The organism is Johnsonella ignava ATCC 51276 (assembly GCF_000235445.1).
GTDB lineage: Bacteria > Bacillota > Clostridia > Lachnospirales > Lachnospiraceae > Johnsonella > Johnsonella ignava.
Window position 1 is genome coordinate 1 of record NZ_JH378837.1, and the last position, 57671, is coordinate 57671.

General features: G+C 33.9%; 55 protein-coding genes and 1 pseudogene (1 of these 56 running past the window's edge). 51 read left to right on the plus strand and 5 right to left on the minus strand.

The window, feature by feature from the left end; all coding sequences use genetic code 11:
* Positions 1-137 precede the first annotated feature (137 nt).
* Complete coding sequence (locus tag HMPREF9333_RS09760; protein ID WP_005539280.1) at positions 138-437, minus strand: transposase; 300 nt, start codon at positions 435-437, stop codon at positions 138-140.
* Between the two features lie 357 nt (positions 438-794).
* Between HMPREF9333_RS09760 and HMPREF9333_RS09765 the strand changes: the two genes are divergently transcribed.
* From HMPREF9333_RS09765 to HMPREF9333_RS09785, 5 genes are all read left to right on the plus strand, one after another.
* Entirely contained in the window at positions 795-1490 is a 696-nt protein-coding gene (locus HMPREF9333_RS09765; protein WP_005541695.1) for an endonuclease/exonuclease/phosphatase family protein, read from the plus strand.
* 171 nt (positions 1491-1661) lie between these two features.
* The gene (locus HMPREF9333_RS09770) at positions 1662-2027 is read left to right on the plus strand and encodes a hypothetical protein (RefSeq protein ID WP_005541696.1); all 366 of its coding nucleotides are present in this window, start codon (positions 1662-1664) and stop codon (positions 2025-2027) included.
* Positions 2028-2504: 477 nt separating this feature from the next.
* Entirely contained in the window at positions 2505-2855 is a 351-nt protein-coding gene (locus tag HMPREF9333_RS09775; RefSeq protein ID WP_005541697.1) for an arsenate reductase family protein, read from the plus strand.
* A 468-nt stretch (positions 2856-3323) separates the two neighbouring features.
* The gene (locus tag HMPREF9333_RS09780) at positions 3324-3842 is read left to right on the plus strand and encodes an isochorismatase family protein (protein ID WP_005541698.1); all 519 of its coding nucleotides are present in this window, start codon (positions 3324-3326) and stop codon (positions 3840-3842) included.
* 150 nt (positions 3843-3992) lie between these two features.
* Positions 3993-4490: a hypothetical protein gene (locus tag HMPREF9333_RS09785; protein ID WP_005541699.1), complete on the plus strand. Its 498-nt coding sequence runs from the start codon at positions 3993-3995 to the stop codon at positions 4488-4490.
* Positions 4491-4783: 293 nt separating this feature from the next.
* On the opposite strand, the gene HMPREF9333_RS09790 is transcribed toward HMPREF9333_RS09785, so the two are convergent.
* Complete coding sequence (locus HMPREF9333_RS09790; RefSeq protein WP_040882865.1) at positions 4784-6913, minus strand: IdeS/Mac family cysteine endopeptidase; 2130 nt, start codon at positions 6911-6913, stop codon at positions 4784-4786.
* A gap of 403 nt (positions 6914-7316) precedes the next feature.
* Between HMPREF9333_RS09790 and HMPREF9333_RS09795 the strand changes: the two genes are divergently transcribed.
* The 45 genes and pseudogenes from HMPREF9333_RS09795 to HMPREF9333_RS13370 all read left to right on the plus strand — a co-directional run bounded on the left by HMPREF9333_RS09795 (position 7317) and on the right by HMPREF9333_RS13370 (position 53798).
* Positions 7317-7982, plus strand: a complete 666-nt coding sequence (locus HMPREF9333_RS09795) for a TetR/AcrR family transcriptional regulator (RefSeq protein ID WP_005541701.1) — start codon at positions 7317-7319, stop codon at positions 7980-7982.
* Positions 7975-8718 (plus strand): ABC transporter ATP-binding protein, encoded by a 744-nt coding sequence (locus HMPREF9333_RS09800; protein WP_005541702.1) that lies wholly within the window; start codon positions 7975-7977, stop codon positions 8716-8718. The genes HMPREF9333_RS09795 and HMPREF9333_RS09800 overlap by 8 nt, the downstream gene beginning before the upstream one ends.
* Positions 8702-9412: an ABC transporter permease gene (locus HMPREF9333_RS09805; RefSeq protein ID WP_005541704.1), complete on the plus strand. Its 711-nt coding sequence runs from the start codon at positions 8702-8704 to the stop codon at positions 9410-9412. The genes HMPREF9333_RS09800 and HMPREF9333_RS09805 overlap by 17 nt, the downstream gene beginning before the upstream one ends.
* Entirely contained in the window at positions 9412-9633 is a 222-nt protein-coding gene (locus HMPREF9333_RS09810; protein WP_005541705.1) for a hypothetical protein, read from the plus strand. Before HMPREF9333_RS09805 ends, HMPREF9333_RS09810 begins: the two co-directional genes overlap by 1 nt.
* A 480-nt stretch (positions 9634-10113) precedes the next feature.
* Positions 10114-10821 (plus strand): DUF5714 domain-containing protein, encoded by a 708-nt coding sequence (locus tag HMPREF9333_RS09815; protein ID WP_005541707.1) that lies wholly within the window; start codon positions 10114-10116, stop codon positions 10819-10821.
* Positions 10822-11025: 204 nt separating this feature from the next.
* Positions 11026-11376 (plus strand): nitrous oxide-stimulated promoter family protein, encoded by a 351-nt coding sequence (locus tag HMPREF9333_RS09820; protein ID WP_005541709.1) that lies wholly within the window; start codon positions 11026-11028, stop codon positions 11374-11376.
* Between the two features lie 80 nt (positions 11377-11456).
* Complete coding sequence (locus HMPREF9333_RS09825) at positions 11457-12215, plus strand: alpha/beta fold hydrolase (RefSeq protein WP_005541710.1); 759 nt, start codon at positions 11457-11459, stop codon at positions 12213-12215.
* 380 nt (positions 12216-12595) lie between these two features.
* Positions 12596-12964, plus strand: coding sequence for a nuclear transport factor 2 family protein (locus HMPREF9333_RS09830; RefSeq protein ID WP_005541711.1), 369 nt, complete (start codon positions 12596-12598; stop codon positions 12962-12964).
* A 63-nt stretch (positions 12965-13027) separates the two neighbouring features.
* Positions 13028-13456 carry an Rrf2 family transcriptional regulator gene (locus HMPREF9333_RS09835; RefSeq protein WP_242822339.1) on the plus strand — a complete coding sequence of 143 codons (429 nt, stop codon included), beginning with the start codon at positions 13028-13030 and terminating at the stop codon, positions 13454-13456.
* Between the two features lie 184 nt (positions 13457-13640).
* A complete protein-coding gene (locus HMPREF9333_RS09840) occupies positions 13641-14468 on the plus strand; it encodes a protein-ADP-ribose hydrolase (protein WP_005541713.1) in 828 nt (275 codons plus the stop codon).
* A gap of 37 nt (positions 14469-14505) precedes the next feature.
* A complete protein-coding gene (locus HMPREF9333_RS09845) occupies positions 14506-16128 on the plus strand; it encodes an AAA family ATPase (protein WP_005541714.1) in 1623 nt (540 codons plus the stop codon).
* 15 nt (positions 16129-16143) lie between these two features.
* Positions 16144-17532: a 5-methylcytosine restriction system specificity protein McrC gene (locus HMPREF9333_RS09850; protein WP_005541715.1), complete on the plus strand. Its 1389-nt coding sequence runs from the start codon at positions 16144-16146 to the stop codon at positions 17530-17532.
* Positions 17533-17552: 20 nt separating this feature from the next.
* Entirely contained in the window at positions 17553-18542 is a 990-nt protein-coding gene (locus HMPREF9333_RS09855; protein WP_005541716.1) for an SIR2 family NAD-dependent protein deacylase, read from the plus strand.
* Positions 18543-18830: 288 nt separating this feature from the next.
* Positions 18831-19997 (plus strand): iron-containing alcohol dehydrogenase, encoded by a 1167-nt coding sequence (locus tag HMPREF9333_RS09860; RefSeq protein ID WP_005541717.1) that lies wholly within the window; start codon positions 18831-18833, stop codon positions 19995-19997.
* A gap of 55 nt (positions 19998-20052) precedes the next feature.
* A complete protein-coding gene (locus tag HMPREF9333_RS09865; RefSeq protein WP_040882870.1) occupies positions 20053-20376 on the plus strand; it encodes a hypothetical protein in 324 nt (107 codons plus the stop codon).
* 370 nt (positions 20377-20746) lie between these two features.
* Positions 20747-21133: a GrdX family protein gene (locus tag HMPREF9333_RS09870; protein ID WP_005541719.1), complete on the plus strand. Its 387-nt coding sequence runs from the start codon at positions 20747-20749 to the stop codon at positions 21131-21133.
* A gap of 12 nt (positions 21134-21145) precedes the next feature.
* Complete coding sequence (locus tag HMPREF9333_RS09875; RefSeq protein WP_005541720.1) at positions 21146-21844, plus strand: TetR/AcrR family transcriptional regulator; 699 nt, start codon at positions 21146-21148, stop codon at positions 21842-21844.
* 412 nt (positions 21845-22256) lie between these two features.
* Positions 22257-23543, plus strand: a complete 1287-nt coding sequence (gene grdG / locus HMPREF9333_RS09880) for a sarcosine reductase complex component B subunit alpha (protein WP_005541721.1) — start codon at positions 22257-22259, stop codon at positions 23541-23543.
* A 16-nt stretch (positions 23544-23559) separates the two neighbouring features.
* Positions 23560-24879 (plus strand): sarcosine reductase complex component B subunit beta, encoded by a 1320-nt coding sequence (grdF, locus tag HMPREF9333_RS09885; protein ID WP_083816629.1) that lies wholly within the window; start codon positions 23560-23562, stop codon positions 24877-24879.
* 24 nt (positions 24880-24903) lie between these two features.
* Positions 24904-26043 (plus strand): YkvI family membrane protein, encoded by a 1140-nt coding sequence (locus tag HMPREF9333_RS09895; RefSeq protein ID WP_005541727.1) that lies wholly within the window; start codon positions 24904-24906, stop codon positions 26041-26043.
* A gap of 126 nt (positions 26044-26169) precedes the next feature.
* Positions 26170-26739 carry a TetR/AcrR family transcriptional regulator gene (locus HMPREF9333_RS09900; RefSeq protein WP_005541728.1) on the plus strand — a complete coding sequence of 190 codons (570 nt, stop codon included), beginning with the start codon at positions 26170-26172 and terminating at the stop codon, positions 26737-26739.
* Positions 26740-26807: 68 nt separating this feature from the next.
* Complete coding sequence (locus HMPREF9333_RS09905) at positions 26808-28166, plus strand: MATE family efflux transporter (RefSeq protein WP_040882873.1); 1359 nt, start codon at positions 26808-26810, stop codon at positions 28164-28166.
* A gap of 198 nt (positions 28167-28364) precedes the next feature.
* Entirely contained in the window at positions 28365-28994 is a 630-nt protein-coding gene (locus HMPREF9333_RS09910; protein ID WP_005541730.1) for a class I SAM-dependent methyltransferase, read from the plus strand.
* A gap of 1 nt (position 28995) precedes the next feature.
* The gene (locus HMPREF9333_RS09915; RefSeq protein ID WP_005541731.1) at positions 28996-30372 is read left to right on the plus strand and encodes a B12-binding domain-containing radical SAM protein; all 1377 of its coding nucleotides are present in this window, start codon (positions 28996-28998) and stop codon (positions 30370-30372) included.
* A gap of 63 nt (positions 30373-30435) precedes the next feature.
* Positions 30436-31758: a B12-binding domain-containing radical SAM protein gene (locus tag HMPREF9333_RS09920; RefSeq protein WP_005541732.1), complete on the plus strand. Its 1323-nt coding sequence runs from the start codon at positions 30436-30438 to the stop codon at positions 31756-31758.
* A gap of 13 nt (positions 31759-31771) precedes the next feature.
* Positions 31772-32848, plus strand: a complete 1077-nt coding sequence (locus HMPREF9333_RS09925; RefSeq protein ID WP_005541734.1) for a hypothetical protein — start codon at positions 31772-31774, stop codon at positions 32846-32848.
* The gene (locus HMPREF9333_RS09930; RefSeq protein WP_005541738.1) at positions 32845-33795 is read left to right on the plus strand and encodes a hypothetical protein; all 951 of its coding nucleotides are present in this window, start codon (positions 32845-32847) and stop codon (positions 33793-33795) included. The genes HMPREF9333_RS09925 and HMPREF9333_RS09930 overlap by 4 nt, the downstream gene beginning before the upstream one ends.
* On the plus strand, positions 33792-34442 hold the full coding sequence (locus tag HMPREF9333_RS13360; RefSeq protein ID WP_242822336.1) for a cobalamin B12-binding domain-containing protein: 651 nt from the start codon (positions 33792-33794) through the stop codon (positions 34440-34442). Before HMPREF9333_RS09930 ends, HMPREF9333_RS13360 begins: the two co-directional genes overlap by 4 nt.
* Entirely contained in the window at positions 34420-35196 is a 777-nt protein-coding gene (locus HMPREF9333_RS13365; protein WP_330370767.1) for a B12-binding domain-containing radical SAM protein, read from the plus strand. The genes HMPREF9333_RS13360 and HMPREF9333_RS13365 overlap by 23 nt, the downstream gene beginning before the upstream one ends.
* 10 nt (positions 35197-35206) lie before the next feature.
* Entirely contained in the window at positions 35207-35338 is a 132-nt protein-coding gene (locus HMPREF9333_RS13520) for a hypothetical protein (protein WP_277352364.1), read from the plus strand.
* A 352-nt stretch (positions 35339-35690) separates the two neighbouring features.
* Positions 35691-36419 carry a TVP38/TMEM64 family protein gene (locus HMPREF9333_RS09940; RefSeq protein WP_005541740.1) on the plus strand — a complete coding sequence of 243 codons (729 nt, stop codon included), beginning with the start codon at positions 35691-35693 and terminating at the stop codon, positions 36417-36419.
* Positions 36409-37402, plus strand: a pseudogene (locus HMPREF9333_RS13670) (heterodisulfide reductase-related iron-sulfur binding cluster). Before HMPREF9333_RS09940 ends, HMPREF9333_RS13670 begins: the two are co-directional and overlap by 11 nt.
* Before the next feature lie 244 nt (positions 37403-37646).
* Entirely contained in the window at positions 37647-38315 is a 669-nt protein-coding gene (locus HMPREF9333_RS09950) for a TVP38/TMEM64 family protein (protein WP_050798144.1), read from the plus strand.
* Positions 38312-39673 (plus strand): TIGR04283 family arsenosugar biosynthesis glycosyltransferase, encoded by a 1362-nt coding sequence (locus HMPREF9333_RS09955; RefSeq protein ID WP_005541743.1) that lies wholly within the window; start codon positions 38312-38314, stop codon positions 39671-39673. The genes HMPREF9333_RS09950 and HMPREF9333_RS09955 overlap by 4 nt, the downstream gene beginning before the upstream one ends.
* Positions 39674-39680: 7 nt before the next feature.
* The gene (locus tag HMPREF9333_RS09960) at positions 39681-40724 is read left to right on the plus strand and encodes a phosphotransferase (protein WP_005541744.1); all 1044 of its coding nucleotides are present in this window, start codon (positions 39681-39683) and stop codon (positions 40722-40724) included.
* 36 nt (positions 40725-40760) lie between these two features.
* Positions 40761-41189, plus strand: coding sequence for a C-GCAxxG-C-C family protein (locus HMPREF9333_RS09965; protein ID WP_005541745.1), 429 nt, complete (start codon positions 40761-40763; stop codon positions 41187-41189).
* Between the two features lie 4 nt (positions 41190-41193).
* A complete protein-coding gene (locus tag HMPREF9333_RS09970) occupies positions 41194-41745 on the plus strand; it encodes a hypothetical protein (protein ID WP_005541746.1) in 552 nt (183 codons plus the stop codon).
* A gap of 104 nt (positions 41746-41849) precedes the next feature.
* A complete protein-coding gene (locus HMPREF9333_RS09975) occupies positions 41850-43418 on the plus strand; it encodes a rhodanese-like domain-containing protein (protein ID WP_156797333.1) in 1569 nt (522 codons plus the stop codon).
* 64 nt (positions 43419-43482) lie between these two features.
* Entirely contained in the window at positions 43483-44403 is a 921-nt protein-coding gene (locus HMPREF9333_RS09980; protein WP_005541749.1) for a rhodanese-like domain-containing protein, read from the plus strand.
* Between the two features lie 39 nt (positions 44404-44442).
* Positions 44443-45795: an ABC transporter substrate-binding protein gene (locus HMPREF9333_RS09985; RefSeq protein ID WP_005541751.1), complete on the plus strand. Its 1353-nt coding sequence runs from the start codon at positions 44443-44445 to the stop codon at positions 45793-45795.
* 171 nt (positions 45796-45966) lie between these two features.
* Positions 45967-46848: an ABC transporter permease gene (locus HMPREF9333_RS09990; RefSeq protein WP_005541752.1), complete on the plus strand. Its 882-nt coding sequence runs from the start codon at positions 45967-45969 to the stop codon at positions 46846-46848.
* A complete protein-coding gene (locus HMPREF9333_RS09995; protein ID WP_005541754.1) occupies positions 46849-47664 on the plus strand; it encodes an ABC transporter permease in 816 nt (271 codons plus the stop codon).
* Between the two features lie 114 nt (positions 47665-47778).
* Complete coding sequence (locus HMPREF9333_RS10000) at positions 47779-48834, plus strand: ABC transporter ATP-binding protein (RefSeq protein ID WP_005541756.1); 1056 nt, start codon at positions 47779-47781, stop codon at positions 48832-48834.
* A 51-nt stretch (positions 48835-48885) separates the two neighbouring features.
* Complete coding sequence (locus HMPREF9333_RS10005) at positions 48886-49752, plus strand: nucleoside hydrolase (protein WP_005541758.1); 867 nt, start codon at positions 48886-48888, stop codon at positions 49750-49752.
* Between the two features lie 143 nt (positions 49753-49895).
* On the plus strand, positions 49896-53798 hold the full coding sequence (locus tag HMPREF9333_RS13370; RefSeq protein WP_005541760.1) for an N-acetylmuramoyl-L-alanine amidase family protein: 3903 nt from the start codon (positions 49896-49898) through the stop codon (positions 53796-53798).
* 235 nt (positions 53799-54033) lie between these two features.
* On the opposite strand, the gene HMPREF9333_RS10015 is transcribed toward HMPREF9333_RS13370, so the two are convergent.
* The 3 genes from HMPREF9333_RS10015 to HMPREF9333_RS10025 form a co-directional block, all read right to left on the minus strand.
* Entirely contained in the window at positions 54034-55161 is a 1128-nt protein-coding gene (locus HMPREF9333_RS10015) for an ABC transporter substrate-binding protein (protein WP_005541763.1), read from the minus strand.
* 168 nt (positions 55162-55329) lie between these two features.
* Positions 55330-56091, minus strand: coding sequence for an ABC transporter ATP-binding protein (locus HMPREF9333_RS10020; protein WP_005541765.1), 762 nt, complete (start codon positions 56089-56091; stop codon positions 55330-55332).
* Positions 56091-57119 (minus strand): ABC transporter permease, encoded by a 1029-nt coding sequence (locus tag HMPREF9333_RS10025; protein ID WP_005541766.1) that lies wholly within the window; start codon positions 57117-57119, stop codon positions 56091-56093. The genes HMPREF9333_RS10020 and HMPREF9333_RS10025 overlap by 1 nt, the downstream gene beginning before the upstream one ends.
* Positions 57120-57555: 436 nt before the next feature.
* Between HMPREF9333_RS10025 and ppdK the strand changes: the two genes are divergently transcribed.
* A protein-coding gene (gene ppdK, locus HMPREF9333_RS10030) for a pyruvate, phosphate dikinase (RefSeq protein ID WP_005541769.1) crosses the window boundary here: on the plus strand, positions 57556-57671 show its start. The gene runs 2518 nt beyond the window's last position; only the first 116 of its 2634 coding nucleotides appear in the window; it begins with the start codon at positions 57556-57558; the stop codon falls past the right edge of the window.

The window sequence follows — 57671 nt, forward strand, 5'->3', positions numbered from 1 at the left end:
TCTTGTGTTTTTTGCAAGATAAGAAGACTTCCTGTGCCTCAGGTAGTTGTAATAAGCGTTTGGATATATATCAAGGCGTCTGAGAAGCCAGCGGACTCCCAGTTCGTCCTTGTTTTCATCAATGAATCGATAAGCCTCTAATCGATTTCTTTTGCAAAGAATGCCGCTGCTTTTTTTAGGAATAGATTTTCCTTTCGTGCCTCTTCAAGCTCTGCTCGAAGTCGGCGATTTTCTTTCATAAGCTCCAATTCATTTTGGGCAGTTGGATTAGTTAAGGCTTGTTCCCGGCATTCTTTGCTAAATTTTCTACACCATATGGTAATGCTTGATTTGGCAACGCCATATTCAGCAGAAAGGCTTTGTAGTGTACGTCCTTCTTCCAAATGAAGGCGTACAAGTTTTTTCTTAAACTCCGGTTCGTAATGTTGTTGTGACATAATAATTTCTCCTATTTTATAATTATATTTATTAGTCACTCCTGTTACAACTATAGTTTACCACAACATATAATAAGAAAATAAAATCATATTATTGAATGCGTTATAAACGAAAGGTCTTGAAATACGAGAAATGTTTTTCAGAAGATAGACTTAATATGCGTTACCCTATAATTATGAATATGGGTAGGAGCAGTTTTTTTAAAAATGATTTGATACTGGAACTGGGACGGGTAAAAAAATCTAAAAACGAGCCTAAATATAACGGATTTCTCAAAACTCAACAAACGAAAAGCCTTTATTTTGAAAGGTTTTGGATGAAGTGAACAGCAGAAAAAGAAGAGATGGAGTAGAAATATGAGAATTTCAAGTTTTAATATAAATAAATTTCAAGGAGCATATAGTAATATAAATACCAAAGGAGGCTATTATAATCCACGAAATATAAATTTTAAAACTCATATTAACAGTATCGTGAATTCTCTTTTGAAAGATAAAGATGACATTATTTTTTTACAAGAGTTTTATGATAAAGATAATTTGAAATCTAGAGAGTTTTTTATAAATCATGGTTATGCTATTTATCATAATATCGAAGATAAATATGATAAGGAATTTAACAAATGTAAAAGCCATGTTGTTGCAATTACATTAAAAGAATCTCCATGGAAAATAATAAAGCCAAGTCCTGAAATAGAATTACAAAATAAATTTGTAGTAATGGAGTTAGAAGAAAAATCATTAAAAATTATTAGCTTTCATAGCACGGATGATAAGATAAGAGCGATAGTAGAGACAGAATTTAAAAACGTGGATAAGCAAATAATTTTAGGAGATTTTAATAATAAAGATTGGATAGAATATTTAAATTCTAAGAATTTTGAATATAGAGATTTGGTAACAAACGATATGATAACTTTTAAGCCTGCACAGACTGCAATAGATAGAATTTTTGTAACAAAAGAATATGACAGTAGTAAGATTGTATTTAATGGAGTTATTGAAACATATGCTTCTGATCATAACATACTAACTTTTTTATTGACTAAATAAATTTTACGGATAAAATTTATGGGAGTTTTTTGAGTTATGTATATTGAACAAAAATAATATGGCGATAGCGATAAAATTAGATTACTGAATTTGTTACAAGACAAAATGTTACAAGTATGTTATATCACAACAATATTAATTAAAATAAATTAGAAATTTGCAGAGGGACAAATGATAATAATCAGCATCAATACAGGGAATTTTGATTTTGTATCAATAGATAGTGCACTAGAATTTGTGGCTAAAGTGGCAAATGAAAAGGATGATATCTGGATCAGCGGAGAAGAAAAATATCCTTGCATGGCTGTTTGTATCAATGGGGAATATGCCGCTGTGAATTATTTCCAAAATGATACAGGAGAGATGTGGTTGTCTTATAGTGAGGATAATCATAAAGAAATCACTTTTAATGCCGGTGGTGAGGAATGGACACCCGATATCAATGCGGTTATTAAATTAAACGATATGTTTTCCTGCATTAGAGAATTTTTGCTTACTTATAAAAGACCTTCTTGTATTAAGTGGAAAAAGTTGTAAAAAGAAGAATTTGAAGTATTGGTAAAAAACAGTTTTGATAAAAAATAGCCAAAGAAAATCAAGAAACAGTAAAAGCGCATTCCGCAAATCAAAGAGAAAAGGTCTTTACCAAACCAGCAGAAAGCTGTTGCGACTTTTGGGAACTTATAAGATCTGCTGAGGTAATCAGTAGATAAAATTCAAGTTTTGTGGTAATATAGCCAAAGAAATCGAATTTACTTCTTTAATGAAGTAGTTGGCTATATAAATCTTGCTACATGCAAGGATTGTTTATACAATAATCCTGATGTAGAATGTAAGTCTGCACAGGAAATTATAACGCGTAGTAGGGGATATGCTCCTACAGTCAGTATATCCGGATTTTAGTAAAAAACTGCGAGAGTTCAGCGGACCATAGGGTAGATTTTATGGATATACTAATCATCCAATTTGCAGACATAGTTGACCGATTAAAAGATAGTTGAGAGGTGTTCTTAAATGATATTTATTTGTTATCCAAAATGTTCAACTTGCCAAAAGGCTAAAAAATGGCTTGATGAGCATAATATAGACTATACAGAGCGTCATATTGTGGATGCTAATCCAACTTATGATGAATTAAAGGTATGGTACTCGAAAAGTGAACTTCCGCTAAAAAAGTTCTTTAATACCAGTGGGTTACTGTATAAAGAAATGCAGCTTAAGGACAAGCTTCCTGCAATGAGCCAAGAGGAACAACTACAGCTACTTGCTACAAATGGCATGCTGGTAAAGCGACCATTGGTTGTAAATGGTGATACTGTGCTTGTCGGTTTTAAGGAATCGGAGTGGACTGAAAAATTGAAGTGATATGAAGTGGTATAATATATTAAACCTTTGTTAGAGATTAGTAAATTTAGAAAAGATACTACCTGATAGACATAACAATAAAAACCAGAGATAAAATCTGTTTCTGTTGCTGAAGAATTATTGGAGATAGCACTTGGAAATATAGAAAACAAGCGATAAAATAAGAAAACAAGATGTAAGTTGACAAAAAATAAACGAACAAAAAAGAAACTAACAAAACGGCAAAATGAGCCGTAAAGAAGCCTATTATTAAGCTCTCAGATATCGTCCAAGAAATTGATACATATAAATGATTTATAACCTTGAGAGTATAAGATGTAGGACTGAGTGTTTATACCAAGTATCAGTAATGACACCATACCATATAAATAAGAATAGAATACTCCATTACAGCTGTTTTATTACAATTCAAAATAACTTGGATATATTTTTACATATAGGATAGATGTCAGAAAGGATGATTATTGAATGAAAGTATTAGTTGTTGACATACAAAAAGGAATTACGAATGAGAGTTTATATAATTATCGGGAGTTTATGAATAATACATCAGCAATTGTTTCAAAGGCTCGTCAGAATGGTGTTGAAGTCATATATATTCAGCATGATGATGGACCGGGAACAGGTTTTTCGGTTGGTGATAATGACTTTGAAATCGCTGATTATATTGCACCATACCCTAGTGAGAAGATTTTTATTAAAAATAAGAATAGTTGCTTTTCAAATTCAGATTTTATAAATTATGTGAAAGATGAAGACATATTAATCATTATTGGTCTTCAGACGAATTTTTGTATAGATGCAACGGTGAGATCTGCTTTTGAAAGAGGTTATAGAGTTTTTGTTCCTAATAATGCTAATTCTACCTTTGATAATGATTATATGGATAGAGAAACAACCTATAGATACTATAATGAAATGATGTGGCAGGGTAGATATGCAGAGTGTATTTCTATTGAGGATACACTCAAATTAATAGAGCAGTAATTTATTGTTTTGTAGATATATAAATTCAGCTTGTAAGACACAAAATTATTGTTCTAAACAAATAATAAAAACTAGTAAAACTTTATTCTAAATATTTAAGATAAATGGTTAATTGTTAAAAAGTAATAATTTAAATTTGTGGAGTAAAATATGAGATTACTAAAAAATAGGATAAAGAATGAACTTACAAAATTATGGACAGGAGAGCTTGTTGCTGTTATATCATTTTGGGTATGTTTTTTTATTATAAAAGATAGGCTTTTAAATACAAAGATGTTGATTTCTATTTTATATCCATTAACTATATTGAGTTTGATTCTTATTCAAGGCTCAATATATTGGTTGATTTTGTTAAAGAGACTATCATCACCACAATTTGCCGGAACATATACAAGAAAGATATATAGTATACTTAAAATTATTGATCTTGTTTTACTGTGCTTTGGTGTTCCGATAATTATAGTTAATTATTTTAATGCTACTGTAATGATGTTTGCAATTTTCATTTTGGCATTTGCAGTAATTGAGTGGATAAACTATTACAAAGTACGATTGTCTTACAGTTATAATCCCTTAGTTTTATTGAGACGTATTAAAAACGGGCAACTCTCAAAGAGTAGATTAGCTAAAGAAATTCACAATCTGTGAGGGGGGAGAAGTATATAGTAGAAAGCGAGAGTTTGCGACAGCACTTTTTGCTGATTACGCTAAATATTCTGAATGATAAATGGGTGGTGTAAAGTAGAGAAGTATGATAATTTACACCACCTACCAAGTATAAATAAATTCAATATACTCCCATCCTCTAAAATTTGGCATATTCTCTGTTTTAGGTCATTATATTCAATCTATTTGATACCGGACGCTTTTTACAGTTACTACTTGTATGACACTAAAAAAGGCACTCAGATATATGATCCAAGTGCCTTTCTAGAGTTTTTTTAATTTTTAAAATAACTTTCCCACTGTGTGCTTCCAAGATACAATATATGAAGATATCCTATGGTTGAACCTGATGCTTTGTTGGTTTGGTTTGTAGATACTTTTGCAACTCCTCCTACATTGCGTACTTCATAGCGTTTCATTCCCAAATTATTTTCATCCGCTCCTTCATTCTGGTCATCCGAATCGCTTATATATACGGCTTTAAGCTTTCCGTTTAAATCATATTCAGCACCCCACAGAGTTACAATATGATTACTGTTTGTAAAAGCCTTGTGTGATAAGCCTATTAAACCTTCATTTCCAAGAGTTTCTTTAAGTATATCGCTTAAAGCCTCATAGTTTCCACCGTAAGTACGCTCTGTTAGTTTTCCCCCCTTAAATACATCATAGAAAAATCCGCCTCGATTATCAGGAGTCAAATCTTCTCTTTCCGGATTAGTACCACCGCCTGCCTTAGGGGTGTATCCGTTAATAAATAAATCCATCAACAGGTCGGAATAAAATCCTTTATCATTATGTCCGAATAATACCTTGAAAAGCTCAAATATACCGCTAGATTGCTGACTTTTAAAGGAGCTTTTCAAAACTGAAAGCTGCCTGTTTGCACGGGTTATATCTCCGTTTTTCGCTATATATCTGTCGACATATTCGCTGTTTTGCTCAAACCACCAATGTAACATATTTGATGCAACGGCTCCAAAACAAAGGTTTTTATCTACATCAACATTACCGCCGGCTTTTGTTTTATTTACATCAAACCAAGAATTACCCCAAACAAATGGTGCTTTATAATCAACATATGTATCTGAACCTGAATTGGTAACTTCCTTCTGAAAATCTCCATTTTCTCCCATGGTCGGAGCATTTATACCCTTTGCCCAAATTATAGTTCTGATTTCTCCGGACTCATTTGTATACTGCACCACATTATCATTCTTTGCAGTTGTCAATGAATTTTTTATCTTTTCAGCTTTATTTAGTTTATCCTGCTCCTGTTCTTCGGCAGTTTTATTGCTATTATCCTGTACATCTGTATTTTTGTTGTTTTGTTCCTGTGGTTTTTCCGCATTGGAAGATGTGGCAGGCTGTAGACTGTTTTTTTCCTTATTACCGTTTTTTTGATTTTCAGAACCTTGCCTACCCGGCTCAGCTGCCTCATTTTTATTATTTCCGGGCTGAACAATATTTTTGTTTCCCTTCGGCTGTGAATTTGAGTTGTTATTATCTTCCATTTGCGGTTTGTTTGAACTTTGAGTATCTGTATTGTCTGAAGTGGTACTGTTTTCTTTTGCGGTGTTATTTGTACCGATATTATTTTGCTCGGATTTATCCTTATTATCAAAAGTATTACCGACGGTATTATTTAGATTACCGTCGGTATTATTTAGATTACCGTATTCATTTTCTTGACTCGAACTTCCGGTAATTCCGTCTTTTTTGGAAGAATCACTTTGAGATAAAATGCTGTCATGTGAGGCTTGTGCTTGGACTGCTTCGCTTCTCCGACCTGAATCGCCGCCATTTGAACCGCCGCCTTTGCTTGAAACACCTCCTCGGCTTGAACCACCGCTGCCACTTGCACCGCCTCGACTTGAACCTCCTCCGCCTGACCCTCCGGATCTTCCGGTTGTATTTAATGATTTTTGCTTAAGATTATTGCCGGCTGTATTTGTACTTATCCCCTTGCCGGATTCATAATGCTCTACTCTATTTTCATCAATCCATCTGCCTGTAGTGCCAAGCTTGTATCCATCAACCGCAGTATTTGCATACATCCTTCCAAGCCTGGCTTTATCCACTCCTTCAAAATAATAGCAATATCCGTCTATCCACTGCCAGCCTGTCAAGAGCGCACCTTGATTGACATTTTTACTGCTGTCCAGGAAATACCAATTATTACCGGCATCCAAATACCAGCCTGTTTTTAAACTTCCGTCCTCATTGAAAAAATACCAGGTATTATTTATATGTTGCCAAGCTTTTAATGATTTAGCCTCTTTGTAATATTTCCAATGGTTATTTTCGAATTTCCATCCATCAATACCTGCGTGTGCATTAAATGAAAATAACATTGATATTGAAAGTCCTAAAAAGATCGGTTTTAATTTTTTGTTAAATTTTTGCATTATGTATTGTCCTTTCATTAACTCAAAAAATGTAACAGCTAAGTTATTTCTCTATATTCAGTATCAAAATACTGAACGAACCGTAGCATATATTACATGTTTTGATAGGTTTTGTCAAGTATTTTTCTATAAATAGTATAACCTAACTTAGGAGATGATCTTCTGAAATCTGCTCCCTTTTTACTCTAAGTTTATAAAAAATATCTAAACGTAAATCTTACTATATGTAATTAAAATAACAGGAGCAGATAGGATTTGATAAAGTGCTTGTAATATACATGTAGAAGAAATCAACAACAATCATAAAAATATATTATTAAAATTGCTTGACAAGAAAAGATAAGGGGTGTATTATTAAAATAAAAAACCGAACGGTCGGTTTTATTTAAGAGGTATTGCATTTATGTCAAAAGAATACAACTCACAAGCCACTATTGAAGCCATCTTATCGGTATCAGCAAAACTTTTTTTAGAAAAGGGATTTGATAAGACTAGTATGCAGGATATTGCCACAACTGCCGGTATATCAAAAGGGGCTATTTATCATCATTTTAAATCTAAAGATGAAATTATAAAATCTGTTATGGAAAAACAGACGAAAACTGTAAAGGATGCAATGGAGAATTTCCTGTCAGGCACACGCTCTTTAAGTGGTAAAGAACAATTACAACTAATTTTAGAAAAAAATCTTGAAAATCAAGAAGCTCATTATTTAGATGATGCAATGAGCATCCGCATGAAAAGTGCAGAATTTGTTTTATCCTATATGCAGGGTTGTGTAAATAAAGATTCCGGCTTTGTTTCTGAAATTATTAAGCGAGGAATTGCAGATGGTTCACTTATTACAGATTTTCCAGACGAATGTGCGGAGGTTTTTCTGCTGCTGCTGAATGTGTGGTGTGATCCTGCTGTTTTTGAGTGCGACGGTGAGAAGTTGTCATTGCGGTTAAGATTTTTGCAACATATGATGAAGGCTATAGGGATAGATGTGCTAAGTAATACGCTTATTGAAAAATCACTGGAGTTATTGCACAGATTATATGACAGAGAGGATAAAGCCGGTGAATAATACTTTAATAGTAGAAACAAAGAACCTTACAAAAACTTTTACTGGAAAAGAAGTAATTAAATGCTGTAATATGAGTGTGGAAAAAGGTATAATTTATGGATTTTTAGGGGCAAATGGAGCGGGGAAAACGACTATATTCAAGCTATTATCAGGACTGCTAAAACCGACTATGGGTAAAGTACAGGTTTTAGGAATGGACATCGTCTCAGAACATAGTAGTATTTTGTCAGAAATAGGCACTTTAATTGAAACGCCAATTTTTTATGAGCATTTATCAGCAACAGAAAATTTGAAAATACATCTTGCATACATGGGTAAGGAAGATGGAGATATAGCGGATATTCTATCAAAAGTCGGGTTAAATGATACCGGTGTTCAGCCTGTATCAACATTCTCATTGGGTATGCGTCAACGTTTAGCTATAGCAAGAGCAATTATTCATAAACCCAAATTGTTGGTTTTGGATGAACCTATTAACGGACTTGACCCTATGGGAATTAGAGAAATGCGAGATTTGTTTATAAAGCTTGTAAAAACACAAGGAATGACCTTGCTTATTTCCAGCCATATTTTAACAGAAATTGAACATATTGCCGATACCATAGGAGTAATTGTAAACGGAACAATAGTAAGAGAGGTTTCCATGGCAAAAGTAAAAGCTGAATATCCCTCCGGTCTTGAAGATTATTTCATGGATATAATGACAGGGAGGAAAGAAAATGAAGACACTTATTAGATTAGAATTGAAAAAAAACAAAATTAATACTTATATAATAGCCAGCCTTATTATTGCAATCACAATGTTGGGATTCCTATTTCTTTTTGCATACGCTCCTATGTTAGAGCCGAATGATAAAGACATGGCAATTTTTTCGGGATACAATAATCTGATTCCTTTATTTGGTGTTTTTAATATGGCGGTATTTTGTGTGATGTCAGCAGTTATGTATTCAAAGTTTGTTATTGAAGACTATTCGGGTAAACGTCCGATTTTGCTCTTTTCATATCCGGTGAGTCGTAAAAAAATTATTTTGTCAAAACTAAGCGTTGTATGTGTATTTACAATTATTTCAATGGTTATCAGTAACATTATTGTTTTTCTGACATTCGGAATAACTGAAAAATTTATACATCTTGTAGGCAGAGATTTTACATTTTCTATAATGTTGCAAGTTATTGAAAGCACTCTTGTTATGTCATTTATAGCTGCAAGTATCGGAGTTGTAGCTGTAGGAATTGGATTTATCAAAAAATCAGTACCAACTACTATTGTCTCATCCGTACTTATTGCCTCGCTAATGTGTAATATAGTAGTAAATGTAACATTAAGCAGGATAACAATGTATGTGGTTGCAGTAATAATGATACTTATAGGGATAATATTCTCAATATTTCTGATTAAAAAAGTAAATGCTATGGAGGTTGAATAATGGAACAGATAATAGAGAAAACAGTAGACAAATGGCTTGAAAGCATATCAACAGGGCTATATGTATATAGCATTGGTTTTGGTATTGTGCTTATAATTTCAGGAGTTATTTTATTGTTGAAAAAAAGGGGTTCAAAAGATAAAAAAGGCATTTTCTATGGTGGTTTAGTTTGTATTATAGTAGGGATTATTGCTATTGTAAGTGGATTTATGCAGATGTAGCAGTATAAGATTAAATATCTTTCATCCAGGCAATTTAGATATAAAAACTTTGTTGTGGCAGCAGGATCTTTATGTGTCTAAACCGAATATTGCGGTCTGATGGCGGTTTTGAAATAATCAAAGCCGCCGTTTTTATTGGTGAATCTGATTGAGTATATTTCTAAAAAAGTGAAAGTTCCTAATCCGATCGGCAGTGCTAAAGATACGGCCGGACACCGGGATTACCCGGTGTGAATCGGGATCTGAAGGAATATTTAAGAAAACCTCTGGTATGAGCGAGAGTGTAGTGATATAATTAAAGTTGTAACAGTTGGCTAATAATATATAGTAATTTTATAGGGAAAAGAGGAGTTATGATACTATAAAAAATTAAATTCTGGATTTAAAAAGAAAATTGTTCATCTTCGTTTGGAAGAGGGAAGTAACTAATTGAAAAATAAAATACTTTAAGCTATAAATTGAAGCTGGGAGGTATGCCCTGTGAAAGAGGAATGTTTAATTTGCAAAGCTCCTATTGAATATCTTGAGTCAGATATTATTATGGAGTGTGAGCTCTGCCATAAAAGGGAAAATAGTAAAACAAGATGCCTTAATGAACATTATGTATGCAATGATTGCCATACTCAGGGGCTTGACAGCATAATTGGATTATGTATGAGAGAACAGTCAAAAAATCCGGTTAAAATAATTGAAAAACTTATGTTAATGTCATTTTGCCATATGCATGGTCCGGAGCATCATGTTATGGTCGGCTCTGCACTGCTGACAGCATATAAGAATGCAGGTGGAGACATTGATCTGCACAGTACGTTGATTGAGATGATGAATCGTGGGAAAAATGTCCCGGGTGGTGTATGCGGATTCTGGGGAGCTTGCGGAGCCGGGCTCAGTTCGGGGATGTTTATCTCCATAATTTCAAAATCCACACCATTGGCTAATGAGCCGTTTTCTTTGTCCCATAAGATGACTGCCAAGTCATTGGAGCAGATCGGCGAGGTAGGAGGTCCACGCTGTTGTAAAAGAGATTCATTTCTGTCAATACAATCTGCGATAGATTTTGTTAAAGAACATTTCGGCGTTGAGATGGAAAATCCAAAAATTGTATGTAAATTTTATGCACAAAACAATCAGTGCATAAGAAAGCGGTGCCCGTTTTTTAAGGGGGAAGATTTGGATACCCTTATATAATGCCCAGGTATCTCACTGCTTTTAGGGGTAATGTTTCTGCGGTATTGATGAGTGTCGTATTTCCAATTTTTACTTGACCGGTTATCTAAAATGGATTATATATAAAGTTATAATTTGTAATAGTAGAATTAAAAAAGTATTACAGAAGATATGTTATTTAGTGGTTCCGCTCTTTTTGTATTACCTAATGGAGAGAGATGACTTATGAATGAGGAAAAGATAGAAAAAAAGAGGAAAAATGAAAGCCGGATAGTCGTTCAGATGATTGAACTTTATTGTCGTAAAAAACACACAGATTTATATAATATAATGGTATGTGATGACTGTAAAAGATTGATGGACTATGCTCGTTCAAGGATTGATAATTGTCCGTTTATGGAAAATAAGACATTTTGTGCCAACTGTAAAATTCATTGCTATTCCGCTGAAATGAGAAAGAAGATAAGGGAAGTGATGCGTTACAGCGGATCAAGAATGCTCCTATATCATCCGGTTATGTGTATCAGGCATGCAATAACAAGTTTCAAAAAAATTGAAAAAAATGTAGTTTTATAATAAAGTTTTAAAACACCTTATTGGTGAGAGGATTTTATTTATATGATAGATATTATTAAATTATATTTGCAGGTATGAAAATGAAAGAGTATAAAATAAGAGGGACAAATTATAAAATTCGTTACAACGATTTTTCAGGAGAACTGACACCTATTCTATTTATACATGGTTTAGGATGTGCAGGATCTTTTGACTATGTAGAAGTAGCATCTAAACTGGGGTTTACACACCGAATAATTTTAGTGGATTTATTGGGTGCAGGGTATAGTGATAAGCCTTTATCTTTCAAATACACGGTTACTTCGCATGCCGGATATTTAAAAGAATTTATTGATGACCTTGATTTAGATAAAATTATTATATTTGGACATAGTTTGGGTGGTCCTATAGCGATAGAATTAAGTAATTTGTTAAAAGATAGAATATATAAATTGATACTTAGTGAATCTAATTTAGATCCAAGTAGTCATGGAGCGGCAAGTTTTGAAATTGGACATTTAGATGAAAGCGATTTGGAAAACAGTTTTAAAATAAAGCTTATGGAGTATGAGAGGTCAGGTAATACAATGTGGGTGGCTACTTTAAAAAACTGGTTGCCGAAGGCTGCTTTTGAAGTTTCTATTAATGCCGTTAGTGGAGGAACACCATCATGGAGGGAGTTTTTGTACCAATTTGAATTTCCTAAATATTTTATTTTTGGAGAGAGATCATTACCGGATAAGGATTTTGAAATATTAAAAAAGCACAATATAAAAATTGAAGTTGTTCCGGACGCCGGACATTCAATGGCTTGGGAAAACCCTGATGGTCTGGCTCAGGCTATAAAAAATTGTCTATAAAATTTGAGGTACCTGGAGCGGATAGCCTATAAGACATTATTTTATTTGGTTGTTTATAAAGCTCCCTGAACGGAGTATAAACAAGTCAAGATTATAAAATAGAATCCAGATAAAGCGACAAGTTATAACCGCTGTCGTACTTTTCGATTAAGTTGTAATTGAATACACATTGCCAACTATATCGGCATATGAAGCAGTAAGTCTTGAAAAGGATTTACTGCTTTTTTTGCACGTGGTAGTGTAGGCTTATAATTTTGCAGCATAAAAAATTTTAAAAAAAGATGTAACCATTGATATTACATTTTGAGCATGATAATATAAAAAACAAGATAAAATCAAAAAGGTTACATCAAGCAATAAAAATTCCGGAGGAAATTATCATGACAAACAAAGAGAAAGCATTGGAGCTTATAGGAACATTTGCATCAGGAGATACAGTAAAAGCAAAGGAACTTTTTGCAGAGGATTATATTCAACACAATACAGCGATTTCAGATGGACTTTCAGGACTTGGAGCTGCTTTGGAAGCGATGGCAAAGCAAGGAATACAAATGGTATACAATAAAACACATTTTGTACTTGCTTATGGAGATTATGCACTTGCAGTCAGTGAAGGAACATTTGGCAAAGCTCCAACGTCATATTATGGCTTGTTTCGTGTTGAAAATGGAAAAATCGCTGAGCATTGGGACGTTATGGAAACGATAGCGGATGAAACAACTTGGCAAAACCAAAATGGGGAATTTTAATGTAACTCTTGAATTTACAACGAAATAGATGTAGAATGATAACAGGAGGATTAAACTATGTAAATATCAAGCAGATTTACTGTAGCTCTGCACATTTTGACCTGTGTGGAGATATTCAAAAATGAGTATAAAATTACAAGTGAATTTCTTGCAGGTAGTATAAATACGAATCCTGTTATCATTAGAAAAATTCTTACACAGCTTAGAAATGCAGGGCTGATTACAGTAGCAAGAGGTACAGGGGGAATAAAGCCAACAAGACCTCTAAGAGATATAACTTTTTACGATGTATATGAGGCTATAGATCCGGTGGAAAATGGAGACCTGTTTAATTTTCATGCCGGTCCTAACCCTCAGTGTCCGGTAGGACGAAATATTCACTCATTGTTGGATGATAAACTAAAGGCTATACAATTTGCAATGGAGAATGAAATGAGGAAATATAATATAGATGATCTAAGGAGTGGGATGCAGAAACTTTTGGAAAAATAAATATAATATTTAGAAATTAAAAAAATGCAGCACTTTTTTAGAGGGAAATAATGGAAACAAAGGACTATTTTAGGTATATAGTTGATGAAATTCATACTGTTATAGTTGCAACTGTGGATAGTGAAGGATTTCCGGTTAGCAGCTATTGATATGACGGATGTAGATGATAAGGGGGGTAATATTTATGACTCATGAGGAACAAAGATTATGGCTGATTAAACAGTTACAAAAAGATGATTCACAGTTAAGTGATTACAGAATACCAAAAGATGAACAAGGGCAAAAGGACCTGCTTCGTGGGCTTATGAATATATGGCTTCCAAAGGAACTTGATGAAGAGTTCTTAAAGATTCAGGATGAGTACCTGACAGAGGAAAACAGAAGAGTAGGTATTGTAGATATTGAAGATTTAGAGCCTCTCGGTTGTGATAACAGACTGTATTTATGGCAGGGAGACATGACTACCCTTCGTGTGGATGCAATTACCAATCCGGCTAACAGTGCTCTTTTAGGATGTTTTAGAATTCTTCATAATTGTGCGGATAATTGTATACATTCAAAAGCAGGGCTGGCACTTAGATATCGCTGTAATTCCATAATGCAGGCTCAGGGACATGAGGAAGCAACAGGACAGGCAAAAATTACTCCTGCTTATAATCTTCCCTGTAAATATGTGCTGCATACAGTAGGTCCTATTGTGCAGGGACCATTACAAAATAAGCACGAGGAACTGTTAGCATCCTGTTATCGTTCCTGTCTGGAACTTGCTGATGAGAATGGAGTTAAGAGCCTTGCTTTTTGCTGCATATCTACAGGAGTATTCATGTTTCCAAATGAAAGAGCTGCTGAGATAGCAGTAAGTACAGTTTGTAAATATTATGAGGAAACAGGAAGTCAGATAAAAGTTATCTTTAATGTCTATAAGGATGAGGACTTAGATATTTACAGCAGAATATTATTTGTTGGGGATACAGATAAAAACAATAAGAAATATAGGGAAAGTAAACTTTAGCCTAGTGAAATTATAAACTTAAAGGAGATGTGCAGCTATGATGCTACTTACACTTGACTCAACTTTTCAGGATATTAGGGATTTATTGGAAAATGGAGATGAGTATTTCAATCAAATAATTAGAAATGTATCAAAGCGTGATGATGAAAAAAAGAACTATAAATTTTATTTTTTCATGGCGCTTGCTTTAGGTGGTGTCGATGATAATAGTAGCTATCAAGAAAAATTTTTAAACCTAGTTGGAATCAAAAAAGATGAATGGTCTATAATGACCAGAGATTTTGTACAGATAGAAAAAGCTGCTTCCACCAAAAAAACAGGCTTAGATTCCAAGTATAATAAGAAGTTAACAAATTTAAATCCGAATATATCTCTAAGAATTCTTTATAACAAAGATACTATGGAATTGGAAGATAGCGAAGGAAATAATATATTCAGTAGTTCCGATAATTGGTGTTTTGAATCATATAGCAATGATGACGGTCCCATAAGAGCTAAGAAAGAGATAAATCAGGTTATTGAAGATTTAATTGATGAATGCAACATAAAAATTACTTCTCAGTATAAATTATTGTTAGCCAATAAACAGCTTATTATGCATGGTGCACCAGGTACTGGAAAGACTTTTTCTGCCATATACGAGCTTGCTGATAGGTTGTTGAACATTTCGTATAAAACCGAAGAAGAAAAAAAAGAAATTAAAAAAATCCAAGTGGATATGGTACAGTTCCATCCATCCTATGACTATACTGATTTTATAGATGGTATAAGACCTGATTTGTCAAGTAAGGGGCTAAAATATATGCTTAAAAATGGTTCGTTTAAGTCTTTCTGCCGCCGAGCCGGTGTTATAGAAAGAATATACGAAGCTGATAAGTCAGTTGATACAAAAACTATAGATGAATTCCTAGACGGAGAAGACGATTCAATTAGGAATTTCTGGAAAAATAAAATAAAAAAAGATGAACTAAAAAAAGAAATTGAATATGCAAATCAAAAAGTAAATAAAAAACAAGCTAAAAAAGTTGATACTATAACTTTTGACACAAGTAAACTTCCTAAATTCTTATTCATTATCGATGAAATAAACCGGGCAGAGATTTCAAAAGTTCTTGGAGAAACTATGTACTGCCTTGATCCTGATTACAGAGGACAGAAAGGTGCTATTTCAACACAATATTCTGCACTTGCGACCAAAGAAACATTATTTATAAGTGAGGATAATGATAAATTTTTTATTCCTTCAAATGTCTATATCATTGGGACTATGAATGATATAGACAGGAGTGTTGAGGTATTTGATTTTGCTTTAAGAAGACGTTTTGCATGGTATGAAGTAAAGGCAGAGGAAGTTAAAGATATTATATTAACATCAATGGAAATAGATAGAGTTTTTGCTTCTGATTATGAAGATTATAAAGAGAGAATAAAGGCACTTAATAAGTCAATTACGAATGATTTAAAACTAACTGAACATTACCATCTCGGTCCAGCGTACTTTGCTAAAATTAAATTTTACTTTTCTAAAGATAACCCGAATTATAAAGAAGCTAGAGAGAAAGTATGGAATAATCATCTTTCACAGATTTTAGACGAATATGTCAAGGGTAAGGGAAGGCATGTAGAAATCGAAAATATCAAAAATTCCTTTATATTGTAACAAGGAGTATGAACTATGAAAGATAAAGTGTTTATTACTCTTAAGGATAATCAACAACCTAACGATATATATTGTTTTGCCGGTGATAATGTAAATGATATATTATATGGTAAAATACCCGAAAAAGGCAGAAAATCTATAGAGGCTGTTAGCTCTGTGAATAGACTTTTGAAAGAACATAAAATAATTACGATACCTAAAAAAGATAGTTTTAAAAATGATACTATTATAGAAATAAGAAACAGCAACGTATATACTTATAACTGGGTTGGTGTTATCTCTACACCGATTCCGGATAAGAGTAACCACAGTTGCCGAATAGAAATAACATCACGCTTTGATGCTGTTAAAAAGCAGCACTTTCTTCTTTACTTATTAAGCAGTGTTTATGGGTTTAATATTTTTAACATAGATATTAATAGTGAGGAAGAAAGCGATTATATAATTATATTGATAATTCTATATCTAAATAAACTGATTGAAGCTTATAGGGACGGATTGTACAAAGAATATATCAGACGGGAATATAATGATTATAATTTTAAAGGAGTGATAGATGTAAATAGACACCTGAAGTTAAACACGCCTTTCATTGGTAAAACCGCTTATACAGTAAGAGAATATACATATGATAACGAAATATTATGCCTAATGCGACAGACCATAGATTATATTGTCTGTGAACATACACAAGTATGGGAGGGATATCTAAGTACAGAACCAATATTTAATGAGATAGTTGAAGTCATAGAAAATGCAACTCCATCATACAGGAAGAATATTAATTATGCAGATACTTTAAAGTGTAGAATAGAAATCTCTCATCCTATGTATCAGAACTATGAAGACGCACGAAAACTTGCACTTATGATATTAAATGAATCCGGTAAAAATATATTTGACAATTCTGAAGAGCTGTCATTTAGCCTGTTAATTGACATGGCTTGGCTTTGGGAGGAGTTTGTTGCGGAAAAACTTTTAAAAGAATACAATTATAATCATTTATTTACTGATGGTTCTAGAGGAAGCTTAAAGTGGGCAGATGAAAAACATTGGTATCCTGATTTTATTGAAAGAAAAAATGAATATAATAGACGAATTATCTTTGATGCAAAGTATAAATTTTGGGATTATCAAAAAAATGAAGATATTCACCAATTACTTTCATATTTATTCATAACAGGTGGAAATAAATGCGGAGTAATTTATCCTTTTAATGCTGAATATGAAGAATGGGAGAGTATAAATTTATATGCCTTTAATGGTTTCTATGGAGATACAAATCCAACAATGTATAAACTGCCACTATATATTCCTCAAAATAATAATATTGACTATTCAGAATATTGTAAAAGTATGAATAATTCAATAAAAAACTGGAAGAATAATTTTCGATGTTTTTAAAGACAAGGACAAGAAATATTATGAAGAATTACTATGATAAAAAAGATGGTTACAGAAAAACTATTCAGCAAGGCTTAATTGGAGCCGGGACTTTCGGCAGAAGTAAGTCTAAGGGACAAGGTACAAAAGAAGAACAAATTAAGATATTAAAAAATGAAATTCAAAATGCCGATGCTATTGTAGTAGGTGCAGGTGCAGGTTTATCAACCTCTGCCGGATTTAGCTACAGTGGAGAGCGGTTTGAAAAATATTTTTTTGATTTTGCAGAAAAATATGGAATGAAGGATATATATTCAGGAGGATTTTATCCGTTTCCCGATAATGAAACAAGATGGGCATGGTGGGCAAGACATATATACTTTAACAGATATATTGAACCGCCGGAACCGGTTTATAGAAAGCTGCTTTCTCTTTTAAAAGATAAGAATTATTTTGTAATCACAACAAATGTTGACCATCAATTTCAAAGAGCAGGTTTTGATAAAAGGAGACTATTTTACACTCAAGGAGATTATGGATTGTTTCAAAGCGTTAATCCAAAAATTCAAAAGACATATGATAATGAAGACTGGGTTATGAAAGCGATGGAAGTACAAGGCTTTATTAAAGATAGAAATGGAATATTTATTCTCCCTGATAATAGAGAAATATCTATGAAAATTCCAACAAGCCTTATTCCTAAATGCCCTGATGATAATTCAGATGTTACAATAAATCTCAGGGCTGATGATTCGTTTGTAGAAGACGAAGGATGGTATAAAGCTTCAGAGGAGTATTATAATTTTCTTAAAACAAATGAGAATATGCATATTTTATTTTTAGAACTTGGAGTTGGAGCAAATACGCCTGTAATTATAAAATATCCGTTTTGGCAGATGACAATGTCGAATGAAAACGCAGTATATGCGTGTATCAATTATGGAGAAGCATTTTGCCCGGGTGAAATTGAAGGAAGAAGTATTTGTATAGACGGGGATATTGGAAAAGCTATAAATGATATAATGAAATAACAGTTACCTGAAAGTCAGTAATGAAGATATGTATAAATTTATTAAAATAAAAGATATTTATCAAGGGGGGTACCGTGTATGCGGTATACTCTTAATCAATACAATTATTAAAACAGAAGCTATTTATCTATTTATCGGAACTTATATATATCATAAATATTTGATTTTAATAAATATAAATAAAATGTCTAAGCAATAAAAAAGTTATAGAGTTTGAGGAATATAATTTTTTATTAACTCAAAAACAAAAATATAATTAATATATATAATAAACAGGAGGAATTAAAAATGTTAGGAAATTTCAGTTACAAAAATGCAACAAAGTTATATTTTGGAGATGATTCTTTGAAGTATTTAAATGAAGAACTTAAGCAGTATGGAAAGAATGTCCAGCTTATTTATGGCGGCGGTTCAATAAAGAAAAATGGTATTTATGATTCTGTTGTAGAAATTCTTAAAGCGAATGGTAAGAATATCGTGGAAGATGGCGGAGTTATGCCGAATCCAACACTGGAAAAACTATATGAAGGTGCTAAAATTGCAAAGGAAAATCATGTGGATTTTATTCTTGCAGTAGGTGGAGGCTCGGTATGTGATTACGCAAAAGCGGTTGCTGTTTCAGCACATTGCGATGAAGATCCCTGGGATAAATACTATATCCGTTTTGAAGAACCAAGCTGTGAGATTATTCCGGTAGGATGCGTTCTTACAATGGCAGGAACAGGTTCGGAAATGAATGGAGGAGCGGTTATTACAAACCATAAAGCAAAACTGAAGGTTGGTCATGTATTCGGTGAGGAAGTAATGCCGAAGTTTTCTATCCTGAATCCGAAATTTACTATGTCTTTGCCAAAGAAACAGATGATAGCAGGAATATATGATATATTCAGTCATATTTGTGAGCAGTATTTTTCAGGAGAAGATGACAATACAAGCGATTATCTTGCAGAAGCATTAATGAAATCAGTGATTCATTCATCTCTTATAGCCATTGACAATTCTCAAGATTATGAAGCACGCTCTAATATTATGTGGTCTGCCACATGGGCATTAAATACATTGATTTCAATGGGTAAAACTACTGACTGGATGGTTCATATGCTTGGACATTCAGTAGGTGCCTATACAGATGCAATACATGGTATGTCCCTGGCTGCCGTATCTATCCCGTATTATCGTTATATAATGCCGTATGGACTTAAAAAATTTGTTAGGTTTGCAAAAGAGGTATGGGGAGTTAATCCTGATGGAAAGAGTGATGAAGAAACTGCTAATGAAGGTTTGTCTAAAATGGAAGAATGGATGAAAAAACTGGGAGTTACGATGAAAATTTCTGAATTGGGAGTAACAGAAGAAATGATAGAGAAAATTGCGGACGGTACGATGATTCTTAATGGTGGATATAAGCAATTAACACGGGATGAAATAATTGCTATTTTAAAAGAGAGTCTGTAGAACTACAGAAAATTTAAGTATTGGAGTATTTATGCGGGAGTCAAGAGGTGAATTTATGTATAGTTTTTATTTAGAAAACAGACGCAAGAAAGGGTTTGCATATATTGATTATTCAGAAGAAAAGGCAATTGATAATCTTTGTCAAAAGAAGAATATTCCATTTATAAGGCAGTTATGGAATAAATATTATGAGGATTATACTTTTGGATTAAAAGAGCTGGAAGCTGCGCAGAAAGATATGATGGCATACTTGAGTACGGAAAACTGGGATATAAGTAATAAAGAAGAGCAAGAGCAAATGTATTTAATTTATAAACTTATTGCTATAGTATCATATGCACTTTTTAATAAGGATTGTCTGGTAGGTAGCGGAGATTAAATAACAAACAGTGTATTTATGATTAAAATATATTAAGAGGATAAGGTGGTGGTATAATGAGAATCCTTTTAGCTGAAGATGAGAAAAGAATGGCATCAGCACTTATTGCACTTTTGAAATATCGAAAAAATGGTGGCAGTATATAAATATAGACATATAGACATATAGTGTTAAAAGGATTATAATCAATTACAATATAGAAAAAACATACAGAAGTGAAGCGGGAGACAAATTTAGGGGCTGTTGCATTAAGAATTAGAGCTATAAAAGATAGTGATTATTTTAATGTAAATCTACTATATCTTATAGTGTTTTTCTTTAATGCGACAGCTTCTTTTGAAGGAAAGAGATAAGAAAATAGGGGGGAAATATGTTTGAATTAAAAAAAGCTATATTGGTAACAAATAATGACAGGGTTTATGATAAGTACAAAGGCAGGCTTTCCTGTGTTTATACGGAAAGCTATGAAGATACCTTAATAAAGGTAAGAGACTATGTTTATGACAGACATAAATTACTTACCCATCCCCAGGCTTCAAGCCTTAAGCCTAATCAGACACCCTATCGTTCAGTGCTGGTATATCCTACATATGAGGATAATACTAAGGATATACTTCTTATAGAGAAATGTATGGAAGTATTTAACAGTTGGCAGAATATTGCCAGGACACCTTCGAATTACAAGGAGAATGTGATAGAGGATTTTAAAACTATAGATTTATCCGTTATAGACAATATAATGGACAGAATAGTATAAAGTGTGATATAAATGGAGTATTTTAAGGGTTTAAGCAGAAAAGAATATATTTTAAAAACCGCCGAAATGATAAAAAGAGACGGAATAGAGAATTTGTCAATACGAAAGATAGCAAAAGAACTTGGCTGTTCTTCAGCGAGCCTGTACAGATATTTTTCGGGATTGGATGAGCTTATTTATTATGCGGAGCTTAGGCAGTTAAAAGATTATATACAGTCCCTTAATAAAGCCGGTCTTGTTTGGAAAAACGTATGGGATAAATATGTGGGAGTGTGGTACTGCTATTCAATGGAGGCATTCAGAAAGCCCATAACTTATAATTTACTGTTTCTAACAAAAAAGGATATAAAGTTAAAAGAAGCCATAGGGGAGTTTTACGATATGTTTCCGGAAGAAATCCAGACATCTTCACCCGTTTTTCAGGCTATGTTAAGAAATCCGGATTTTCTGGGGCGGGACTATGAGGTATGCAAGGTGTGTATGAAAGCGGGTGCCATAAGTGAAGAGAAAGCTGTTGTTTTAAATCGAATGGTATGCTTTTTATATATGGGATATTTTAAAAATCTTATGGATAAAGGTGTCAAGAAAGAAGAACTTGATGATTATATCTGGAAATTTGTTGGAGATGTGGAAAGAATAGTTTTTTCGCTTGCAGAGGATTTGCAAGGCTATAAAAACTATGGTGAAGTAGTAAAAAGAAAAAAACGGTAATAAAACAAAAAAGGATAATAAAAGAAATGAAACAATGCAATAAAAAGAAGTAAAGTGTAGTAAAAGGCATAAAATTGTATTTTAATAAGTTTGTTTCAAGCCTTCTTTGTATTTATTTACAGATTTAATTAATATATAGATTGATATATTTTATTTATCTATATATGGCATAAATTTACAAAAATCCAAGTATTTAGTTCAAATACTTGTGTATGTTATAGTTATAATTCATCTAAAAATCTTAAATTATGCAAGCTTAACAAAAATGGACTTATATTTTTGTGAAAAAATAAACCAGAGATAACCTTGAATTTATAAAAATAATTATATATAATGTCGGAAAGAGGAGGTTTAAAAAAACCTCTCTTTTTAGAAACAAAAGTTATCGCGATTACAAAAGGAGGTGTATCATATGAAATTGGAGCTTGGAAAAATCAAGATTGATGATATCCAATTTTCAGAAAAAACTTATGTTGAAAACCATGTTCTTTATGTAAATAAAGAAGAGGTTGAAAAGTTGGTTTTAGAGGATGACAAGCTGGTTTCCTGTAAGCTTGACATCGCAAAGCCGGGAGAGAGCACCCGTATAACTCCGGTAAAGGATGTTATTGAGCCACGTGTAAAGGTTAGCGGGGGCGAGATATTTCCGGGAGTTACAGGCAAGGTATCTCCTGCAGTGGGTGAAGGCAGGACACATGCTTTAGAGGGTTGTTGTGTTGTTACTGTAGGAAGGATTGTAGGTTTTCAGGAGGGTGTAATAGATATGAGCGGTGTAGCTGCAGATTACTGCCCGTTTTCAAAGACCGTAAACCTTTGTGTAGTTATTGAACCTCAGGAAGGGCTTGAAACACATGTTTATGAAAGAGCAGGACGTTTAGCGGGTTTAAAGGTGGCTGCATATCTCGGTGAAACGGCAAGAAATCTTGAGCCTGATGTTTTGGAAGTATACGAAACAAAACCTTTATTTGAACAGGCGGCAATGTACCCTGATCTTCCAAAAGTAGGTTATATACATATGTTGCAGTCTCAGGGACTTTTGCATGATACATATTATTATGGAGTAGATGCAAAGCAGATAGTTCCGACTTTTATGTATCCTACTGAAATAATGGACGGAGCGATAATATCAGGTAACTGTGTTGCACCTTGTGATAAGGTTACCACATTCCATCATTTACACAATCCCGTTATTGAAGATTGCTACAAGCATCATGGTAAAGATATTAACTTTATGGGAGTTATCCTCACGAATGAAAACGTATTTCTTGCCGATAAGGAAAGACATTCCGATATGGTTGCTAAATTAGCGGAATATATGGGGCTTGATGGAGTTCTTATAACTGAGGAGGGCTATGGTAACCCTGATACCGACCTTATGATGAATTGCAAGAAGGTTGAGAGAAAGGGTGTTAAAGTAGTACTTATTACAGATGAGTTCCCGGGAAAGGACGGTAAGTCTCAGTCGCTTGCGGATGTATGTGAGGAGGCTACGGCACTTGCTTCTTGTGGACAGGGAAATATGACTTTACAGTTCCCGGTTATGAAAAAAATAATCGGTACTATGGATTATATTGAGGATCAAATAGGTGGCTGGGCAGGTTGTGTAAATCCTGACGGTTCGTTTGAGGCTGAGATTCAAATTATTATAGCTTCAACCATAGCAAACGGATACAATTGTCTGGCAGCCAGAGGTTATTAAGATAAGGGGGATTATAATGGCTAAATATAGAATAGTACATTATGTAAATCAGTTTTTTGCCGGAATAGGCGGAGAAGAGAAGGCGGATCATAAGCCGGAGATAAGAGAAGGGATTTTAGGACCCGGTGTAGCTATTAAAGCTAATTTAAGCGATGATTTTGAGATTGTTGCAACTGCGATATGCGGAGACAATTATTATGGTGAAAATTTGGATGAAGCAACAGACACTCTTATTGAAATGATTAAGAAATACAAACCTGATGTTTTTGTTGCAGGACCGGCATTTAACGCAGGTCGTTACGGGGTTGCATGCGGAACTATTGCAAAGGCGGTTGAAGAAAGATTGCAGATACCTGTTATTACAGCTGCGTATGCTGAAAATCCGGGTGTTGACATGTTCCGTAAGGATTTGATTATAGTTAAAACCGGAGATTCTGCTGCAAGCATGAAGAAGGTAGTAAAAAGCTTATGTCCTTTAATAGAAAAGCTTGCAAAGCATGAGGAGGTTTTAGGACCTGAGATTGAAGGTTACCATGAAAGAGGTATAAGGGTTAACTATTTTGCAGATGAAAGAGGTTCTGAAAGAGCTATCAAAATGCTTGTTAAAAAGCTTAAGGGAGAAGAATTTGAAACGGATCTTCCTATGCCTAAATTTGACAGGGTTGCACCTGCAAAGCCTGTGGAGAACATGAAGAAGGCAAAGATAGCTGTAGTTACTTCAGGAGGTATAGTTCCTACCGGCAACCCTGACCATATTGAGTCAAGTAATGCGACAAAATACGGTGCATACAGCATAGAGGGAATGCAGAAGCTTTCTCCTGACGACTTTACTACCATACACGGAGGATATGACAGACAGTTTGTTATGGAAAATCCTAACCTTGTTGTTCCCTTAGATGTACTTAGAGAGCTTGAAAAGGAAGGCGAATTTGGAGAACTCTACAATACTTTCTTTGCAACAACAGGTACCGGTACAGCTACAGGTTCTGCGGCTAAATTCGGCGATGCGATAGGAAAGACTCTTATAGACGATCATGTTGATGCGGTTATACTTGTCAGTACCTGAGGTACTTGTACACGTTGCGGTGCAACGATGGTAAAGGGTATAGAAAAGTATGGTATTCCGGTAGTTCACATGGCTACTGTAGTTCCGATTTCATTGACGATAGGTGCAAACAGGATTATCCCGGGTGTAGGTATTCCTTATCCGCTTGGAGATCCTACTCAAGGTGAGGTTGATTCTAAAAAAATACGTAGACGTATGGTAAAGAGAGCATTAAAAGCTTTGCAAACACCAGTTGCAGAGCAGACTGTGTTCGAAAAGGATGATTTCTAAAAAACCAAATATGGGGAAGTAAATATGGATAAAGACAGTAATACTTTGAATTTAAAAAGAGTTTTAATTCTTGCGGGTGCTATTATTGCCTTTACTATAGGTTCAGGCTTTGCTACAGGTCAAGAGATAGTACAATATTACACGGCATATGGAACAAAGAATATACTTGTATTGCTTGTGTTTGCAGTAGCATTTCTTTACTACAATTTTAATTTTGCTAAAGCCGGAGCTGAACAAAAATTTGAAAAAGGCAATGATGTTTATAAATTTTATTGCGGCAGATATATAGGTACATTTTGCGATTATTATTCTACTATATTTTGTTATATGTCGTTTTGGGTAATGGTAGGAGGTGCCGCATCTACCATAAAGCAACAGTATAACCTGCCTTTATGGGTAGGAGCTGTGATTTTGACGGCAATAACTATTTTAACGGTTATAGGAGGATTGAATTCTCTTGTTGACGCTATAGGTATAGTAGGTCCTATTATAGTTACTCTGTGTATATTCATAGGTCTTGTAACCTGTGTAAGAGATGCTAAAAATATAGGAGAGGGACTGAGTGTCATAGCAAGTGGAAGCTATATAGGTTCGGATGCCGCTAATACGATAAAAAATGCAGGTGCAAACTGGTTGATTTCAGGTTTATCCTATGCAGGTTTTGTATTACTGTGGTTTGCCAGCTTTACTTCCGCTCTTGGTGCAAAGAACAGTAAGAAAGATTTAAATTATGGTATATTAGCCGGAACCATTGCTGTATGTATTGCTATAATGCTTGTTTCATTCGCACAAATAGCGAATATAAATACGGGAGAAAACGGCACTTATATATGGAATGCGGACATACCGAATCTTATACTTGCTTTAAAGATTTGGAAACCGTTTTCGGCTATATTTTCAATTGTGGTATTTGCCGGAATTTATACTACAGCGGTTCCTTTGCTTTATAATCCGGTTGTAAGATTTTCAAAGGAAGGAACAAACACGTTCAGAATGCTTACTGTAGCACTTGGAGTGCTTGGTTTGATAGTAGGCTTATTCTTACCGTTTCGAGTTTTAGTTAATTATATATATGTATTAAACGGATATGTAGGAGCAGTATTAATATTATTTATGCTGTGGAAAAATTTTTCTGATATTTTCTTAAATAAGAAAAAGTCATAAATATTAAATTGAGCCGCCCTTAACAGCTTAGAAGGCTGTTAAGGGCGGCTTATTTTATTTCTTGACAAACAGTATCAAAAGTAGTAATATTTTATTACCGACGATATAGTCGGTAAAGGAGGAGCTATGGAGGAAAAAAGACTAACCAAGGAAAAAAGAAGAAAACAGATTAAAGATATTTCTTTGAAACTTTTTGTAGATAAAGGATATTCTAAAACTACCATGGATGAGATTGTACAAGCGGTTGGCATATCCAAAGGGGGAATGTATCATCATTTTTCCAATAAAGAGGAGATTTTTTTGGAGCTTTTAAAAGACGGCAGTGAGTATAGAAAAAATCTCGTGCTGGAATATATGAGAGAAAATTCTCAAAGCAGGAGAGAAAAAATAATAGAGATTTTGTTAGATAGAATTTTGGATAAAAATCCATATAAGGACTTATATACAGTATTTCTTATAGAGATGCAGGGCAATGAGAAATTTAAAAAATTGTTTGAAAAGATATATGATGAAAGTCTTGAAGATTTTGTCGGATTTTGTAAAAAAGAGGGATTGGAAGAGTATATAGCAATAAGCAATCGTGAATTTACTTTTTTGATGAATTGTTTATATGTAGGTATCTATTTGTTTGATAATGTAGATATTCTAAAACTGAAGAATATGCTTAGGACTATGTTTGGGGCTTATTTAAATTAATAATACATATCTATATCTTATGATTTGGATATTAGAGATATGTGGAAATATATGACAGGAGGAATACTGTGAATAAAGAAAAAGAAATGATACTAAAAGAAAATTTATGGAAAGTTTGTTACAGACTTTCGCTTCCGGCTATTATAGCCATGGTTTTATACGGACTGAATGTCATTTTTGACGGGGTATTCGTAGGTAGATTAGTGGGAAAGACGGCATTTGCAGGAATCTCCATAGTATATCCGTTAACACAGCTTAGTTTAGGTTTAGGTTCGTTGGTAGGCGTAGGGGCAGGCTCTTATCTCAGTATCTTACTTGGTGAAGATGACAGAGAGACTCAAGGCAAAATTGTAGGCAATGCAAATCTGATTTCTATAGTAGTTACAGTTATTATGATGTTTTTCGGCTTTGTATTTATGACACCTCTACTTCAGTCCATCGGAGCAGATGGTGAGACTTTATATTATGCTATAAGTTATTTTAGGATTACATTGATAGGCAGTATATTTTGGATTGTCGGACTTGCTTACAACATGATAGTAAGGGCTGAGGGAAAGATGAAAACTGCTGCTGTTATGATGGGGATAGGTCTTATAGTAAATATAATATCAAATTATATATTTATGAAAATCTTCAACATGGGTGTAGCCGGAGCGGCATGGGGGACAAACATAGGTATGTTTGTATATGCACTCCTGTTTGTAATCTATTGTAAGAGAGGAAAGGCAAGCTTCAATTCAAATATATTTACTGTAAGAGCTGATAAGGAAATAATTAAGGAGATTGTTTCTTTAGGAATGTCATCGCTTATTATGAGTGTTATGGGAATAATACAGGGTGTGATTATTTTAAGGGCGTTTAAATCCTACGGAAGTGAGCTTGATATTACATTCTACGGAGCGGTATTTAGGATATTTAATTTTTCTCTTACACCGATTTACGGACTTATGAGAGCTTTGCAACCTGTAGCGGGTATTAATTACGGAGCTGAAAAGTATGAAAGAAGTATAAGCTCGTTTAAGATATTTTCTTTTGTAGCATTAATTATAATGTTACCGTTTTGGCTCGTGTCAATGATTAATCCGAGGCTTGTAATGGGAAGTATGCTGCCACAGGTCAATTTTAACGAGCAGTATATTTTCAGTTTCAGAATATTTATGTCGATAGCACCGCTCCTTTCTATCACTATGACAGCTATGACTTTTTGGCCTTCAATAAAGAAAGCGACTCCTGCAATGGTAATAGGACTTGGAAGACAGTTATTTTTATATATTCCTCTTATGATTATATTGCCTAGGATTTTTGGTGTACAGTCAATATATGTAGGCTCATTTGCGATAGATGTATTTCTTTCGATAATTGTAATATTAGTCCTATTAAAGGATTTTAAAGACTTGAGAAAACTGAAACCTGAAGGCAGGTACTGATACTGCCGGCAGGAAATATATCGTTATTTGTTTGAATTTGAATTTAAAGCTTTACTTTAAGAGAACTATCTACAGTAAGTGTAGAAGTTCTCTTTTTATATATTCAATATTAAATTGTTATATACTTGATTTATATTCAAAAAATATATATAATAAATTAAATTATTAACATACAAAAAATATGGAGGGTATGATTGTATGAACAATATTTGGGATTTTTGGGCAAATTATTATAATAAGCTTTGGGTGCAAAGGTATTCATTAAAACCAAGCAGAGATAAAGTGATAGATATTATAAAAAGAACGAAATTAAAAAGAGGAAGTTTACTTGATATCGGGTGTGGAACAGGACAGCTTATAGAACAAATATATTCAAAATTTGAGGACAGATTTTTACTTGTAGGGGCGGATTATTCAAAAAATATGTTAAAACAGGCGAGAAGAAACCTTAAAATACATGGTATCAAGGCAGAACTTATATATACGGACGTAAATTATATAAAGGAAAATGTTAAGAAAAGATTTGATATAATAACATGTACACATTCATTGCCGTATTATAAAAACCAGGAAAAAGCAATTTCGGATATGGCTGATTTATTAAATACAAATGGATATATAATAGTTATATGTGCCTCCGTAAATAATTTGTATGATTTATTTGCCTGCAGTATATTAAAATTTACAACAGGAAAAGCACATTATCCTTCTATAAAGGAGTTAAAAAACTTTGCAAAAGACAAGTTAAGGTTTATAGGGCTTTCTCGGATTAAAAAAGCATTTTTCGTACCTAGTATAGTAGCTGTAGTATACAAAAAGGAAGTTTAAAATGGTAGGTAATAAACTGCGTATATTGCTGATTCGTCCTAAACCTCCGAAGGAAACTATAGGATTGCAGCATGTGATGATATGTGAACCGTTGGAGCTTGAGTATCTGGCAGGAAACGTAGACAAAAGAGCGGTAAGCGTTAAAATTATAGATATGATACTGGAAAAAAAGCCGATTGAGTTTTTTATAAAAAAATATAAGCCTCATATAGTAGGTATGACTGCTTATATTACCCATGTGGGTGTGGTGAAAAAAATGGCAAGAGATATAAAGTCTGTATCAAAAAAGATTATAACTGTGGTAGGCGGTGTTCATGCGGAGGTAGTGCCGGAAGATTTTATCTCAAAATATATAGACTGTATAATATGCTCAAAGCCTATAGACACCTTTCTAAAAATAATAGATAACGTGATGGCAAAAGAGGATATTAAGCATATAGACGGAACCTATATAAAGGGTAAAAAACACTTGAAAACGCCTTCTTTTAATTATTTACCGCCTGACAGAAGTTCAGTTTCAAAATATAGAAAAAAATATTATTACATGTTTCATAACCCCTGTGCACTTATAAAAACTTCACTTGGTTGTCCGTATACTTGCAGCTTTTGTTTTTGTAAAGAAATAACAGGCGGGAAGTATTATGTTAGAAAACTTGATGAAGTTATAAAAGAACTTGAGAGTATAAAGGAGAGAGAAGTATATATAGTAGATGATGATTTTTTATTTAATGAAGACAGATTAAATGATTTTTGTGATAAATTAAAAGAGAGAAATATAAATAAAAGATTTTTAGTATATGGAAGAGCGGACTTTATAGCAAATCATGAAAAGGTTATAAGGAGACTTTCAAGATATGGTCTCAGGGCGGTGATTGTAGGTATAGAGTCAGTGCGAGAAAAGGATCTTAAGGATTTTAATAAAAGGAGTTCTCTTGAAAACAATAAAAGAGCTATAAAAATTCTTCAAAAATACGGTATAGAATTATATGCTACTATGATTTTACAGCCGGATTTTACAAAACAGGACTTTAAACAGATAGAAGATTATATAATAGGTTTAAATGTAAGTTTTGTAAATCTTCAGCCCCTTACCCCTTTGCCCGGAACAGAGATTTATGATGATTATAAGGACAGGATACTGGTATCACGAAAAAACTATGCCATGTGGGATTTGGCACATATAGTACTGGAGCCTATGTTTATGAGTAAAAGACAGTATTATTATCAAATAATTAAAACGTATGCCAAGATAGTTTTTAGACCGGATAATATAATTAAGATGATTAAAAAATATGGAATAAAAGAAGTGGTTAAGATGTGGTGGGGAAGCCAATTCGTTACTATGCAGTATATAAGTAAGATTATACGAGGTAGGTAGTATAAAAAATAATTTTCATTAGTATTTGTGCCGCCATCTTAAGGCGGCGGAACGGAGGTTGGTATGCAAAAGAAAAAACTTGTACTGATACAGTCATCCCCCTATGACCATAATAAAAAACCTGTAAAAAAGTCAAAGCTTTACTTTGTAGGACTTGCGATGCCGCTGCTTGCCGCTATGACTCCTGAAGAATTTGATGTTAGAATAATTCTGGAAACCATAGAAGATATAGATTTTGATATGGATGTAGATATAGTTGGTATAGGAAGCATGGGACATGCCGTTATTAGAAGTATAGATATAGCAAAGGAATTTAAAAAAAGAGGCAGGACGGTATTTATGGGTGGATATATGGTAAGTCTTATGCCGAAGGAAGCAAAAAAGTACTGTGATAGCGTGATAGTGGGTGATGGTGAATTAGCATATCCTGCCATGTTAAGAGATTATCTAAAAGGAGAGATTAAAAGTTTTTATAATATGCCGATAAGTGTTATAGAAACACCTTTGCCAAGGTTTGATTTAATACTTGATAAAAAAATAGGTGATATGCTTCCGGTGCAGGCAGGAAGGGGATGCCCTAAATCCTGCAGTTTCTGTTCTATATATTGCCTTTATAAAAACCACTATATAAGAAGACCCATAGAGGATGTCGTAAGGGATATAAGGCAGATAAAGGATTTGGGATTTAAAAAATTTATGCTTTTAGATGATAACATAATGTCAAACAGAGCGTATATGATGGAACTTTTAGATTATATTATACCTATGAAGATGTTATGGATAAGTCAGTGTTCTATAGACATAGGTGATGATGAACAATTACTTAAAAAGCTTGCCCAAAGCGGCTGTATGACACTTAGTTTCGGACTTGAAAGCATAGTACAGGAAAGCCTTAACAGTATGAATAAGTCATGGGCTAAAGTTGCAGATTATAAAAGGCTTATTGGAAATATACAGTCAGCCGGTATAGATATTTCTACAGAAATGGTAGTAGGAGCGGATGCCGATACTATAGAGTCTATAAGAAATACTGCAGATTTTATAAGAGAGTGTAAGATAGTTGTGCCTAGATTTTATATACTGACTCCTATTCCGGGTACTATATATCATAAACAGATGCTTGAGCAAAAAAGAATTTATATAGAAGATATGTATAGTTATGATGGGAGCCAGGCTGTGCATATACCTGTAAATATGACTCCTGATGAACTTACCGGAGAGTACTGGAGGCTGTATGAGAAAGTTTTTGAAATTGGAAATATAATGGAAAGAACTGTGTTTAGGAAAGAGTTCTTTAAGCATCCGGGCAGATATTTATTTTATATGGCAATTAATCTTTATTACAGATATCAAATAAAAAAAAGAATAACTCCCAATATAATATAAGAAAAGGAAATATATGTATATAGTAAATATTCAGGCAAAGAATTATAAAAAATTTATACGGTTTCAACATGAAATTTATAAAGATGATGAACAATTTAGAGATTTGCAATCAGTATTATTGCCGGATATATTAAGAAAAAAAGCACGGATTACTAAAGGAAGTGAGATAGAAGCATATTTATTATATTCTGATGATAATAAAATAGAGGCGGTATTTATTTTGGCTGTAATAGACAGACTTCCGGATACTTTACAAATAGCTTTTTTGGATTTTATAGATAAGGAAGAAATATTTGGAGAAATTTATAAGTTTGCAAAACTTAAAGCAAAAGAAAAAGGATTAAAAAAGCTTTTGCTTGGGCTAAACCTACATGTTAATTACGGGCTTGGTTTGCTGGCGGATTCATTTCAAAAGCCTGCAAGCTTTGGGAGCGCATACAATAAAGAATATTATATTAGACATATTGAAAAGTATATGCAGCCTACAGATTTGCTTTACAGCTATAAAATAAAAATTGCCGATATAGGTATGAATTTACCCGAACGTTCATTAAACTATATAGAACAAAATTTCAGCATAAGAAAGGCTGATTTTAAAAATATTAAAAAAACTGCCGCTTTATATACTGAAATTAATAATAAAGCTTTTGTAAATCATAAGTATTATTATACTGCAAGAAAAGAAGAGGATATGGAGCTGCTTTCTTCATTTAAATATATAATAAAAGAAGAAAATCTTTTATTTGTTTATTACCGTGAAAAGCCTATAGGTTTTATGCTGTGGTATCCGGATTTTAATCAGCTTTTAAGCAGGGGACAGAGCTTAGGATTAATGTCAATACTTAAATATAAGTTAGGACTGAAAAAAATAGATACTTTTAAAATCACGGAATTTGGTGTATTGCCGGAATATAAAAATAGCGGTGCGGTAATAGCATTGATTAATTATCTGTATAAGCTAAGGGGAAAGTGCTATAAATATTTGGAGTCAGGGTGGATATGGGAGAAGAATATTGAATCTACGGCAATGGCAAAACGTTTTATAAAAAAAAGATATAAAAGTTTTAAAGTATATGAGGAAGTATTATGATTTCAGGTTTTAAGGTTTATGACAGTGCAAAAAAACTTCCGGACACATGGGATAAAATAGCAGAAAAACATATATTCATAAAAAAGGATTTTTTGATATTTTTGGAGAGTGTTAATTACTGCAGGCAAAACTACCATATTAATGAAAAAGAAAATATTATTATGGTAAGCTATAAACTAAAACTTAATCTGCTTACATTCAGCAGCAGATTTAAACTTAATTTTACTATAACCATAATAGGTATTCCATTATCCATAGCCTGTACAGGATTTGTATGCGGTAAGGACGGGTTAAAAATTCTAAGCAGCTATTTAAAACAATTCCCACTGGTTTTGATACTTAATACTGAAGGAGAGCTTCCTATACCGAAAGCCTATACTTTAAGTTCCTACAGTATGGAACTTAAAAAAGATTTTTACAGTCTTTTTAACAGCTTAAAAAGCAGGTATAGAAGAAGGCTTAAAATAGCACTTGCCAAGCTTGATAATTTAAAAATAACAAAACTTTATAAAAAAGATTTCAGCAAAGAACATTACGACCTGTATGAGCAGGTGTATGAACGTTCGGAAGGCAAACTTGAAAAATTAAGTATAGAATTTTTTAAAAATATGGATGCCGAGATTTATCAGATTCATGGCAAAAACGGCATATTATTAGCGTTTTTTCAAATTAAACAAGTTGATAGAGAACTGATATTTATGTTTTGCGGAGTGGATAGAGAAAACAATATAAAATATGATACTTATTTAAATATGCTTATATACATACTGAAACTGGCTTATGCCGGGCATTGCCGCAGGCTTCATCTGGGGCAGACTTGCGGTTACAGCAAGTCAAGACTGGGGGCTGAAAAAGATGAAAAATATATGCATTTGGCAAGTTGTATAATACCGGATTTTATATGCAAAATACTGCTTAATATACTGGGGAAAAGGAGGGAGGAATGAAAGTTTTACTTGTAAGGCCGGGTGCTCCGAACACACTAAGTTTTACAAATATTTTGGATGCGGAGCCTTTGGAGCTTGAATATCTTCATACAGGTTTAAAAGAAGCGGGGTATGAAGATATGATTTATGATTATATCTGTCAGAATAAACCTTTTAGACTTGTATTAAAAGAGTACAGTCCTGATGTAGTAGCTATAACAGGTTATATAACTCAGCAAAATATGATGAAAAAGTTTTGTATGCAGGTAAAGAAATATAAAGCCGATATAGTTACAATAGTTGGCGGAGTGCATGCACAGATTAATAGAAAGGTTTTTTATGAGGATTATATAGACTATATAACAAGGAGTGAGTCTGTTGATGCGTTTGTGGAGATTATTACATATATAGGCTTAAAAAAAGGTCTTATTAATCAAAATGATGTTGTAAATAAGAAGCTGATTAAGGAACTGCCGCATATTAACGGGTTGTGTTATAAGCCTGATAATAAAGAGTGGGTAAACAATCCGATGATACCTATAGACATAAACAGTTTACCCATACCTGACAGGAGTTTTTTTTATAAAAACAGAAAACATTTCAGGTATCTTGATTTACTTGAGTCAGCTAATATAAAAACAGCTTTTGGATGTCCATATTCCATATAATTGTAAGTTTTGCTATTGCACTCTACTTAATAATGGCAGATACAGGGAAAGGGATTTGAATCTGGTTATAGAGGAATTAAAAAACTTAGATGCCGAAAATATAACTATAGCCGATGATGATTTTTTAGTAAATGAGAATAGATTAAAAGAGTTTATAAGGCTTGTGAGAGAAAATAATATAAAAAAGACTTATGTGTGTTATGGCAGGGCGGATTTTATAGCAAATCATCCTGAAATCATAAAAGAACTTGCGGATATAGGCTTTAAGTATTTCTTAGTCGGGTTGGAAGCTATAAATGATGAAGAACTTAATGATTATAATAAGGGGACGAGCAAGGAACATAATGTGGAGGCGATAAAGGTAATTAATTCAACTTCCGCACAGTGTATAGGGCTTATGATAGTAGGGCTTTCTGCAACTAAAAAGGATTTTGACGATCTTTATAATTGGATAGTTAAGCATGAACTTATACATGTAACTATCTCTATATTTACGCCTATCCCGGGTACTCCTTTGTATGAGGAGTATAAGGATAAATTGATTACCGATAAGATAGAAAATTGGGATTTTCTTCATCTGGTAGTAGAACCTGAGAATATAAGCAGACATAAGTTTTATCTTTATTACAGAAGATTGATATTAAAGCTTTATAAAAGAGCAAAGAAAGCCGGAGTATATGAGTATTTGGATTTGGAGCATTATAAAAAGATGCTCTCCAGGTTTTTGCTAAGAAAAGCGTATCTTGACAGGTAGTGTAGCCGATATGGAAATTAAAAAACAAGAAAATAAAGAAAATACAAAAAATACAGAATATACAGAATATACAAAATATAAAGAAAAGCCTATATTACCGGAAGATAAAATACTATGGTTTGATATAAGGAATTTTAATTAAGTACCGGTTAAATATTTCCTGTACGAAAAATATACTTTTTAATAAATTTCTATGATTTTATACTTGAAAATCTAAGTATATTCATTTATAATACAGTATTGTGAAAAATATAGTAATCATAAATATGTTTTAGTAGGAAAATGTAACTAAAAGCATATTACTAAGAGTTTCATAAATTACAAAAATACATGAAAACAGTAAAATTACAGTATTACAAATAAGAATACTATATCGATTATTATTTATTATTATGTACGATATTTACATAAGATATTAAAGTACTATAAAATATTCCTTGATATATATTATGTTTTGGGTATTTTTTAGTTTTAAAAAAGGAATTATAAGTATCATGAAGATATTATTTAAAAATAAAAGGCTATGTATATTTGTATTTCTTACAGGGGTATTAATACTTTTAAACCACAGGTTTGGCTGGTCAAAGTATATGGCTGATACAGAGAATCTTGAATTTCTTAAGGAAGCAGTCAAAAACAACCTGCTTGAGGCACTGCTTATATATACTGTTTTAACAGTGATTTCATCTGTTCTGCTTGCAGTGCCGGGGATTACATTTGCAGTTATAGCAGGCGTAGTATTCGGTCCCGTGTTAGGAACATTTGCATGTACAGTTGCTGCAACAGCGGGTGCGGTGGCAGCTTTTATAGCAGGCAGGTTTTTTCTGAAAGATCTGATAAAGCCGCTTGCTGTAAAAAATAAGTATTTAAAAGAATGGCTTTTTTCAGAAAATAAAAATAAAGATTTTTTTATACTTATGCTTACAAGACTTGTACCGCTTTTTCCATACAATTTGCAAAACTTTGCTTATGGAACCACCGACATGAAGCTTGGGAAGTATACACTGGGTACTTTTATTTTTATATTGCCGGGTACGGCAATGTATACTGTAGGTGCGGCAGGAATTGCCGATGCAAAAAACAGGGTTTTTTATATAAGTACTGCCATAGTTATAGCGATTTTTGTATTTTCTGCTGCATATATGCTTAAAAAACATTATATATTGACGGATAAGACATCGCCTGAAAGTAAACTATTTGAGGATAAAAAAATTGAAACATGATTTATGCAAAAAGGCTGCCATACTTGACCCGACAGCCTGTATACATTGTCATAAATGTAGACAGCAGTGTCTTTTTTTAGATAAGTATAAGATAGATATAGGTGATAGCGACAGACTTAGAGAGCTGGCGTATCACTGTTTTTTATGCGGACGTTGCAGCGAGGTCTGCCCGAAAGGGATTGACGGACGTGGTATTATACTGGCTATGAGGCAGGAGGAGGTGAGGGAAAACTGCAATAAACTTACCCAAAAGGGCTATGGTATGCTGCTGTTTGAAAAAGAGGATTATATTTATAAAAATTACAGGCGGGGGAAGAAAAAAAGTGTTATATTTCCGGGCTGCAATTATCCTTCATTTTATCCTAAAACCACAGAGAAACTTGCAGCCATGCTTCTTGAGAGTGCAGATATGGGCATAGTATATGACTGCTGCGGAAAGCCTGTGGCAGAGCTTGGGCTTAGAAAAAAAAGAAGAAAAGATACTAAGCGGCATTGAATCGAGGATGAGAGAGTGCAAAGTAGAGGAGATAGTTACACTCTGTCCGAACTGCTACCATTACCTTAAGCCTAAGATAGGAATAAAGCTGATAAGCATATACGAGAAGCTTAGAGAGCTTGGTATAGGCAGGAAACTTTCAGGAGAGTTCCCTGTTTTTCTGCCATGTCCGGATAAAGAACCTAAAAATCTTTATAAGGATATAGAATTCTTTATAGACGGTGATATAAAAGAGGCAAATAAGGCACAGTGCTGCGGTCTTGGAGGCTGTGCATGTGTAAAGGAACCCGATCTTGCATACAAGATGGCATGCAGCATGAAAGAAAACGAGGGACAGGTTTACACTTATTGTGCAACCTGTGCAGGAAATCTTGAAAGAAAAGGGTGTGCTCCGCTTAAGCATATATTAAATGAAATTATAGGAAGTGATGAAAAGGCGGCTTTAAAAACATCAATGATAAACAGGGCAATGACGAAGTTTAAATAAAATAGACGCTATTATATTAAATATAGTAAATTAATATAAATGAAATAGAATATAAAGTAAAATATGCAAGAAATAAAAATGACAGGTAAACAGGCTTATATTAAAGAAATAAAAACGGTAGGTGAATTAAATGATGGAAGAGATAAAGAATGATTATACTGGTGAAAATAAAAAAGATATAAATGACGGCAGTGTCAATAAACAAAGAGTAAAAAGCGGATCTGATATTATAAAAAAGATAATAATGTCAGGGCTTATAATCGCAGTGATTTTAATATATATTTTTATACCTGCGGTTAAAAATTCATTGAACAGAATATTTACAATGTTTACAAGCGGTGATTTTACCGAGGTGAGGGATTTTATAAAATCATATGGCGGTTATGCCGCTGCAGTATCCTTTATGCTTATGCTGCTACAATCCGTTGCTGCCCCGCTCCCGGCATTTGTTATAACATTTGCCAATGCAAATCTGTTCGGATGGTGGCAGGGAGCCATATTGTCATGGAGCAGTGCTATGGCAGGAGCAGCCATGTGTTTTTATATATCAAGGATACTTGGAAGGGATGCTGCAGAGAGGTTTACAAGCAAGGCGGGACTTGAACAGATAGATACTTTTTTTGAAAAATACGGAAGAAATACTATACTAATATGCAGACTTTTGCCTTTTATATCATTTGATTATGTAAGCTATGCGGCAGGGCTTACATCAATGTCATTTTGGAGCTTTTTTATAGCAACCGGTATCGGTCAGCTTCCTGCAACTCTGGTTTACTCCTATGTAGGCAGTTTTCTTACAGGAGGGGCAAAGCTTTTAATGACAGGGCTTTTAATAATGTTTTCATTATGTGCACTTATCGCTATGATAAAGACTATGTATATGAATAAAAATAAAAAACAGGGCAGCAAATGAATGCGGTGATTTTATTTACAAGAGTGCCTGAGGCAGGTACTACAAAAACAAGACTTATGCCTTATTTTAATAAATATGAATGTGAAAAGCTCCAGACTGCAATGCTCAAAGATATATATATACAGTGTAAAATAGCCGGGGCGGACATATTTATATCTTATACTCCGGAAGATAAAGAAGACAGGCTTTATCAAATACTGGGTGATAAATGCAAATGCTTTCTTCAAAAAGGTGATGGGCTTGGAGAAAGGATGTATAATGCATTTAAATATGTATTTGCAAAGGGGTATAAAAGCTGTGTACTTATAGGAAGCGATATACCTATGCTGACTGCAAATGAGATTAAAGAGGGTTTTAGACAGCTTAAATATAACGAGCTTGTATTCGGCAAAACCGCTGACGGCGGATATTACCTCACAGGCATGAAAAAACCTGTAAGGGATGTATTTGATATAGAGGCTGAAAACGGCAAAAAAAGTGCCTATGGGCACAGCAGGGTATGGGAGAATACTTTTTCAAGGCTTAAAGCTAAAGGATTTAAGATAGGTTATACTAAAGCACTGCACGATATAGACCTGAAATCAGATATAACCTATCATATAAGCATGATGCGGAGTATAAAAAAGCTGCAGAAAACAAATACAGGAAAATATTTATTAAAAAAGAGAAGGATTTCAGTTATAATACCGGTCTATAATGAGGGGAAAAACATAAGAAATTTTCTTAATCAGCTTAATACTTTGTACGGGAAATGTGAAATTATATTTGTAGACGGCGGCAGTAATGATGATACCAAAGATATATTAAACAGTTGTAATTGTGGCAGGTATAAGGTTCTTAGTTCACCTAAGGGAAGGGCTTTTCAGATGAATGAAGGTGCAAAGGCATCATGCGGAGATATATTATTTTTTCTGCACTGCGACAGTGAGCTTCCCGACAAGGTGCCTGAACATATCAGATATGTCATGAAAGATTTTGAAGCAGGCTGCTTCGGAATAGCCTTTCGTTCAAAGAATCCGCTTATGCTGATATGTCGGATTATATCAAATCACAGGATAAAGGATAGAAAGGTTATGTTTGGAGATCAGGGGATATTTATTGACAGAGAGCTGTTTTTTAAAGCAGGCAAATTTCCTGAAATTCCTATTATGGAGGATTATGGCTTTTCGCTTACATTAAAGGAGATGGGAATAAGACTTGGCATTGCAAAAAAACGTATATACACCTCTGAAAGGCGTTTTCCTGACGGAAATTATGATAAACTCAGGCTTATGTGGAAGATGAACAGGCTTAGGAAAATGTACAGAGACGGAATTGATGTAAATATTATATCCTCACTTTACAGAGATATGAGATAGGTATTTTATGGGAAAAGATATATTTGGAAATGAAGCGGATGATATAAAGGGGCTGCTTCAATATGTACATTTAAAGAGATATAGGCAGGCTCTTGGGCTGCCTGATGAGATTTCGGAAAAATACAGTATTCTGGCACAGGGTGAATATAACAGAAATTATTATTTTATACATCCGGTTTCAGGCGAAAAACTTATTTTAAGGGTAAATCTGGGAAGTCAGATGGGCATCAAGGATCAGATAGGTTATGAATATAATGCACTTAAGCTTTTAGAAAACTCAAAAAGAACGCCTAAGGCATTATATGTTGACGGAAGTTTTAAAAACTTAAATTACGGTATTATGGTTATGGAATTTTTGCCCGGGAAAGTACTTGATTATAAAACCGATATGAAAAAAGCGGCTGCCTGTCTTGCGGATATACATTCAGTTAAAATACCTGAAAACAGTAAACTTATAATGCCTGAAAATCCGACCGGTGCCATTCTTGATGAATGCAGCCGAATGCTTGAGGTTTATATAAGTTCTGATGTGGCAGACAGTAAAAAGAAAGACCTGATATCGGAAATTTTTAAAAAGGGTAAAGAAAAACTTTCCGGCATAAAGAGCATGCCGTTTTACAGATGTTGTATAAATACTGAGCTTAACTCTAACAATTTTCTTATAAATGAAAATGGAAAAGATTATCTTATTGACTGGGAAAAACCTTTATATGGAGATCCTGCACAGGATTTAGGGCACTTTCTTGCACCGACTACAACCTTTTGGAAGACTGATATTATTTTAGACAGTTATGAAGTGGAAGAATTTATAAAATATTATACGGCTTTAGTTGGAAACGGATTTAATGCCGGGGATATAAGGGAAAGAGTTTATACATATATACCTATTAACTGCCTAAGGGGAATTACATGGTGTGCAATGGCATGGGTACAGTACAGGCTGGCACAAAAAGGGCTGTTTAATGCTTCAACTGCAGCTAAGCTTGACGAATATCTTGATGAAAATTTCCTTAATATGATTAAAGATAAATATATAGATAATATACCGTGATATATCCTTAAGATTAAAAAATACATTGGAGAAATTATGACTTCAGATAATATAAAGGAATTATTTATAAAAGGCATTGACTGCTCACAAGTGGTGGCAGGGGCTTTTTCAGATGAACTTAAACTTGAGCCGGCTCTTTTAAGAAAGATGGGAGCTTGCTTTGGAGGCGGTATGGGAAGAGGAGAAACCTGCGGTTCATATATTGCGGCGCTTATGATAATAGGTTTAAAATACGGGCATTTTTCCGAAAATGATGAAAAACAAAAGGAAGTAATGAAGCAAAAGAAGGATAAGTTTAGTAAAAAATTTATAGAAAAATATTCTTCAACTATGTGCAGGCAGCTTCTGGGATATGATCTTTCAAAACCGAATGAATTTAATACCGCACTTGAAAGCGGCAGGCTGCTTAGCTTCTGTCCTCAGCTTACTAAAGACACCATAGATATATTAAGAGAGGTGCTTTAGCTTTATGAAACTGCTGCCATATAATAAAATAAATGATAAAGTATACGATATAAGAGCGTATATATTTATTATATTTGTCTGTATAGTACTTACAGGTGCTACAATAGTGCTTCCTATGTTTTTTGCACTTCCTAAATGGATTTATTTAAATATTGCAGGAATATATATATTTACATATGTATCAGGGCTGCTGCCTTCAATTATTTTTATATTATTTATACAGGCGGTACTTTTTAAAGTAGGTGTTGCGTATGTATTTTTCAGTTATTCATTAATATTAAATATGATAAATATAATTATAATATCTCTATGTGCGGATAGGGAAAGATTTATATTTATAAGATTTATTATCTCGGGAGTTATAATGACATTATTTTCAAAAATGATTGCAGCTTTTATTTCCAACATTATGTCGGCAGGTGGGCAGAGCTTTGAATATTTGTTTTCTTTAGATGTTTTTATTGGTCAGGCAAAAATATATATACTATCCGCAGTTGCGGCATATTTATTTCTAAGTATATTTAATAAATTTTATAAAAAGCCGGGGAAAAATTAAAATACTGTTTAGTGAATTAATTATATAACGAAAGTATATGTTAAAAGTAATACAGAATTATTTTTTCATATTTATAAATTAATAAAATAATAGGAGGTATTTTTATGAAAAAGAAAGGCATATTTTTGATGGCTGCGATTGCAGCTTTTTCAGGTGTATGCATGTTGGCAGGATGTTCGCAAAATGCAGATAATGTGAAAGGAACGGAGGGTAACCTACAGACTTCAAGTTCTTCAAATGAGAACCGTTCAGATAATTCGAATGCTGACAGAGACAGTGAAGATAATAAAAAAGATTCTGCCAATGCTGACGGCAAGGTTAAGGTGATCCGGGCAGATGAGATTTTTACAGGTGATTCAGGTGATTTAGATAAAGATATACAGCTTGTAGATATACGCAGCAGTGATAAATATATAGGCTGGAAAAACGAACAGGGTATAGGCGGACATATAGCAGGAGCTGTTGATTTTCCGGCTTCATGGTTTTCATATGGTATAAGTGATGAAAATATGGATATGGAATTTAAACGGCGCCATCTTGATAAAGAAAAAAAGACTGTTTTATATGATGACGGTGAAGTAAGTGAAGATGATTATAGTTTATTTGAAAAAGCGGGATTTGGGCAGCTGTATGTACTTGCAGGCGGTATAGATAAGTTTGCTGAAAAAAACAAAGAAAAACTTGAGAGGCTTGAGGGCTATCAAAGATATGTTTCACCGCAGTGGGTTGAAGATCTTGTAAACGGAAAGACTCCTGAAGGTTATTCAGGAAAAAAATACAGGATAGTTGAGATTTATCTGCCAAGTGAAAAAGATGATTATACGGCGACGGGTCATATAAAAGGAGCTGTGGCATTAAATGCAGATGATATAAATCATATACCCGGTCCAAGGGATGTAAGAGAATATGAGAGCATACCTATACAAAAGCAGCTTACATTCTGGAATCTTCCTCAAGATCAGGATATAAAGCGGATACTTGAGGGTGCAGGCATTGATATTGATACCACTGTCATACTTTATGGAAGCGAAAAGGCTACTACTGCGGCAAACAGGGCAGCATTTGTAATGGATTATGCAGGTGTGAAGGATATCAGACTGTTAAATGGAGGAAAACCTCTTTGGGTTGCACAAAACAGAGAGCTTGAAAAAGAATCTCCGTCAGTTGAAAAGGTGGATTTTGGAACTGAGGTTCCGCAAAATCCCGAAATAAGATTTGATTATGAAAAAGAGCTTAAATTAATTGAGGATAAAGGTGCAGTTATAGCTTCAGTAAGAAGTTTTGATGAATATTTGAGCAAAAAAAGCGGCTATACATATATAGACAGGGCAGGTGAGATTAAAAATTCACGCTTTGCCTATGCAGGTTCAGATCCTTATGCTATGGAAGATTACAGAAATATAGATAATACAATGTTTAATTATAAGCTTATAGAAGAAAGATGGAAGCTGTGGGGCATAACCGGTGATAAGCTGGTATCTTTCCACTGCGGTACAGGCTGGAGGGCTTCTGAAACTTATTATATAGCAAAGGCACTTGGCTGGAAAGATGTAGGAGTTTATGTAGGCGGATGGTATGAGTGGACTAAAAAACAGGATGCACCTGTTATGAAACCGGGACTGCCGGAAGATGCACCTGAAAATACGCCGCAGGAATATTTTTATAAGAAATAAAGAATATAATATATTATATTTTTTATATATCAAAAATTTATTTAATCCATGGGAGGATAAGAAAGTGAAGAAAAGTTTAGACACAGATTTAAACAAAAATTTTAAAGGCGGTTTTAATAAGAAAATCGAAAAGTGCAATTTTATCAGATTGTTTTTAGCCGCAGCAGCCGCATCAGCATTCCTTAGTGCATGCAGTTCATCAGGCAGTCCGGCTAACAGCTCATCTCAGGCTGCACCGGGTGCCGCTTCCGGAGGTGTAACAGTTACTGAAAAAGACGGATACAAATATGTATCTGCACAGGATGCAGTTGATGCTGCAAAAAAAAGTGATGTACATGTAATTGATGTGCGTGAATGGAAAGAATATTCAAAGGGAAGGCTTCAGAATTCACTCTGGAATCCGATATTTCCGCTTGAAGATGAAAGTCTTACACAGAGCCTTAAAAAGTATGCACAGGATAATTTAAATGACGGTAAGGATATTTATATTATATGCAACAGCGGTCAGAGGGGTGCTCAGAAAGCAACGGGGGTATTTAAAGATGCAGGTATAGATGAGTCAAAGATATTTACTGTTGAGGGCGGTGCAAAGGCACTTTCAGGTATAAAGGATGCATTTACTACAAGTAGAATTGATGAGGGCATAGACTGGAAATATACTGACGGCAAGGACGTTTTAGAGCTCAAAGATGCACAGATAGTAGATGTTAGAGATCCGCAGACATATGCGGACGGGCACCTTGAGGGTTCATTAAATGCATCATTAAAGGAGTTTGATGATACCGCTGCACAGACTGCATTTTATGAATTTTCAAAATCAAAGCTTGATCCGCAAAAGCCGGTATATCTTTTATGCTATAGCGGAAATAAATGTGCAAAAACAGGAATATCTATATTAAAAGATGCCGGATTTAATACCGATAATGTATTTATTATTAAAGACGGTGCAAAAGACAAGGATATTTCAGCCGCTTTTGTAAAATAGTTTTTAAATTATTTATATTTATTTACCTAAGGAGGAAAAATGTTTAAAAAGAGATTTTTTGGGATTTTTGCGGCTGCGATACTTGCATTAAGCCTTGCAAGCTGTTCCTCGACCAATACTAATCAGGTATCGGGTTCAGGAAGCGATACGGTACAAGATAAAGCTCAGGCTTCGTCCGGAACTGAAACTGGTATGGATACAAAAAAGGATGATGAGGCTTTATCAAATAAAGGGGCTGATTCTGACAAAGACGACCTTAAGGGTAAGAACTTTGATGAAATTATAAAGCTTGCAAAAGGCAGTAAGGTAACTTTTTACGGATGGGGCGGTGATGAAAAGCTTAATAACTGGCTTGATAAGGAATATATACCGCTTATGAAGGAAAAATATGATATAGAAGTAGTGAGAGTACCTATGGATATTGAGCAGATACTCACACAGCTTTCAGGAGAGCTGCAGACCGGTACTGACGGAAGTATAGATATGATATGGATAAACGGTGAAAATTTCCAGTCGGCAAGATCAAATGATATGCTTTACGGTCCTTTTTCCGATATGTTGCCGAATTTCAAGCAATATATAGATGCAGATTCAGATGATATAAAGTATGATTTCGGCTACCCTGTTGAAGGTTATGAAGCACCTTACGGAAAGGCACAGGTAGTATTTATTGCTGATAGTGCAAAGACTGCGCAACTTCCTAAAAATGCCAATGAACTTTTTGAATTTGCAAAGGAAAATAAAGGTAAGATAACTTACCCTGCACTTCCTGATTTTACAGGCAGTGTTTTTGTAAGAAGCATTATATATGAAAAATGCGGCTATGAGCAGTTTCAGGATATGAAACCTGATAAAGAAAAAGTTAAGGAAGCTATTGAACCTGCACTTAAATATCTAAGAGATATTAAACCGTATCTCTGGAATGAGGGAAAAACTTATCCGGAATCATCATCAACACTTGAAAATATGTTTGAGGACGGAGAAGTTCTTCTTAATGTTACTTATGGGGCTTATAGTACCTCTGTAAATATAGAAAAAGGAAAATATCCTAATACGGCGGTTTCATTCCAATTTGATAAGGGAACTATAGGAAATACCAATTTCCTTGCAATAGCAAAAAACTCTCCGAATAAAGCAGGCGCCATGGTTGCAATTAATGAAATGATATCACCTGAGGTACAGGCTATGCGTTTTAAAGAATTAAGGACATTGCCTGTAATTGATTATTCTAAACTTGACAAGCAGCAGAAAGCGGCATTTGATTCAGTTGACATTGGAAAAGGGAATATACCTCAAGATGAACTTCTTTCAAAACGTCTGCCTGAGATGCCGGCGGAGCTTGTACCTGTTATAGAAGAAATATGGAAAGAAGAAGTATTAAATAAGGATTAACGCAAAGAAAAACAATCTGTATTTAGCGGTTTTTACACCCGTTAAATACAGATTTTAAAATAATAATATATAATCTGATATTTTAATATACATCAGATTATATGAGATCGTATTAAAAACTAAGTATATACGGCAAATTATCTGCTGCCGTATTGGAGCCTAATCATACTTATGAAGAATAAAATAATACCGTATCTGCTTCTTATACCGCAGTTTATTTTAAGCGGATTGTTTATTGCAGGGCTTATAAATGCCATTATGATAAGCCTGGGCATAATGCCTTCGCTTGGACTTAATAAATTGACATTTGATTACTATATAAAAGCGTTTTTGAGAAAGGATTTATTTGATTCATTAACATTCAGCTTTTATACCGCTCTTGTGTCGGCATTGATTTCAACAGTTCTTGGAGTTTTCATATGTTATTTTATGATAAATACTAAAAGGGGGATTTCATGGATAGTTGAACTCCCTATAATTACACCTCATGTTGTAACAGCACTGTTTATAATAAGCATATTTTCACAAAATGGCTTTATAGCAAGGCTTTTATTTATGTTTAATCTTATAAAGGATCAGCAGGAATTTCCTGTGATAGTTTATAATTCAGGAGGGATAGGCATAATACTGGGCTATATATGGAAGGAAGTTCCTTTTGTTATATATTTTACAGCCTCAATAATGTCAAATATAAATGAGAAGCTTGGAGATGCTGCGGCAAATCTTGGTGCAGGAGCAGGAAGAATATTTTTTGAAATTACTCTTCCTCTTTGTAAAAATACGATTATAAGTGCTTTTCTTATAATTTTTGTATTTTCACTAGGTGCTTATGAACTACCTTTTCTTCTTGGAGCGACAAAGCCTAAGGCATTGCCTGTTCAGGCTTACGAACAATATCTGCATCCCGATTTAAGGAATCGACCTTATGCTATGGCATTAAATGGAATTATAATAGCGGCTGCTATGCTTTCAGCAGTATTTTATTATTTTGTATTAAAGTCGGATATAGATAAAAAGTTAAAAAATAAAAATTTAAATACCTGTATAATATAAATGAAAAAATATAAAAAGGATAGATATATATCAGGTGTTATTACAGCAATATTTGCGGCAGCGGTAATATTACCTGTACTCACGTTATTTGTATGGAGTTTTACTCAAAGATGGGCATGGCCCTATATAATACCGGGAAATTTTTCACTAAATGCGGTAATTGATGTATTTGAAAAGCTTAAAAAGCCGGGAGGTATACTTATCTCAGGTGTAGTTTTATCACTTATAACTGCATTATTATCGGTGATTATAGCTCTTATGAGTGCAAAGGCATTACTTTTTTATAATTTCCCGGGAAGAAATGCCCTGTTATTTGGCTCGATACTTCCCTTCATTGTACCGGCAAGTGTATTTTCAATGGGAGTTCAGCTGCTATTTATAAATCTGGGACTTAATAATACCTTACATGGTGTTATGATTGCTCATCTAATCTATTCACTGCCATACGCATTAAGGCTTATAATGGATGCTATGTCGGCAATAGGGGAAAAATATGAGGAACAGGCAAGAGTACTTGGTGCCTGTGGGATAAGGGCATTTGTTGATATAACTGTGCCCATGCTGCTTCCGGTATCATTAACTGCATTTTGTATGGCATATATAATTTCATTCAGTCAATATTTCCTGACACTCTTAATTGGTGGAGGACGAGTAATTACATTTACTATAATTATGGTGCCCTATCTTACATCAGGAAACAGGAATTTTGCTTCCGCATACAGTCTTGTATTTTTAGGGATTAGTGTGATTATATTTATGCTTTCTAAAAAAGCTGCCGCTATATCTAACAGGCAGTTAAAGACACAACTTTATTGACGTAATGAAATATAAAAATACTCACATGATACATAAAACAAAATATAAAACAAAATATAAAACAAAATATAAAATATAATATTTAATAAGATCAAATAAGAAAGTTGTAAAGTTATGGGACTTGTGATAAAAGATCTTAAAGTAAGTCTTATGAAATCGGAAATACTTCATGGTATAAGCCTTGATGTTAAAGATGGTGAGCTTGTATCGCTGCTGGGGGCATCCGGTTGCGGAAAAAGTACACTTCTTAAAGCAATTGCAGGACTGACTGAAACTGATGGCGGAATCATAGAAATAGATGGTTCTGTTGTAAATGAAACAGCTCCTGAAAAAAGGGGAAGCGTGATAGTATTTCAGGATCTTAGGCTTTTTCCGCATATGGATGTAGGAAATAATATCGCTTTTCCTATGAGACTTAGAAAAATGTCTGTGAGGGATATTGAAAACAAAGTAAAGTCTCTGCTACATGATGTGCATCTTGACGGATTTGAAAGGCGACAAATATCTGAAATTTCAGGCGGGCAGATGCAAAGGGTGGCACTTGCAAGAGCAATTGCGGCACAGCCTAAACTGTTGTTGCTTGATGAGCCGTTTTCAGGGCTTGATGAAGAGCTGAGAATTGAAATGGAAAAGCTGGTTGCCGGGCTTCATAAAAAAATGGAAATAACTACAGTGCTTGTAACTCATGATAAGAGGGAGGCATTGTATATGTCGGATCGTGTGGCACTTATGGACTGCGGAAATATACTTCAATATGATACCCCACATAATATTTATTATAATCCCAATTCAAAGAAAACTGCCGAGTATTTTGGCAGAGTAAATTATATAAAGGGGAATATCAAATCCGGTATTTTTACTTCTAACTCAGGTATATGGAAAACAAAACCGGGTGATATATCTGATGATACGATTGAGGATGGAGAATATGAGGCTTTGGTAAGACCGCATAATATAGGAATTATAAAAGACGGTGGCAGATATGTCGTTAAGTCGATATCTTTTATGGGAGAATTTGAAGAGATATCAATTGATACAGGGGATAAAACTGTTTTTATAATAGCGACCGGGGGCTACTGTCTGAGCAATAGTATAAGTATCGGTAATTATGCAGGCATAAGTATAGAAGCCGGTATGGTAAAATTTTTAAAGGCGGATATTTTAAAATAAATATAATGCATTTTTTCTGATTTTAAAGGGATATAATATGAGGATAAATAAATGAAGAGGATAATATATGACTGCGATAATACTTTTGGTATAAAGGATTGTGATGTAGATGACGGGCTTGCACTTATATATCTGCTAGGTTCAAAAGAGGCAGAGCTTTTAGGTGTGAGTACAACCTACGGAAATAATCGTACAGATGTGGTTTTTGAAAATACAAAGCGTATGCTAAGAGATCTTGGAAGAACTGATATTCCTCTTAAAAATGGAGGGCTCTCAAAGGGCGATTATAACAGTGAAGCGGCGGATTTTTTAGTTGAAACTGCACAGCATTTTAAAGGAGAGCTTTCAATACTTGCCACAGGTTCAATGACAAATCTGGGAGCAGCTTATAAAAAAGACAGAAACTTTTTTAAAAATATAAAGGAAATTGTTATGATGGGGGGAATTACAAGTCCGCTTGTATTTGAAAAGAAAATAATGGATGAGCTTAACCTTTCATGTGATCCTGAAGCGTCTGAAGATATTTTAATAAATGGCAAAAATGTATCTGTAATTACCGGAAATAACTGCACCAAAGTGCTTTTTGAAAAAAGTGAATATAGGAAGATCCTTATGAATTCGGACAAAAAGATAGCTTCCTATATACTTTCTGAAACTGACAGTTATTTTTCATATAATGATGATTGTTACGGTATAAAGGGATTTTATAACTGGGATGTAACGGCAGCGGTATATCTTATGCATCCTGAATTATTTTATGATCGCATAGGCAGCTTTAATATAAAAACAGATGATCTGAATACAGGTTTTTTAAGATGTGAAAATCCCGGAAATTGTATGCTTAATCTGCCTGAAGTAAAGGAGACTGCTTCATTTAAGGACAGTATATACAAAACATGGTTTAGAGTTGAGATGTAGGCAAATGTCGGGGTATATCTAAGAAATGGTAATTGATTTATCGTTTTCTTAGATAAAATAAATTTTCTTAAAAATATAAAATAAATTTACTATCAGAAAAATAAAATATAAAACAGATTTAACAATTTAAAAAGGAGCTTTATATGAAAAATAAAATATTTAATAGATTTTTATGTATAATATTATGCTGTATTATGATTATGATGCCGATTACAGCAGTATTAAATGAGATAACAGTATATGCACAGGACATGGATGCTATGTTTATGCTTCAAGATGAGAACGGGCAGATGGTTAGCGACAATATTGATTTTATAATACAGGATTCATCAGGTATAAAAAGAGAAATTTATTCTGTAAACAGCATGCTGAATGTAAAGCTTACTGTTGAACAAAAATATATTCTTAGCCTTAAAAGCGATCAGGATTATACTATGGAACCACTGGAATTTATATTTGGTGAAGAAGGTCCGTATAAAGAAGATTATAAAGAAGAAATCATTACCAGTATAATTCTGAAGCATAATATTAATAAAGATGAAGAAAATACAGGTATAGGTCTTGAAAGTATTGTTATAAGAACCTATAAGGGAACGGAAATACTTAAAAATTCTGCTTTCAGACTTTTTAGGCTTGACTCAAATATTCCAAATGTAATTAAAAGTGATAAAACGGATGATGAGGGCAGGTACGAACTTAAAGACTTTGAACCTGAAACCGAATATATAATAGGGATGGAGAATAACAGTTTAAAATTTGATAAAGACAGGGTTAAATTTAAGACTGATAAAAATTCAAAGGTAGTAAGTATAAATGGAAAGGCGGTTTCAGGAGAAGAGGATTCCGAAATTAAATTTACAGGATATCCAAAAAATTCGGACAGTTTAAAAACTAAGGAAGTAAAATTTAGAGTAGTTGATATGGAAAGCGGGGAACCTGTGGAAGGTGTGGAACTTACTGCAAATGTTTTGACACCTAAATTAAGTTCATATAAAAATGTCAAATCGGATCAGGAAGGTTATGCAGTATTTAAGCTTGAAGGGCAGGAAGGCGGAAAGAGCTATACTTTATGCGTATCAAAAAATGCACAGTTTATGTGGAAATTTGAGCCTGACCAGATTACAATATATGTTGATGAAGCCGGAAATGTAAAAATTGAAGGCGATGTAGAGCCTGTTTTTAGAGTGAAAAAGGAGGATAGAACTTATTTAATAGAAGCATTGAAGGATAAAATAAAATCTGCCGAAAAATATATAGCTGAAAATGAATTTACAGATATCTCAAAGCTTAATGAGCTTAAGGCTGTAATAAAATCTGCTAAGGAAGAGCTTGCAAAGCCGGAAACTATACCTTATTACGTTGAAGGATTTATAAAATCTATAGATGAGTCAATAGAGAGATTATCACATTATAAAAAAGAGGCTAATAAACCAAAGACATCAATATTAACGGCGGATGCGGATAAGGTTGAGCTTCCTTCTGAAGGTGGAAGTATTACGATTACTCTTATGACAATGGGTAAGCCTGATAAAAATCTTATAAGGATGAGGGCGGAAGTATCAGGAAAAGAGGAAACTGTTTCTGATTTTAATGTTTCAGGAGATAAAGCTAAAAAGACGGTTACATTTACAATACCTGCAAACAATTCAAATAAAGAAAAAAATTATATTTTAAGATTTAATTCTACAGGTTCGCAGGAAGTATTTCAGCATGAACCGACAGTTAATATAAAAGTGGCAGCAGGCAATATACAAGAACCTGGAAATATAGAGAGTATAAGAGTTTCTAAACCGGAACTTTCGCTTGAAGGAGGAGAAACAAGTATTACCGTAAAGGGTACAAATTTAAAAAATGGGACTCTTGGAATTAAAGTATATAAAATTGAAGGAAATGATAAAATTGAGCAGCCTGATATATCATCAGGGTGTGAATTTAACGGTAATGACCGTGTGCAGACGGCATATATTACATTTCCTCCTGTTGCAAAAGCAACAAAATACCTTATTCAAGCGGGATTTGACGGTAATATGACACATGAGGCTGAAATTACTGTTGGAAATAAAATAAGCAATGAGACAACTGTTATAAATCCGTCAAATGTGTATATTGATAAGAGCGGCAGCATAATAACATTACTATTTGATGAAGATATTTTTCCGGTAAACGGACTTGAACAGTTAAAAGCTGCGGTAAGCATTGCGGTTGACGGAAATGATTATAAAGTTCTTGAGTCTGAAGATAAAGTTGAAATAAATAAAAATAAAATCATTATAAATTTAAATAAAAAAATTGATGTAGGCAGTAATTCAAAAATAAAATTTAATGAAAGGGCTATAAAGGATAAACTTGAGAGGGATAATAAACTATTTGAATTTATTATTAACAAGAATAATCCTGTAGTCGAAAAAGCAGAGTTTATAGAGGGTGAAACTTTAGGCTATAACGGAGGTAATGTTAAAATAAGACTTTCAGGTACAGATCTGATAGGCAGCGGAGCTTATGCAACCAAGGTTAAGGTTATAAAAAATGAAAAACTGCATAATAAAAGTGATGACATAGCTGCACAGGTAGAGACAATAAGCACTATGGAGCAGATTATAAGCTTTGAACTTCCTCAAAATGATACAGCCCGTGTACAAAATTATACAGTGCAGGTTTCACTTGATGGAGGCAGAACTTATAAATCAGATTTAGGTTTAAATATATATGACAGGACCAAACGTCTTGTATGTGCGGTTTTACCCCAAAATGCAGATCCTTTAAAGCCTGCACTCGGATTTATGTCTATACAGTCATATGGAACGTCAGGAGGCGGAAGTGATGTGCCTGATATTACACATACAAATACACCTGTCGGACAGGAGAGTAAAAAAACTTTTGTATATGTATATGGTACAAATCTTGACAGTAAGCTTACTAAAGTAAAAATAGTCGATAAAAACAATATTGAATGGACACCTCTTAATGAAGCAGGTTCTGACAGTTTTAACCAGTTTATAATGATTGGTTTTAATCATACCGGAATTGACGGAAACGGGAATAATCAGATGCTTGAAATTATATGCCCGAATAATATTGCAGGTGATAATACATTTAAATATCTTATAGCAGTTGACGGTAAAAATTTTGATACTGAGGTCTATGTTACGGCTACAGTTATAGATGATAAATCAGGACTTAAAAATAAACTTACAGAGGATAAAATTAAAAATATAAAAATAAATTATATTGATGAGTCAGGAAAAACTCTGATGCCGGAAAGATATGTAAAGGGCTATGAATGGGCAAAAGTACTTGCATTTAATATTAAACCTGAAAATATAGAGGGTTATAAATGGGTGAAATATACTGTAGGAAAAAATAATAAAAGCCGGACAGTATGGACTGAACAAGAAAATCTAAGCGAATATGATGGTCTGTACCTTAGAGATGCGGATGAAATTAATTTTATATATAAAAGCGAAGGTTTAAAGCCTGAAAATAAAAATCCTAATCAAGGCAATACTGATAATAATCAGAATTTAAAACCTCAAAAGGAAGCGGAAACTGAAATAAACCCCGGAGCTAATCATGGAAATGAGATAAAACCTGAAAACCAAATAAACCCCGGAGCTAATCAGGGAAGCGAGATAAAACCTGAAACTGAAAAGAAACCTGAAAATAAATCTAACAGCGATAATAAAATTTCTGAGAATAATAAAAAAACATATAGCGGTTCATCGGGAAGATCTTCTTCAGGTTCTTCATCACTGGTTATTAGATCAGCAAAAAGACCTGATAAAAATAATAAAGGAAGCTGGATAAAAGATGGAAAGGGCTGGTGGTATAAATTTGAGGACGGTTCATGGCCGGCAGAAAGATGGGTTCAGATTGAATACGCAGGCAAGCTGAATTGGTATTATTTCAACACCCAGGGATATATGGCTGTTGGCTGGATAAACTCGAATAATAACTGGTACTTCCTTGATAATTCAGGTGCAATGCTTTCAGATACTGTAACTCCGGACGGATACAGAGTGGATTCAAATGGAGCGTGGACAAGGTAACATATAGCTTATATTTCCATGAGAGATGTATGTTTTGTATCTTCCTTATGTTCAGTATGTTATAGAGAAAGCGTATAAAATTATATTTATAATACATATAAAATATCCTCCTTACCGGTTTGTCCGATAAAGAGGGTATTTTTATATGTTGTTAAACAGAAAGTTTTTATAACTGCAAATAGTGAGTCAAATTTAGCAGGGTTTTTTATACATGCTCCATGCTCAAGTTCTACATTTATTTCTGGAGCAGCGGATCCCATATTTTGGCAAGTGCCTGATCGGTATCTATACTTGAATCAAGTATACCGAATTCTTTGTAGTCATTTATAATATTTTTAAGTGTTGTTTGTGTATCCTCATCAGAGATTTTAAAGTTATAGGTATTTGCTATTTCAAGAACAAGCTTACGATCACCTGATGCCCAATTATTTTCAAGCATTAAGTCTACAAATTCTTCCTTATTATCCTCGATCCAGTTGCTTGCATTTTGATGTGCTCTTGTAAGTTTCTTTGCAGTTATAGGATTTTTTTCAAGGAAATTTGAATTAATAGCATGTATACAGCAGGGCTCATGCTCAAAATCTTTGTCAAAGGTAAGGGAACGTATTATTTTAATAGTGTCGTTATCTACAAATTTCTTAGCAAACTGGTCATTTAAAATGGCAGCCTGAACCTCATTATTCAGCATCGCCTGAACTACGGCATCACTTGTTACAGCCTTAAAATTGACATCTTTAGGATTTATATCATCATGGTTTAAAAATCTTAGTGCTATATTATGATCCGAGTTTCCTATACCGTCAGGCAGACCTACGGTTTTTCCTTTAAGATCCGAGGTTTTTTCTATTGAAGAGTCGGCAAGTACATAAAGTGATTTGCATCCTGTATGGCAGCCGGTGGTAAATGTTGCATTTACACCGTTTACGGCAGGCACTAAAAATGAAGCTATATGATCTCCTGTAACATCTACTTGTCCGGTTCCTATAGCATCCTGCTGGCTATTCATATTTACAATTTCAGTTTTAAGACCTTCGGCTTCATAAAATCCCTTTACTTGTGCTATACCGAAAGCGCCTAAGCAAAGACCGCCATTATAGCCTATTTTAATTGTCTGACCGTATGCAGGTTCTTTTTTCCATGCTTCTTCCTCCTCAGCACTTGACATTGAGCTTTGAACTACGGCTGATGAATCGCTGTCCGTTTTATTTGAGCTTTGATTTGAAGCACTGCCGGGGGTATTTGAGGCGGATGAGTTTTGTCCGACCTGGCTCTTACAGCCTGAAAGAGCTGCGGTCAAAAGCATCAAGGCTAAAAGTCCTGTACCGCTTTTTGCCTTTAAAAGCTTGCTGTTTGATTTTTTCATAAAATAAATTCTCCTTTTATAACATATAAATTTTATTTTGCTGAATTTAGTTTTTAAAATTCAGTTTAAAAGTTAAATTAAATATTTTTTAAAAATTTTAAATTCTGACTGTTAAGTTTAATTTAGTATATTCAGAGATTTTTAAGCTATATACTGAATTTTATTTAATTAAACCTTGCTTTTACCGAAATCAAGAGATTCAAGTATATGTATACGGTAGTCAATAAACTGTTTTCCGAGACGTTGCCTTGGATATTTAAGTTCTATTTTTAGGTCTTCGATAATCCTGCCGGGGCGAGGTGCCATTATTATTACACGATTACCCATATATATGGCTTCATCTACATCATGTGTTACCATGATCATCATATTTTTATTTTTATGCCACATAGAAAGCAGCTCATCCTGCATATTCATCCTTGTAAATGCATCAAGTGCTCCAAGAGGTTCGTCAAGCAGAAAAACTTCAGGCTCATTTATCATAGTCCTTACAAGCGCAACTCTCTGTGCCATGCCACCTGAAAGCTGGTGAGGGTATGCATTTTTAAATTCATATAATCCTGCAAGCTTAAGCATGTATTCTGTTTTTTCTTCAAGTTCTTGAGTTTTATGACGCATTCTCAGACCGAAATTTATATTTTTTTCAACTGTAAGCCAAGGAAAAAGTGTAGGTTTTTGAAATGCCATACCTCTTTCAGAACCTGTTGTTTTTATTTCATTGCCGTTTAATGATATACTTCCGGTAGTTGGCTGTATAAGTCCCGCTATAAGTCTTAATATAGTTGATTTTCCACATCCGCTGGGACCTACTATACTTATAAATTCACCGGTATTTACAGTAAGGTCGATATTACCAAGTGCATGTGTTATACCGCTTTCATCATATGTACCTGCAAAACTTTTAGATATATTTTTAAGTAAAAGACTCATTACTGAACTATTCCCTCCTGCCAGCGTAGCACTCTTTTTCTAATAAGGTTCATGATGTAATTAACAAGCACGAAAATAATACATATTATAACTATTGCCGCATACATCTTTGCATATTGTGCCCAACTTTTCTGCCAGGTTATATACCATCCAAGTCCTGATTCGACACCTATCATTTCTGCTACCAGAAGTGCAGTACATGCACTGCTCATTGCCTGCATGAGTCCCTGAAATATATTGGGTACGGCAGATGGTACTGCTATATGCAGTATAAGCTGCCTGCCGCCTGCCCCTAGCGTTTTTGCGGCATCATAATATGCATTATCTATATTTCTGATACCTGTAATTGTGGCAAGAGTAACGGCGAACCAGACTCCGAGTGCTATTATAAATACACTTCCTTTAAAAAGTGAGGTTGCAAGTACCATTACTATAGGTATCCATGTAGTTGAGGGTATGGCACCAAAAAGCTTCATAAAAGGCTCTATCCAGTAATTTATCTTTTTGCTGTAACCGCATGCAATCCCGGTGATTATGCCAATGACCGCTCCTGTAATATACCCTGTAAATAAAAGAATAAGTGAATTTTTTATACAGTCAAGAAGGTAACTTCTGTCGTTTATAATTGCATTTAATATCTGATCAACCCATGGGAAGTAGGGAAGCATAAGTGTTGAGCTTTTAAGGGTCAACAGATCATACAGCATAAGCAGCACAAAAACCAGAGTATAAAAAGGTGCTTTGTATAAAAGTATGTAAAACAGCTGTTTATTAAAAAATGAGCCTGCGAAGCCCAGTAGTGCAAGTGAAGTCAGTACGGATAAAAAATATACATATGTGTAGCTTGCATAGTTGTTTTTATAGTTTGGTACATACATATATTCAAGCAGGGCGATTATTCCTGATAATACGGGAAGCAGGCATATAAATCTGTCAAGCAGAAGCTCTGTTTTTGTTTTTGACCGGTTTTCAAGCTCAAAAAGTTCCTGTCTGGTTAAGGCATGGTGTTTGCTTTTATCATCTGCCATTTATATTTATTTTCCTTTATATTTATAGTAGTAGTTTTCCATAGACCCTCTCCAAGGTCTTTATATATACTGAGTCATAGTTGATTCCATACGGCTTTTCGCAGGTTTTGCTATGATATTTAAGTGATGTTAAAAAGATAAGTATTAAAATGCTTTTTAAAATTCTACTTTAATATTAATAAATAGTGATAATTTATTAACCATCATAGAGCGTAAACAGTAGGATTAATATATCTTTAAAACATACATTTATATACATCTTTGTGTTTAAAAATATTATAAAATATTTTTAAACATCAAAATAACACAGTATACTTCAAATAAGTATTATAAAGAAAATTTGAAAATATTGCAATACAGATTTTTAGGAAATATCTACCAAAAGAATTTAAAATATGATATAATCTTATGTAAGAAATTTAATGGAGGTCAGCTTATGGCAAATAAATGGGTATACTTATTTGAGGAAGGAGATGCGGGAATGAGGAACACTCTTGGTGGAAAGGGTGCAAATCTCGCTGAGATGACAAGACTCGGTCTTCCTGTTCCACA

What these genes read in the sequence shown, in the direction of transcription:
- HMPREF9333_RS10015 (WP_005541763.1), bottom strand. Translation starts at nt 55,161, where the DNA reads ATGAAAAAATCAAACAGCAAGCTTTTAAAGGCAAAAAGCGGTACAGGA.
- HMPREF9333_RS09775 (WP_005541697.1), top strand. Translation starts at nt 2,505, where the DNA reads ATGATATTTATTTGTTATCCAAAATGTTCAACTTGCCAAAAGGCTAAA.
- HMPREF9333_RS09850 (WP_005541715.1), top strand. Translation starts at nt 16,144, where the DNA reads ATGAAAGATAAAGTGTTTATTACTCTTAAGGATAATCAACAACCTAAC.
- HMPREF9333_RS09930 (WP_005541738.1), top strand. Translation starts at nt 32,845, where the DNA reads ATGATTTCAGGTTTTAAGGTTTATGACAGTGCAAAAAAACTTCCGGAC.
- HMPREF9333_RS13370 (WP_005541760.1), top strand. Translation starts at nt 49,896, where the DNA reads ATGAAAAATAAAATATTTAATAGATTTTTATGTATAATATTATGCTGT.
- HMPREF9333_RS09860 (WP_005541717.1), top strand. Translation starts at nt 18,831, where the DNA reads ATGTTAGGAAATTTCAGTTACAAAAATGCAACAAAGTTATATTTTGGA.
- HMPREF9333_RS09975 (WP_156797333.1), top strand. Translation starts at nt 41,850, where the DNA reads ATGAAAAAGAAAGGCATATTTTTGATGGCTGCGATTGCAGCTTTTTCA.
- HMPREF9333_RS09855 (WP_005541716.1), top strand. Translation starts at nt 17,553, where the DNA reads ATGAAGAATTACTATGATAAAAAAGATGGTTACAGAAAAACTATTCAG.
- HMPREF9333_RS10020 (WP_005541765.1), bottom strand. Translation starts at nt 56,091, where the DNA reads ATGAGTCTTTTACTTAAAAATATATCTAAAAGTTTTGCAGGTACATAT.
- HMPREF9333_RS09840 (WP_005541713.1), top strand. Translation starts at nt 13,641, where the DNA reads ATGACTCATGAGGAACAAAGATTATGGCTGATTAAACAGTTACAAAAA.
- HMPREF9333_RS09915 (WP_005541731.1), top strand. Translation starts at nt 28,996, where the DNA reads ATGGTAGGTAATAAACTGCGTATATTGCTGATTCGTCCTAAACCTCCG.
- HMPREF9333_RS09770 (WP_005541696.1), top strand. Translation starts at nt 1,662, where the DNA reads ATGATAATAATCAGCATCAATACAGGGAATTTTGATTTTGTATCAATA.
- HMPREF9333_RS09825 (WP_005541710.1), top strand. Translation starts at nt 11,457, where the DNA reads ATGAAAGAGTATAAAATAAGAGGGACAAATTATAAAATTCGTTACAAC.
- HMPREF9333_RS09820 (WP_005541709.1), top strand. Translation starts at nt 11,026, where the DNA reads ATGAATGAGGAAAAGATAGAAAAAAAGAGGAAAAATGAAAGCCGGATA.
- HMPREF9333_RS10025 (WP_005541766.1), bottom strand. Translation starts at nt 57,119, where the DNA reads ATGGCAGATGATAAAAGCAAACACCATGCCTTAACCAGACAGGAACTT.
- HMPREF9333_RS09830 (WP_005541711.1), top strand. Translation starts at nt 12,596, where the DNA reads ATGACAAACAAAGAGAAAGCATTGGAGCTTATAGGAACATTTGCATCA.
- HMPREF9333_RS09760 (WP_005539280.1), bottom strand. Translation starts at nt 437, where the DNA reads ATGTCACAACAACATTACGAACCGGAGTTTAAGAAAAAACTTGTACGC.
- HMPREF9333_RS09910 (WP_005541730.1), top strand. Translation starts at nt 28,365, where the DNA reads ATGAACAATATTTGGGATTTTTGGGCAAATTATTATAATAAGCTTTGG.
- HMPREF9333_RS09925 (WP_005541734.1), top strand. Translation starts at nt 31,772, where the DNA reads ATGTATATAGTAAATATTCAGGCAAAGAATTATAAAAAATTTATACGG.
- HMPREF9333_RS09985 (WP_005541751.1), top strand. Translation starts at nt 44,443, where the DNA reads ATGTTTAAAAAGAGATTTTTTGGGATTTTTGCGGCTGCGATACTTGCA.
- HMPREF9333_RS09970 (WP_005541746.1), top strand. Translation starts at nt 41,194, where the DNA reads ATGAAACTGCTGCCATATAATAAAATAAATGATAAAGTATACGATATA.
- HMPREF9333_RS10000 (WP_005541756.1), top strand. Translation starts at nt 47,779, where the DNA reads ATGGGACTTGTGATAAAAGATCTTAAAGTAAGTCTTATGAAATCGGAA.
- HMPREF9333_RS13360 (WP_242822336.1), top strand. Translation starts at nt 33,792, where the DNA reads ATGAAAGTTTTACTTGTAAGGCCGGGTGCTCCGAACACACTAAGTTTT.
- HMPREF9333_RS09955 (WP_005541743.1), top strand. Translation starts at nt 38,312, where the DNA reads ATGAATGCGGTGATTTTATTTACAAGAGTGCCTGAGGCAGGTACTACA.
- HMPREF9333_RS09920 (WP_005541732.1), top strand. Translation starts at nt 30,436, where the DNA reads ATGCAAAAGAAAAAACTTGTACTGATACAGTCATCCCCCTATGACCAT.
- HMPREF9333_RS09960 (WP_005541744.1), top strand. Translation starts at nt 39,681, where the DNA reads ATGGGAAAAGATATATTTGGAAATGAAGCGGATGATATAAAGGGGCTG.
- grdG (WP_005541721.1), top strand. Translation starts at nt 22,257, where the DNA reads ATGAAATTGGAGCTTGGAAAAATCAAGATTGATGATATCCAATTTTCA.
- HMPREF9333_RS09780 (WP_005541698.1), top strand. Translation starts at nt 3,324, where the DNA reads ATGAAAGTATTAGTTGTTGACATACAAAAAGGAATTACGAATGAGAGT.
- HMPREF9333_RS09895 (WP_005541727.1), top strand. Translation starts at nt 24,904, where the DNA reads ATGGATAAAGACAGTAATACTTTGAATTTAAAAAGAGTTTTAATTCTT.
- HMPREF9333_RS09965 (WP_005541745.1), top strand. Translation starts at nt 40,761, where the DNA reads ATGACTTCAGATAATATAAAGGAATTATTTATAAAAGGCATTGACTGC.
- HMPREF9333_RS09865 (WP_040882870.1), top strand. Translation starts at nt 20,053, where the DNA reads ATGTATAGTTTTTATTTAGAAAACAGACGCAAGAAAGGGTTTGCATAT.
- HMPREF9333_RS09900 (WP_005541728.1), top strand. Translation starts at nt 26,170, where the DNA reads ATGGAGGAAAAAAGACTAACCAAGGAAAAAAGAAGAAAACAGATTAAA.
- HMPREF9333_RS13520 (WP_277352364.1), top strand. Translation starts at nt 35,207, where the DNA reads ATGGAAATTAAAAAACAAGAAAATAAAGAAAATACAAAAAATACAGAA.
- HMPREF9333_RS09995 (WP_005541754.1), top strand. Translation starts at nt 46,849, where the DNA reads ATGAAAAAATATAAAAAGGATAGATATATATCAGGTGTTATTACAGCA.
- HMPREF9333_RS09790 (WP_040882865.1), bottom strand. Translation starts at nt 6,913, where the DNA reads ATGCAAAAATTTAACAAAAAATTAAAACCGATCTTTTTAGGACTTTCA.
- HMPREF9333_RS09805 (WP_005541704.1), top strand. Translation starts at nt 8,702, where the DNA reads ATGAAGACACTTATTAGATTAGAATTGAAAAAAAACAAAATTAATACT.
- HMPREF9333_RS09950 (WP_050798144.1), top strand. Translation starts at nt 37,647, where the DNA reads ATGTCAGGGCTTATAATCGCAGTGATTTTAATATATATTTTTATACCT.
- HMPREF9333_RS09940 (WP_005541740.1), top strand. Translation starts at nt 35,691, where the DNA reads ATGAAGATATTATTTAAAAATAAAAGGCTATGTATATTTGTATTTCTT.
- HMPREF9333_RS09870 (WP_005541719.1), top strand. Translation starts at nt 20,747, where the DNA reads ATGTTTGAATTAAAAAAAGCTATATTGGTAACAAATAATGACAGGGTT.
- HMPREF9333_RS09845 (WP_005541714.1), top strand. Translation starts at nt 14,506, where the DNA reads ATGATGCTACTTACACTTGACTCAACTTTTCAGGATATTAGGGATTTA.
- HMPREF9333_RS09785 (WP_005541699.1), top strand. Translation starts at nt 3,993, where the DNA reads ATGAGATTACTAAAAAATAGGATAAAGAATGAACTTACAAAATTATGG.
- HMPREF9333_RS09795 (WP_005541701.1), top strand. Translation starts at nt 7,317, where the DNA reads ATGTCAAAAGAATACAACTCACAAGCCACTATTGAAGCCATCTTATCG.
- HMPREF9333_RS09765 (WP_005541695.1), top strand. Translation starts at nt 795, where the DNA reads ATGAGAATTTCAAGTTTTAATATAAATAAATTTCAAGGAGCATATAGT.
- HMPREF9333_RS09875 (WP_005541720.1), top strand. Translation starts at nt 21,146, where the DNA reads ATGGAGTATTTTAAGGGTTTAAGCAGAAAAGAATATATTTTAAAAACC.
- HMPREF9333_RS09810 (WP_005541705.1), top strand. Translation starts at nt 9,412, where the DNA reads ATGGAACAGATAATAGAGAAAACAGTAGACAAATGGCTTGAAAGCATA.
- HMPREF9333_RS09990 (WP_005541752.1), top strand. Translation starts at nt 45,967, where the DNA reads ATGAAGAATAAAATAATACCGTATCTGCTTCTTATACCGCAGTTTATT.
- HMPREF9333_RS10005 (WP_005541758.1), top strand. Translation starts at nt 48,886, where the DNA reads ATGAAGAGGATAATATATGACTGCGATAATACTTTTGGTATAAAGGAT.